30 protein-coding genes and 1 pseudogene are annotated in these 49,395 nt (G+C 58.9%); 11 read left to right on the plus strand and 20 right to left on the minus strand.

Features of this window, described 5'->3' with window-relative positions:
* The first annotated feature begins 10 nt into the window (after nucleotides 1–10).
* A complete protein-coding gene (locus tag QZ511_RS04255; RefSeq protein ID WP_295799526.1) occupies nucleotides 11–163 on the plus strand; it encodes an anion permease in 153 nt (50 codons plus the stop codon).
* A 121-nt stretch (nucleotides 164–284) separates the two neighbouring features.
* Here QZ511_RS04255 and QZ511_RS04260 read toward each other — a convergent pair whose 3' ends face one another.
* Nucleotides 285–1,322, minus strand: coding sequence for an NADP-dependent oxidoreductase (locus QZ511_RS04260; RefSeq protein ID WP_295799438.1), 1,038 nt, complete (start codon nucleotides 1,320–1,322; stop codon nucleotides 285–287).
* Nucleotides 1,323–1,618: 296 nt separating this feature from the next.
* Between QZ511_RS04260 and QZ511_RS04265 the strand changes: the two genes are divergently transcribed.
* The 4 genes from QZ511_RS04265 to QZ511_RS04280 all read left to right on the plus strand — a co-directional run bounded on the left by QZ511_RS04265 (nucleotide 1,619) and on the right by QZ511_RS04280 (nucleotide 10,413).
* Nucleotides 1,619–3,082 (plus strand): sugar porter family MFS transporter, encoded by a 1,464-nt coding sequence (locus QZ511_RS04265; protein ID WP_295799441.1) that lies wholly within the window; start codon nucleotides 1,619–1,621, stop codon nucleotides 3,080–3,082.
* 188 nt (nucleotides 3,083–3,270) lie between these two features.
* A complete protein-coding gene (locus QZ511_RS04270; protein WP_295799445.1) occupies nucleotides 3,271–6,459 on the plus strand; it encodes a glycoside hydrolase family 3 N-terminal domain-containing protein in 3,189 nt (1,062 codons plus the stop codon).
* Between the two features lie 22 nt (nucleotides 6,460–6,481).
* On the plus strand, nucleotides 6,482–8,176 hold the full coding sequence (locus QZ511_RS04275) for a family 43 glycosylhydrolase (RefSeq protein ID WP_295799448.1): 1,695 nt from the start codon (nucleotides 6,482–6,484) through the stop codon (nucleotides 8,174–8,176).
* Between the two features lie 260 nt (nucleotides 8,177–8,436).
* A complete protein-coding gene (locus QZ511_RS04280) occupies nucleotides 8,437–10,413 on the plus strand; it encodes a prolyl oligopeptidase family serine peptidase (RefSeq protein WP_295799451.1) in 1,977 nt (658 codons plus the stop codon).
* A gap of 63 nt (nucleotides 10,414–10,476) precedes the next feature.
* Here the strand turns inward: QZ511_RS04280 and QZ511_RS04285 are convergent, their stop codons facing one another.
* From QZ511_RS04285 to QZ511_RS04325, 9 genes and pseudogenes are all read right to left on the minus strand, one after another.
* A complete protein-coding gene (locus tag QZ511_RS04285; protein ID WP_295799454.1) occupies nucleotides 10,477–12,210 on the minus strand; it encodes a glycoside hydrolase family 43 protein in 1,734 nt (577 codons plus the stop codon).
* A 47-nt stretch (nucleotides 12,211–12,257) separates the two neighbouring features.
* Nucleotides 12,258–13,844, minus strand: coding sequence for a sodium/sugar symporter (locus QZ511_RS04290; RefSeq protein ID WP_295799458.1), 1,587 nt, complete (start codon nucleotides 13,842–13,844; stop codon nucleotides 12,258–12,260).
* Nucleotides 13,845–13,897: 53 nt separating this feature from the next.
* Nucleotides 13,898–14,566 carry a 2-dehydro-3-deoxy-6-phosphogalactonate aldolase gene (locus QZ511_RS04295; protein ID WP_295799460.1) on the minus strand — a complete coding sequence of 223 codons (669 nt, stop codon included), beginning with the start codon at nucleotides 14,564–14,566 and terminating at the stop codon, nucleotides 13,898–13,900.
* A pseudogene (locus tag QZ511_RS04300) lies at nucleotides 14,560–15,499 on the minus strand (2-dehydro-3-deoxygalactonokinase). Before QZ511_RS04300 ends, QZ511_RS04295 begins: the two are co-directional and overlap by 7 nt.
* A complete protein-coding gene (locus QZ511_RS04305; protein WP_295799464.1) occupies nucleotides 15,499–16,263 on the minus strand; it encodes an SDR family oxidoreductase in 765 nt (254 codons plus the stop codon). Before QZ511_RS04305 ends, QZ511_RS04300 begins: the two are co-directional and overlap by 1 nt.
* Nucleotides 16,264–16,314: 51 nt before the next feature.
* Nucleotides 16,315–19,230: a TIM-barrel domain-containing protein gene (locus tag QZ511_RS04310; protein ID WP_295799467.1), complete on the minus strand. Its 2,916-nt coding sequence runs from the start codon at nucleotides 19,228–19,230 to the stop codon at nucleotides 16,315–16,317.
* A gap of 36 nt (nucleotides 19,231–19,266) precedes the next feature.
* Nucleotides 19,267–20,955, minus strand: a complete 1,689-nt coding sequence (locus QZ511_RS04315; RefSeq protein WP_295799470.1) for a DUF5597 domain-containing protein — start codon at nucleotides 20,953–20,955, stop codon at nucleotides 19,267–19,269.
* A gap of 67 nt (nucleotides 20,956–21,022) precedes the next feature.
* Entirely contained in the window at nucleotides 21,023–23,905 is a 2,883-nt protein-coding gene (locus tag QZ511_RS04320; protein WP_295799473.1) for a TonB-dependent receptor, read from the minus strand.
* Between the two features lie 65 nt (nucleotides 23,906–23,970).
* Nucleotides 23,971–26,430, minus strand: a complete 2,460-nt coding sequence (locus QZ511_RS04325; RefSeq protein WP_295799475.1) for a glycoside hydrolase family 95 protein — start codon at nucleotides 26,428–26,430, stop codon at nucleotides 23,971–23,973.
* 309 nt (nucleotides 26,431–26,739) lie between these two features.
* Here QZ511_RS04325 and QZ511_RS04330 point away from each other — a divergent pair, with 309 nt between their 5' ends.
* Nucleotides 26,740–27,477: a FadR/GntR family transcriptional regulator gene (locus QZ511_RS04330; protein WP_295799478.1), complete on the plus strand. Its 738-nt coding sequence runs from the start codon at nucleotides 26,740–26,742 to the stop codon at nucleotides 27,475–27,477.
* A gap of 84 nt (nucleotides 27,478–27,561) precedes the next feature.
* The gene (locus tag QZ511_RS04335; protein ID WP_295799481.1) at nucleotides 27,562–28,941 is read left to right on the plus strand and encodes a sodium:alanine symporter family protein; all 1,380 of its coding nucleotides are present in this window, start codon (nucleotides 27,562–27,564) and stop codon (nucleotides 28,939–28,941) included.
* A gap of 102 nt (nucleotides 28,942–29,043) precedes the next feature.
* Here QZ511_RS04335 and QZ511_RS04340 read toward each other — a convergent pair whose 3' ends face one another.
* Nucleotides 29,044–31,329, minus strand: coding sequence for a nitric-oxide reductase large subunit (locus QZ511_RS04340; protein WP_295799485.1), 2,286 nt, complete (start codon nucleotides 31,327–31,329; stop codon nucleotides 29,044–29,046).
* 34 nt (nucleotides 31,330–31,363) lie between these two features.
* Nucleotides 31,364–32,032 carry an iron-sulfur cluster repair protein YtfE gene (ytfE, locus tag QZ511_RS04345; protein WP_295799488.1) on the minus strand — a complete coding sequence of 223 codons (669 nt, stop codon included), beginning with the start codon at nucleotides 32,030–32,032 and terminating at the stop codon, nucleotides 31,364–31,366.
* Between the two features lie 171 nt (nucleotides 32,033–32,203).
* On the opposite strand from ytfE, the gene QZ511_RS04350 reads away from it, so the two are divergent.
* Nucleotides 32,204–32,665, plus strand: coding sequence for a YbaN family protein (locus tag QZ511_RS04350; protein WP_295799492.1), 462 nt, complete (start codon nucleotides 32,204–32,206; stop codon nucleotides 32,663–32,665).
* 2 nt (nucleotides 32,666–32,667) lie between these two features.
* Nucleotides 32,668–33,114, plus strand: coding sequence for an Rrf2 family transcriptional regulator (locus tag QZ511_RS04355; protein WP_295799495.1), 447 nt, complete (start codon nucleotides 32,668–32,670; stop codon nucleotides 33,112–33,114).
* A 78-nt stretch (nucleotides 33,115–33,192) separates the two neighbouring features.
* On the opposite strand, the gene QZ511_RS04360 is transcribed toward QZ511_RS04355, so the two are convergent.
* Together QZ511_RS04360 and QZ511_RS04365 are read right to left on the minus strand one after the other, a co-directional pair.
* Nucleotides 33,193–33,801 carry a L,D-transpeptidase family protein gene (locus tag QZ511_RS04360; RefSeq protein ID WP_295799498.1) on the minus strand — a complete coding sequence of 203 codons (609 nt, stop codon included), beginning with the start codon at nucleotides 33,799–33,801 and terminating at the stop codon, nucleotides 33,193–33,195.
* 579 nt (nucleotides 33,802–34,380) lie between these two features.
* A complete protein-coding gene (locus tag QZ511_RS04365; RefSeq protein WP_295799500.1) occupies nucleotides 34,381–36,033 on the minus strand; it encodes an alpha-amylase family glycosyl hydrolase in 1,653 nt (550 codons plus the stop codon).
* Between the two features lie 299 nt (nucleotides 36,034–36,332).
* Here QZ511_RS04365 and QZ511_RS04370 point away from each other — a divergent pair, with 299 nt between their 5' ends.
* Both QZ511_RS04370 and QZ511_RS04375 read left to right on the plus strand, forming a co-directional pair.
* A complete protein-coding gene (locus tag QZ511_RS04370; RefSeq protein WP_295799503.1) occupies nucleotides 36,333–37,532 on the plus strand; it encodes a hypothetical protein in 1,200 nt (399 codons plus the stop codon).
* A 10-nt stretch (nucleotides 37,533–37,542) separates the two neighbouring features.
* Entirely contained in the window at nucleotides 37,543–38,448 is a 906-nt protein-coding gene (locus tag QZ511_RS04375; RefSeq protein ID WP_295799506.1) for a hypothetical protein, read from the plus strand.
* Between the two features lie 16 nt (nucleotides 38,449–38,464).
* Here QZ511_RS04375 and malT read toward each other — a convergent pair whose 3' ends face one another.
* From malT to QZ511_RS04405, 6 genes are all read right to left on the minus strand, one after another.
* Nucleotides 38,465–41,191 carry an HTH-type transcriptional regulator MalT gene (gene malT, locus QZ511_RS04380; RefSeq protein ID WP_295799509.1) on the minus strand — a complete coding sequence of 909 codons (2,727 nt, stop codon included), beginning with the start codon at nucleotides 41,189–41,191 and terminating at the stop codon, nucleotides 38,465–38,467.
* Nucleotides 41,192–41,300: 109 nt separating this feature from the next.
* A complete protein-coding gene (locus QZ511_RS04385; RefSeq protein ID WP_295799512.1) occupies nucleotides 41,301–43,010 on the minus strand; it encodes a glycoside hydrolase family 43 protein in 1,710 nt (569 codons plus the stop codon).
* A gap of 21 nt (nucleotides 43,011–43,031) precedes the next feature.
* Entirely contained in the window at nucleotides 43,032–44,636 is a 1,605-nt protein-coding gene (locus tag QZ511_RS04390) for a DUF5597 domain-containing protein (RefSeq protein WP_295799514.1), read from the minus strand.
* A complete protein-coding gene (locus QZ511_RS04395; RefSeq protein ID WP_295799516.1) occupies nucleotides 44,626–46,419 on the minus strand; it encodes a glycoside hydrolase family 9 protein in 1,794 nt (597 codons plus the stop codon). The genes QZ511_RS04390 and QZ511_RS04395 overlap by 11 nt, the downstream gene beginning before the upstream one ends.
* Before the next feature lie 44 nt (nucleotides 46,420–46,463).
* Nucleotides 46,464–47,450 carry an aldo/keto reductase gene (locus tag QZ511_RS04400; RefSeq protein ID WP_295799519.1) on the minus strand — a complete coding sequence of 329 codons (987 nt, stop codon included), beginning with the start codon at nucleotides 47,448–47,450 and terminating at the stop codon, nucleotides 46,464–46,466.
* A 28-nt stretch (nucleotides 47,451–47,478) separates the two neighbouring features.
* Nucleotides 47,479–49,395 (minus strand): sialate O-acetylesterase (locus QZ511_RS04405; RefSeq protein WP_295799522.1); only part of this gene is annotated, 1,917 nt, incomplete at its 5' end.

Genomic DNA, 49,395 nt, shown 5'->3' on the forward strand with positions numbered 1-49,395 from the left:
CTGCGCGTTCATGCTGCCGGTGGCGACAGCGCCCAATGCCATTGTCTACGGGTCCGGGCACGTGACCATCCAGCAAATGATCCGGAAGGGCTTCTTCATCAATCTGGCAGGGATCGTGATCATCGCGGCGATCGGATACTGGATCGCGCCGATGGTGCTGTAGAGGAACCCGGCGCAACACGGCGCCAAATTCCTCCACTGTCGGCAAGCTGCGTCCCTCACCCAGCCCCGTCTGCACTCAGGCATACAGGACCAAGCTGAACGCCACCTGAACTTAGGTTAATTCAGGCCGCAGGCGGTTCGCTGACCTTGACCATGAGCTTGCCGAGATTCTTGCCCTCGAACAGGCGGGACAGGCTGGCCGGCGCATTTTCGAGCCCGTCGACAATATCGGCTTCGAACTTGATCTTGCCGGCCATCAGCCATTGGGCCATCTGCTGGATGCCTTCCGGGAAGCGCGGGAAATAGTCGATGACGATAAAGCCCTTGAGCAAGGTGCGGCGCATCAGCAGATTGGAGAAATTGTACGGGCCCGGCACCGGCTCTGTCGCGTTGTAGGTGCTGATCAGGCCGCAGAGCGGCATGCGTGAGAAATCGTTCAGGCGGGCAATCACCTGATCCATGATCTTGCCGCCGACATTCTCGAAATACACATCGATCCCGTCCTCGCAGGCCGCCGCCAGTTGCCGGTCGAAATCGTCCGCGTAGTGATCGATGCAGGCGTCAAAGCCCAGCTCGTTGACCGCAAAATCACACTTCTCCGCGCCGCCGGCAACGCCCACCACACGGCAGCCTTTCAGTTTGCCGATCTGGCCGACGGTGGCGCCCACCGGGCCGGTGGCGGCGGCAACCACCAGGGTTTCTCCCTCTCTGGGGGCGCCGATATCCAGCAGGCCCATGTAGGCGGTAAAGCCCGGCATACCCAGCAGGCCCAGCGCCATCGATGGTTGTGTGGGGTTCTTGCCGAGATTGATCAGCATGGTGCCATCGGACAGGGCGTAGTCCTGCCAGCCGCAGGTGTAGGACAGCACCCAGTCACCGTCACTGAAACCGTCCAGTTTCGATTCCACCACGCGGTTCACCGTGCCGCCCACCATCACGTCGTCGATCGCCACCGGCTCCGCATAGGAGGGAGCATCGCTCATGCGGCCGCGCATGTACGGATCGAGGGAGAGAAAAACCGTGCGCAGGAGCACCTGGCCATCGGCGGGGCTGGGGATGTCGGTCTGCTCGAGGCGAAAGTTGTCGTCACTCGGCGCGCCCTTGGGGCGGGAGGCGAGGACAAGGCGGCGGTTGTGTTCCCTGGACTGGTTCAGGCTCATGGGGCTTCCTCCATTTTTTGTGGCGATATCGGCGGAATTTTGCAGCTTTTCCTGACGTTTGGAACGTAATCAGGGGTAATGTTCGGCTGTCCAATCGGCGCTTCAGGGTAGGCGGCGGCAGCCTTGCGCGGGTTGCTCCCGGCGCCACTTTTGCTCAATTATTTGTAATCGTTTACATATTTGTGCAATTAATTGTATAAAGGAAGCTGTCCAGACTGGGTCCCCGTGGGGTAAAACAGGGCTGGGTGATAATAAGTCGGAGCCGCCAAGTGGCCCACAGTGAGTGAGAGAACAAGATGAATACCACCGTCAGCAGCGGTGCGGCGATTGACGCTGCGCCCGGAGTCGCGGACTCCGAATCCCTCCACGCAGAAACCAATCACGGCCTGGTCATCGCCATTAGCGGTGTGGCCACCATCGGCGGCTTCCTGTTCGGCTTTGACAGCGGTGTGATCAACGGCACTGTGGAAGGCCTGCAGACCGCGTTCAATTCCGATTCTGCCGGCACCGGTTTCAATGTGGCGTCCATGCTGCTGGGCTGTGCCATCGGCGCTTTCTTTGCCGGTACCCTGGCGGACAAATACGGGCGCAAGGCGCTGCTGGTGGCCTCGGCGATCATGTTTATCGTCTCCGCATGGGGTTCGGGCATTGCCACCGGTTCGCTGGAGTTTGTGTTCTACCGTATTCTCGGCGGCCTCGCCGTCGGCGCCGCCAGTGTGATGACGCCCGCCTATATCAGCGAGGTGGCACCCGCCGCCTACCGGGGCAGGCTGGCCACGGTGCAGCAGGTGGCGATCATCAGCGGCCTGACGGCTGCCTTTCTCAGTAACTACGCCATTGCCAAGTTTGCCGGTGCCTCCACCACCGAATTCTGGATGGGCTTTGAGGCCTGGCGCTGGATGTTCTGGATCGAGCTGATCCCCGCCGCCATCTTCCTGATCGGCCTCTACTTTATCCCCGAGAGCCCGCGCTTCCTGGTGGCCAGCGGCCGCGGCGATACCGCGCGTTCGGTGCTGGCGCGCCTGTTCGGCGCGCGCGCGGCCGCGGACAAGGAGCGGGATATCCGCGCCTCCCTGGCCGATGACCACCGCCCCAGTCTGTCCGACCTGAAGGATGCAAAAACCGGCAAGCTGCGCAGCATCGTCTGGGTGGGTATCGGCCTGGCGGTCTTCCAGCAGCTGGTGGGCATCAATGTGGTGTTCTACTACGGCGCGGTGCTATGGCAATCGGTCGGCTTTACCGAGAGCGACGCGCTGCTGATCAATGTGGTCTCCGGTGCGGTGAGTATCGCCGCGGTAATCACCGCGCTGATTCTGGTGGACAAGATCGGCCGCAAGCCGCTGCTGTGGGTCGGCTCCGTCGGTATGGCGGTGACCCTGGCGATCATGGCGGTGTCCTTCTCACAGGCCACCCTGGATGAAAGCGGTTCCCTGAGCCTGTCGGATTCCGTCGGCACCATCGCATTGATTGCGGCCAATGCCTACGTGGTCTTCTTCAACGCCTCCTGGGGCCCGGTAATGTGGGTGATGCTCGGGGAGATGTTCCCCAACCAGATCCGCGGTTCCGGCCTCGCGGTTTCAGGCCTGGCCCAGTGGCTCGCCAACTTTGGTATCACCCTGTCGTTCCCGGTGCTGTTGATCAGTATCCAGCTCTCCGGCAGCTACGGCATCTATGCGCTGTGCGCCTTTATCTCGATCTTCTTCGTGAGCAAATACGTGCGCGAGACCAAAGGTCGCGAACTGGAGCAGATGCAAGGCTGATAGAAACGGCGGCAGCGTTTGGCTGCCGCCGACCTCGAGCCCAAATTCTCCTGATTGAACCCGTGTGGCCCCTGCCCTGAATAGAACAGGGCATGCCCCGGGAATTTTTTTGGCTCGACACTATTTATGTGATTAACCCTACTAAAAGGGTTTGCGGCACAGAAGCATAATAAGAAAGGAAGGCGCTTATGAAACCGACCGATACCCCGTTCAAACCGCTGCGCGCACTGTTGGCGGCCGGCGTTGTACTCGCCGGACTGCCCGCACTGACCATTGCCGCCGGCGCCGGCTACCAGCTGGATCTGTGGCCAAAAACCCAGAGCCCGACGGTAAAGCCGGAGGTGGAAGCGCAGGTGGAAGCGCTGCTGCGGAAAATGACCCTGGAAGAAAAGGTCGGCCAGATCATGCAGCCGGAGATCCAGTCCATCACACCGGAGGAGGTACGGAAATACCATATTGGATCGGTGTTGAACGGTGGTGGCTCCATTCCCGGACGCAAGGAAAACGCCGGCCCGGACGACTGGCTGGCACTGGCGGACGCCTACTGGGAAGCCTCAATGGACACCAGTGACGGCGGCATTGCGATTCCGGTGATCTGGGGGACGGACGCGGTGCACGGTAACGGCAATCTCACAGGGGCCACGCTGTTCCCGCACAATATCGGTCTTGGTGCCACCAACGATCCCGAGCTGGTCCGCGCCATCGGTGCCGCTACCGCAAAAGAAGTGCGCACTACCGGCGTGGAGTGGGTTTTCGCTCCCACTCTGGCGGTGGCCCAGAACGATTTCTGGGGCCGCACCTACGAGAGCTACAGCGAAGATCCGAACATTGTAAAACGGTTTGCGTCGGCGATGGTGGAGGGACTGCAGGGGAAAATCGGCGGTGACGACTTCCTCGCCGAAAACCGTGTGCTGGCCTCGGCCAAACATTTTCTCGCCGACGGCGGTACCTTCGAGGGCGACGACCAGGGAGATGCGCGTATCAGCGAGCAGGAACTGGTACAGATCCACAGCGCCGGCTACCCGCCCGCCATTGAAAGCGGGGTACAGACCATCATGGCCAGCTTCTCCGAGTGGAACGGCGAGAAGCACCACGGCAACAAATACATCCTCACCGACGTGCTGAAAAACCGTATGGGGTTTGATGGCCTGGTGGTGGGCGACTGGAACGGACACGGTCAGGTTCCCGGTTGCACCAACGACAGTTGCGCGCAGGCGATCAATGCGGGCATCGATCTGTTGATGGTGACCTACGACTGGAAAAACATGATCGCCAATACTCTCGAGCAGGTGAAGAGTGGTGAGATTACCGAGGCCCGGCTCGACGATGCGGTGCGCCGTATCCTGCGGGTAAAACTGCGCGCGGGCCTGTTTGACAAGAAACCTTCACAGCGTGCCCTGGCCGGGGACGAGGGTATGGTGGGCAATGCGAAGCACCGTGCACTCGCTCGTCGCGCGGTACGTGAAAGCCTGGTGCTGCTGAAAAACCGCGATCACATTCTGCCACTCGATCCCGGCAAGAACATTCTGGTGGCCGGCCCCGGTGCCGACAGCATCGCCATGCAATCCGGCGGCTGGAGCGTGAGCTGGCAGGGCGCGGGCATTCCCAACGAAAAATTCCCCGGTGCCACCTCGATCTACCGGGGAATCAAAAAAGCCGTGGAAAGTGCCGGCGGCCGCGCGACGCTATCGGAACGGGGGGAATATTCGAAAAAGCCGGATGCCGCCATTGTGGTGTTCGGCGAGCGCCCCTACGCCGAGGGGCAGGGGGATCTCAATACCCTGGAATTTGAACCCGGCAACAAGGTGAGCCTGGCGCTGCTGAAAAAATTGCAGTCGCAGAATATTCCCGTGGTTTCCGTATTCCTTTCCGGTCGTCCGCTGTGGGTGAATCCGGAAATCAACGCCTCTGATGCCTTCGTTGCCGCCTGGCTGCCGGGCACCGAGGGGGATGGTGTTGCGGATATGCTGATCGCGGATAGCGAGGGCAAAGCGCGCTACGATTTTACCGGCCGCCTGTCGTTCTCATGGCCCGGGTTGCCTCTGCAGGCAAAACTCAATCCCCACCATCCGGACTACGAACCACTGTTTACCCCTGGGTATGGACTGAGCCTGTTCGGTGAAAAAGAGGGACCGGAGAAACTTGCAGAGAATGTTCCCGGATTGGTGCGCGGTGAACCGGAGAGCTACGCACTCTACCAGGGCCGCCCGTTGCAGCCCTGGGGTATCCAGATTGACGACTTCGAGCAGAACCAGATGCTGAGCGGTGCTTTTGCCAAATTGCCCAGTGGTCGCGTGACAGTGGTGACCAGCGACAAAGACGTGCAGGAAGATGCGCTTACCTTTAAATGGCAGGACACCTGGCTGGCGCGGCTCAGCCTGAAACACGGTGCTCCGCTGGATCTTTCCAGTTACGTGGAAGAGGGCGTTCTGTCATTCGACCTGAAAGTGGACGACCTGGAAAACGCCGACCTGGCGCTGGAAATACAGTGCGGTGACAACTGTGAGCGCCGTGTCGACCTGACCGTGCAGGCGCGGAAAGGTATCGGCAAAGGCTGGCAGCGTGAGAGCTACAAGCTCAGTTGTTTTGTGCAGGAAGGCGATGACCTCTCGAATGTTTCCGTGCCCTTCGCGCTGCGTGCGGGCGGCAAGGGACAGGTCGTCGTGGCCAATGTGACACTGGAGAAATCCGCCGAGGCGCAAGACCGGTGCCCCGATTACCGCACCCTCGCCACAACACCGGACACGCGTCACGAATACTGGGCAAAGGGCTGGTGGGATGAGCGCTTCGAGCGCAACCAGAAACGTCTGGCCGAGGGCAATGTCGACCTGCTGATGATTGGGGACTCCATCACCGAGGCGTGGGAGAAAGAAGGAAAAGCCGTTTGGGAGAAATACTATGCGGACCGCAACGCGGTGAACCTGGGCTACGGCGGCGACCGAACGGAAAACCTGTTGTGGCGCCTGCAGAACGGCGAACTCGATGGGATCAAACCGAAAGCTGCGGTAGTAATGATCGGTACCAACAATACCGGCCACCGCCTGGAAGACCCTGAGCTTACCGCCGCCGGTATCCGCGCGGTACTGGATGAGCTGCGCGCGCGCCAGCCGCAGATGAAAATTCTGTTGCTCGGTATTTTTCCCCGAGATCCTCAGCCGGGTACACCGATGCGCAAAGTGAACCTGGGGGTCAACGGGATCATTGAAGACTATGCCGATGGCGAGCATATTATCTATCAGGAAATCTACAGCGAATTTCTCGAGGAAGATGGAAGTCTCACCAAGGAGATCATGCCGGATTACCTGCACCTGAACGAAAAGGGCTACCAGATCTGGGCGGAGGCGATGGAGCCGACGCTGTCCGGGCTGATCGATTGATTGGCACTGGGGGAGAGCAACGATGGTAGACAATACCCGCCGCAGGCTGTTCAAAGCGCTGGCCGCAGGCGCGGCTTCTGCTCCGTTGGCTGGCAATGTACTGGCGAGAGCTGGAAATTGCACAGACGAAGCGCCGAGTGCGTTGCCGGCACCGCCTGATTGGGGCAGAACGGTAGAGGGACAGCGAAGTGCTGATCTCGGAGACGGCACTTTTCTGAACCCCATAGTGCCCGGGGATCATCCGGACCCTACCATCATCAAGGACGGTGACGATTACTACATGACGTTCTCGTCCTTCTACTCCTATCCCGGTCTGGTGATCTGGCATTCCACCGATCTGGTGAACTGGGCTCCTGTAGGGCCCGCTTTGTTCAAGCCGCTCGGTGCTATCTGGGCGGTAGATCTGTGCAAGCACGAAGATCGCTATTACATCTATATTCCGGCTAATCCGGACGATAAAGGCTGGTCCATTTTTGTCATTTGGGCGGAGGATATCCGTGGCCCCTGGAGCGACCCCATCGATATGAAAATCCCCGGCTGTATCGATCCGGGACATATTGTGGGGGAGGATGGTCACCGCTACCTGTTCGTGAATGGTATTCGCAAAATCCGAATTTCCGACGACGGCCTGGCAGCCGTGGGAGAGCTGGAGCACGCCTACAGTCCCTGGCGTTATCCCGATGAATGGGTGGTGGAAAACTTCGCACCCGAGGGCCCGAAGTTACTCCGCCGCGGTGACTGGTTTTACCTGGTGACGGCTGTAGGCGGTACCGCAGGACCAGCTACCGGCCATATGGTGATTGCCGCGCGAGCAAAATCCATTCACGGCCCCTGGGAACACTGTCCGCAAAATCCGCTGGTACGCACCGCGAACAAGAGTGAGCCCTGGTGGTCGCGGGGCCATGCGACGCTGGTGGAAGGCCCGACCAGAAATGGACAGGAGGGTGATTGGTGGATGGTTTACCACGGTTATGAAAACGGATTTCGCACGCTTGGCAGGCAGAGATTGCTGGAGCCGATCGAATGGACAGAAGACGGCTGGTTTCGCGCGAAGGGTGGGGATTTGTCCCAGTCAATGCGCAAGCCTGCAGGTGGCAAGCGAGTCGGTCTGGCTGGGCAGGAATTGTCCGATGACTTTGCCAGCAACCGATTCGGTATCCAGTGGACTTTTCACAAACCACGCGCGAATGAAATGCAGCGGGTTCGCTACGAAGACCTCGGCCTGAGCATTATCGGGAGAGGCGAGACCCCGGCCGACAGTGCCCCCTTGACCTGTATTCCGGTTGACCGTTCCTATGAGGTAGAAGTCACCATAGATCTGGCTGATGGTTGTGAAGGTGGTCTGTTGCTGTTTTACAACCACAAGGCATTCGTCGGTCTGGGGTTTTCCCGGCAATACATCAAGACATTTCAGTACGCGGAAGAACAGACTTGGTTTCGCCAACCGGCAGAGACAGGCAGCCTGCGAATTAAAATGACCAATCGTGAAAATGTGGTGACTTATCACTACTCTCGTGATGAAGGCGAAACCTGGGAACTACACGGCCATCGAATGGAAGTGTCGGGTATTCACCACAACGTTTTTGGCGGCTTTCTCAGTTTACGTGTGGCTTTGTACAGTGCAGTGGACGGCGAATCACGCAATTCGAATTCGCGCGCCGTGGAGATGCAAAATGGCAGTGTACGTTTCAGAGACTTCCGCTATCGCGCTATTTGAACTGCATTCAAAATTGGTCGGGTTGGCAATGCGGATGTCGTGAATGATTTAATCCATTTGGTTGTTTGTTTAGGGTGTTCTTTTCAATATGTTCTCCGCTGTTGTGATCCTTTTCGCCTGACAGTTTTGTACCTGGCATTCTTGCGTTTATCGCTATTTCCCGCTGCCGAGACACCAAGGAAGCAATCCGGTATTCTTCACTTTCATATATTTGTATGACGATATGAGAGTGAATAAGAACAACAGGAAATTGACTTCCCATGATCAACAGATTCTGCAAGCCCATCTGGGTTTCACTATTTTTGCTTTCCATTCTGCTTCCGTTTTCAGTGCTCAATGCCAAAGAGGCCGCTTCTGTCACTGTACGTGACTACGGTGCGCTGCCACGGGTGAGTATGGTGAGTATTTCTCCAAATGGGGAAATGATCGCCTATCGCATGACCGAGGGCGAGAAAGACATGATCGTTGTCTACGATCTGGAACAGGGCAAGCACAAGGCCTCACTGGATCTTTCGGACTCCAAAACCCATATGAACACAATCTATTTCGCCACTGACAGCGAATTGATTCTGGTTGCATCCCAGGTTCGCCGGGTAATGGGGTATCGAGGTGACCTCGACATAAGTACCGCCTATGCCTACAACATAGCGCGCAATGAAATTCGCCAGCTACTGACGCCCGGAGACCTTATTTACAAGGGACAGGAAGGCCTGGGACGTATTGCCGGGCTATCGCCAGATAGCAAGCATGTTTACATGCCGGCATATGTGCCGGACGATCGCTACGATCAGACTCCGCGTATGTCACTGGTGCGAGTGGAACTGGATTCTCCCCGTCGCCCGAAGGTGCACTTTAAGGGCAGGGATGACTCGGTCGACTTTTTTGTCGACGAGAGCGGTGAGGTGATAGTCCATGAAACCTTCGACAACAGGCGCAATCGTCACGAGCTGTTCGTGCGGGACGGCGATGACTGGCGCGAGTTGTACGGGGAAGACACAGAGATACAATCGATCAGTGTTGTGGGGATGACTCCGGACCGTAAATCCGTGGTAGTAATCGGTACAAATAGCGACACCAAGCGTGAAGACTATTACACCCTGTCGCTGGCCACGGGGGAGTTCACCAACATGGGATTCGGTCGCAAGGATGCGGATATCGAATACACCTACAAGGGGCTCGACCGCATTGTCTGGGGGGTGCGCTACTCCGGATTCAATCCGGAATATCGGTTTTTCGACGAGGACCTGAACAAGCGGGTACAGGAAATTCGTGCACTTTTCCCTCAGCATTCTGTGTGGCTGCGGGACTGGAGCGAAGGTTGGGACGACCTGATTGTCAAAGTTGAAGGATCCGGTTCCTCCGGCACATTTTATAAATTCAGCAAAGACGAGCCGCCAACCGAACTCGCCTCCGCCTATCCGAAAATTACCCCTGAATATATTCATCCGATTGGAAAAATGGCTTTCAAGGCACGGGATGGCCTGATTATTCCCAACCTGTTGACCATCCCGAGGGATCGTCTTGATTCTATGAAGAACATGCCGGCGGTGATCATGCCGCACGGCGGGCCCGCCTCATACGATCACATCGGATTTGACTGGTTGGCCCAGTCGTTAGCCAATCGTGGCTACCTGGTGGTGCAACCTCAATTCCGCGGCTCCACCGGCTTTGGATTGGATCATGAACTGGCCGGACGTGGTGAATGGGGTGCAAAAATGCAGGATGACCTTACCGACGCGGTCAATGTGCTGGTGAAGAAAGGCATCGTCGATCCGGAACGTATCTGTATTGTCGGCGCCAGCTATGGTGGCTATGCGGCATTGGCCGGTGGCGCGTTTACACCAGAACTGTACCGCTGTGTGGTCTCTATCAACGGCGTCGCCGACCTGGAAGACATGATGGATAGCGAGGAGCGCGACCATGGTGATGATCACTGGGTAGTGGCTTACTGGACAAAAAATATCGGCAATGGCGATATTTCCGACGAGCACCTGGATGCTGTATCGCCAGCACAGCATGCCGAAAGTTTTCAGGCTCCTGTACTTCTGATCCACGGTAAAGATGACCAGACAGTGCCGCTCAAGCAGTCAAAGATCATGTACAAAAAGCTCAAGCGATCGAGGAAGCCGGTGGAGCTGCTGGAGCTGAAAGGTGAAATCCACAGCCTGGTTCAGGGAGAAACCCGACTCAAAACAGTAGAGGCATTGGTTGCCTTCGTGGATAGATACCTGCAGTGATAAAAAATGAGAGGCTTGCATTGCAAGCCTCTTTGCTGTGGCTAGGAAAAAGACTAGGAATTATTAAGGCTCTTCTGCCGCCTGCGCATACATTCCCACCACAGCCCCCACAAATCCGCCGGCTGCAGCGGTGGTGAGTACCTTGCCATCAGCATTCTCCAGCAGGGGGATATAGGTTTTTTGATTGAAACTATAGGAAAAATCCAGCCTGCTTCTATCAATGTTCATCCGTAGATATACCGACTGGCCAGGCTTGAGTGTAATCGGAGTTTCCGCTATCACCTTTCCACGCAGTGGATCCGAACTACCTGCTTTTTTCCGCACACGCAATACCGCTTCTCCGGATTTATCATGGCCGAGGGCAAGCGCATAGAAAAAATCGTCGCTCTGCAGGGCAAGCAATCCCGCTTCTTCACCGTTAGATTTCGGGGTAAATGACAATGCTGTAGAGAATTCAGCGCGCAGGTGAGCGAGCCGGCGACCAATGAATGCGGGTTGTACGCTGCGATCGCCAACCGGAGCGGATTGCACCTGCAGAGTCAGGCCATGGGCACCGGTGGACCACCAACGCTTAACTGGTACGCGGATAAACAGCCATTGGGGGGCCAGGTCCTTGCCAGTAAAGCGCTCTGTCTGGGTAAAGTTTCCGGTGGTGGCAAGAGCGACGGATCTGTCTTGTGGCAACGCCGGCTTCTTCACCGTGTAGGGGACGCTGCGGCCTTTTTCCAGAATTGTTGGCCAGCCTGCTTTCCAGCTGACCGGCAGCATGAAGGTCTCACGGCCGGTATGGAAATTACCAGGATCTTGCTGACCGGTACTGAGATCATATACCCGGGTACCGAGAAATACCGCCCACCAGTCGCCGTGGGTATCCGTAAACAGGTCTGCGTGACCAGTAGCAGTGACGGGGTTCGGACGATCGTCCGGCAGGCCATACTGGGTCAATACCGGATTGTCGGGGTTAGCCAAATAGGGGCCAAATACGTTGTCGGACCTGAATACTAGCTGTTGGTGATAGTAGCCAGTACCTCCGCCAGGCGCAGACAGATAATAGGTTTTTCCCACCTTGTAGAGGTGCGGTCCTTCCAGATAATCCGTATTCCATTGCGGAACATTACCACCATCCACCAGGAGTTTGTCTTCAGAAAGCGGCTCGAAGGTTTCCGGGTCTACCTCCATCAGGCGGATTGCTGTGTGTGCGGAGTAACGTTTCTTATCCGGTTCCGCGTGGTGCACCACATAGGTTTTGCCATCATCATCGAAAAAAATCGATGGATCTATTCCATCCAGCTGTGGCAGCCACAGGGGATCTGACCAGGGACCCGCAGGATTTTTTGCAGTGACCACAAAGTTGCCGCCACAACCAATGCAGGTGTTGATTACATAGAATGTTCCATTTTTATATTCGATAGCCGGGGCGTAAACGCCAGCATTGGTCAATGGCAGGTTGTCAAAATTGACCTGGCCGGGGCGATGCAGGGCATTGCCTATCTGGTTCCAGTTCACCAGGTCGCGGCTGTGAAAGACCGGGATTCCCGGGAAAAAACCGAATGTGGAGTTGACGAGGTAATAATCTTCCCCCACGCGGACCACGCTGGGGTCCGGATGGTAGCCGGCGAGGATAGGGTTGCGGTATTCGTCATCGCCAAGCGGGATGTTAAAAACATCATCGTTGCCACTGTATTCAAACCACGCGAACTGGGCCACGTTTTCGGTAGCCGGGGCAGTGCCGGAAGCAAGTGCCAGTGACAATGCTAGAGCGCCAATCAATGGTGTTGCCTGCATGGTGATACTCATTTATTAGTTTTCAATGTCGGATCGTTGCGCACTGACCGTGGATGTAATCACCACCAGGTGGTATAGAGTGCAATCAAGATCAGGGTGACGCCCACAGCGGCAAGGTTGAAAGTCTGACCTGTGGCGAAATTGATTTCGCCCACCGCGATTACTTCAGAAGCTACGGGGGTGGTGCCGTCGCGGCGCCGGCCTTGCCACAGGGAAGTTGCGATTGCGGCGCTCAGGCAGAACAGGAATACCATTCCGATACGGTCCATGAACGGGAGTTCGGGCCACCAGTACCAGAATACTGACGACAGTGCTGCTGAACCGATGCCCGCGACCAGTGCGGAGTCGGCAGTGGCTTTTGGCCAGAACACACCGAGCAGGAATAGTACGGTGATTCCTGGGGTAAAGAAGCCGGTAAACTCCTGGATGTACTGGAACGCCTGGTCGAACTGACCCAGCAATGGCTGTGCGCAGGTCATGCCAAGTACCAGTGAGACGATAGCGACAACACGGCCGACTCGCACATAGTGCTTTTCACTGCGACCCGGCTGGTAGCGGGAATAGATATCCATGGTAAATATCGTGGAGATACTGTTGGTCATGGATGCAAGAGAAGACACAATGGCGGCCACCAGGGCAGCAAAAATCAGGCCCTTGAAGCCAGAGGGCATCAGGTTCATCAGTTGGGGATAGGCTTGGTCCGGGCGCTCCAGCTGTGGTAGCAGTATCACCGCAGCAATACCCGGCAGCACCACAATGAGCGGCATTAGCAGTTTCAGGTAGGCTGCAAAAGCGATGCCTTTCTGCCCTTCCTCAATGCTCTTTGCCCCCAGTGCGCGCTGAATGATGTACTGGTTGAAGCCCCAGTAGGCGAAGTTGACTACCCACATGCCACCGAGTAATACCGAAAGGCCGGGCAGGCTCATATAGTGTGGATTGTCCTTTGACAGGATCATATCGAACTTCTCCGGCGCCGCACGGGTGAGTTCACTGAAACCGGCGAGCACGCCGCCGCCACTTGCAGCACCGATCTGATCCAGTGCGAGCCAGGACAACACCAGCCCGCCAATTACCAGTAAAACCACCTGGATTATGTCCGTCAATGCCACCGCTTTGAGCCCGCCATAGAGCGAGTAGGCGGCCGAGAACAGACCCAGGAACAGCAGTCCAAACAGCAGGTCGACACCGGCGATGGCATTAATTGCCAGGGCTCCCAGCCACAGTACCGAGGTAAGGTTCACGAATACGTACACGCCCAGCCAGAAAATCGCCAGTACCACTTTCACCCGGCTGTCGTAACGCTGCTCGAGAAACTGTGGCATGGTGTAAATGCCCTTGCGCACAAATACCGGCAGAAAGTATTTACCTACCAGAATCAGGGTGATGGCTGCCATCCACTCATACGAGGCAATAGCAAGCCCGATGGCATAGCCGGAACCGGACATGCCAATAATCTGTTCGGCAGAAATATTGGCGGCAATCAGCGACGCGCCCACCGCCCACCACGGCAGGCCCTTGCCGGCGAGAAAGTAATCGCTGGTATTTTTTTCGTGGTTTTCTTTCTCTCGCGATACCAGGTAACCGATAGTGATCAGTATCGCCACATATGAAAAAATTATTGCAAGATCAATTGCTGCGAGTTGCATAGTTGCGCTTCTCCAGTCATTATTTTTTTACTGAGAAAGTTTGGGTTTGTTTCCTATTTTTCCTCATCTACAGTGGCATCGCCGCGGGTGATGGCAGCCGGGTGCGGTCGTAGCGTGCGCATCGCGGTTAACATGGTGTCTGCTCGATGGCCGATTTCATTCAGGCTCAGACCTGGACGAAACAAGCTGGAGCCTGTGCCGAACCCATCCACCCCGGCCTTTAGGTAAGCAGCAAAATCTGGCGCATCGATACCTCCCACCGCCAACAGGGGAATTTCCGGCAGGACCGCTCGCAATGCCGTCACCGACTGCGGAGAAATCATCGTAGCGGGAAACAGCTTTATTCCATCGGCACCGGTTGCCAATGCGCGGAATGCTTCGGTGGGTGTGCAACAGCCGGGTAGCGAAACCATATTCCGACGCTTGGTCTGTACCATCACATCCGGGTCGTAGTTCGGGGATACCACCAAACGCCCGCCGGCTGCAGCCACTTCCCGCACCTGGACGGTATCCGTCACCGTGCCTGCACCTACCAGCGCGCTGTGCCCCAGGCACCGACTGATGCGGTAGATAGACTCCAGCGCCTCGGGCGAATTGAGGGGGACTTCGATAATGGTGAAGCCGCGCGCTATCAGCAGTTCCGCTACTGGCGCCGCCTCTTTTGGCGTAATTCCACGCAAAATGGCCACTAACGGACATTGATCCAGGTAGCCGGTCAGCATGGGGATACGTCCTGTGTCTGGTTTTGTTTGCGATGTCCGCCATGTGTGGTCGACGTAGTTGCGCAGATTTGCGCAACCCCTTTTACAACGGTCTCGGCCGGATCCAGCGGTCGCAATTCAACCGCGAATCTTTCCGCGGCCTGTTGGTAGAGTTCGGCCAGGTGGTTGTCGCCAATCAATAATAATTCACCCTCTGGGGTGAATAATTCCTTGCCGTGACTAAATTCGCTGCCGATCAGGATGCCGGAAAGATACGCCGACATGGATTGGCCGCTGACGTCTTCACACAGTGTGCGGGCTCGCGCGGCGAATACCTGGTTGAGCATTCCACCGGGACCAACGCTCTCCGCAAGGCCTTTGTGGAAACTTGCGTTGTTTTGTTTTTCACGGTTCAGAACCGCACCGATAGAACTGTGGTGGTGCAATAGAGCGAACATTTCACCGGTAAAAAAGGTAGCGAAATCGTGGATGCGACCTTCGATAACCCGTACCCACTTGCTGTGAGTGCCGGGGAGAATAACAAGCGCATCCCGCAGACCAGTAATTTCCAATGCGCCGAATACCTGACTTTCTTCCCCGCGCATTACATCCGGCGTGCCTGCAGGGCTAACACAGCGTACTCCCGGCACCAGAAATACATTGGATTCGGTAGGTACCGGCATCAGGTCTTGACCCAGTGCTTCTGGGGTTGTGGGGCAAGCTACATAGGGTGCCTCGCACCAGCCGGCTGCCGATCATGCCGCAGAGATAGACCGGTATACCCGGCCAGCGCGCCTGCCAATCGCCGCAATACTTCTGCAGTACTTGACTATAATTGCCGTCACAGTTGTGCACGCCCAGCGGTGCATGGCGGCTCCCGGCAATATTGCCGTCGGCGTCCACCAAGTACACGCGGATATTGGTTGTGCCCCAATCTACCACGATCCGTTGCATCAGGTACGCCCCCCGTCCACCACCAGGGCCTGGGCGCTGATCATGCGCGCGGCATTGGAGGCAAGAAACAGTGCGGCGTCGGCAATGTCCTGCTCACAGATGGTGTGTTTAAGGCACTGCTGATCCAGGCATTCCCGCAGCGCTTCCTCGGTCACCCACAGTCGCTTTTGACGCTCCGTCATTACCCAGCCGGGGACCAGCGCGTTTGCGCGGATATTGTCCGGGCCCAGCTCGCGGGCCAGGGCCTTGGTCAGTCCGATGATGCCGGCTTTGGCGGTTACGTAGGCGGGGTAGCCGGACAGACCGAGCATGGCCGAATTGGAGCCCACATTGATAATGCAGCCGCCGCCCAGTGCGCGCATGCCCGCAGCAACTTTCTGCGCGCTGAAAAAATGTGGGCGCAGGTTGGTGTTGAGTGAAGTGTCCCAGGCATCTGGATCCATACCATCCAGAGTGTGACGAGTGTCGCGAGCAGCGTTGTTGATCAGTATCCGGATTGCCCCAATTTTATCCGCTGCGCTCTCGATGCAGGTCTGCAGGCGGTTGATGTCGGTAATATCACACTGTTGGAAAAACGGTGTACTGCCGGTTTCCGTCTCGATTTCCGCGCACAGTGCCTGTGCTTTTGCTTCGTCCAGGGATACGAAAGCCACGCGGGCACCGGCACGGCAGAATGCGCGCACGAACGCAGCACCGATACCGGAACCACCGCCGGTAATAAAGACCGCGCTATCGTGCAGGTCCGGGTAACTCGCAGTATTCACAGTTCTATACTCTTGCTTGTTTTTTTGAATGCATCAGAAATCGGGAACGCGTTAACCGCGTTTGACGGTTACGCTGCTGCCGCTATACCGGACGGTTTCGTCAATACCGGTATCCAGCTCGAACGGCTTATCGTTGGCATCGATCCAGCGTACTCTGATCTCCCGTTGCTTCGCCATACCTTCGAAGCTTCCGTTGCGTTCACCGATAGTGAGCTGTCCGGTAGTGTCGTTATAGCTGACCGGGATACGCGACCACTCGCCGTTCTCATAGCCATAGCTCACCCCGTCATCCTCGTAGATTTCGAAGTGCCCGTCAGCGCCGGTGAATACGTTCAGGGTCAGCGGGGTGTTGAGACTATCCGCGGTGCTCTGGATTTCCGGACCGGTGGGCAGGATGCTGCCGGCTTTTACGTACAGCGGCATCCGGGTGTAGGGCGCGTCGGCCTCAATGGTCTGACCGCCGCGGTACTTCTCGCCGCTGTTGACGTCGTACCAGTCGGCACCTGCAGGCAGATAGACGTCCCGCGAACGGGCGCCGAATTCGGTGACCGGATTGACCAGCAGGGACGGGCCAAACATGTACTGGGTATTGATATCGCGCACCTTCGGGTCGCTGCCGAAGTCCATTGCCAGTCCGCGCATCATGGTGCCGTCCCTGTGGTGGGCGTCGCCCGCCAGGGTGTAGATATAGGGCATTAATCGATAGCGCAGTTTGGTGTATTCCACCATGCTGTTGTAGGTGTCGCTGCCCTCGTCGGCGATATTGAATATCTCGCGGTAGGGGTTCTGTCCATGGGAGCGGAACAGCGGGGTAAATGCGCCGAACTGGAACCAGCGCAGGTTCAGTTCCTGCCACTCCTGCTGTTCACTTTCTGCCATTTCCTTGTAGTTACCAACCACCACATCGCCGTTGTAGCGGAACCGGTCCTCCGGGGTGAAGCCCCCGATATCGAAGGTCCAGTAGGGCATGCCCGCCATGCCGACACCGATACCCGCGGCGATCTGCTCTTCCAGGTTGGACCAGCGCGAAACCACGTCGCCACTCCAGATCGCCGAGGCAGTGCGCTGGATACCGCCGAAGCCGGAACGGGTGAGAATGAACGCGCGCTTGTCACCGTCGGTTTCACGCTCGCCCTGATACACGGTTTCCGCATGGGGCAGGGCGTAGGCGTTGAACATTTCCGCTCCGGTGCCCAAGGCGTTCGGGGTGATCAGGTCCTTGCGGTGTTTGAAGCTCAGGTTGGAGTGAATATCCGGTTCCACTGCGTCCAGCCACCAGGCATCGAAGCCGACAGTGTTGAGCTTGTCGCGGATCTGGCTCCAGTATATTTCCCGGCATTCCGGGTTATAGGCATCGTAGAAGGTATTCAGGTAGCCGCCGCCGATCCAGTCCAGGTTCTGTTCCTCGATGTTCTTGTTGAACATACAGCCCTTGGCATCGAGCACGGCGTAGTTGTCCGTGGTGGGATAGAACTTGGGCCACACGGAAATCATGATATTGGCATCGAGGTCATGCACCCGGTCCACCATGGCCCTGGCATCCGGGAAGTGTTCCTTATCGAAATCGTGACTGCCCCAGGCGTCTTCCGGCCAGTAGGACCAGTCAAGCACGATATTGTCGATGGGAATTTTGCGCTCGCGGTACTCTTCCAGTGCACCAAGTAATTCGTCCTGTGACTTGTAGCGCTCTCGGCTCTGCCAGAAACCGAAAGCCCACTTCGGCAGCATGGTGGCTTTGCCGGTGAGCTCGCGGTAGCCGGAAATTACCTCGTCCTTGTTTTCGCCGGCGACGAAATAGTAATCCACCGCCTTGCCGGTATCCGCGGCAAAGGACAGTTGCTGTTGTTCCTGCTCCGGTAGCGGACCGTGTTGCAGCAGGCGCATGTAGCCGCCCTGGGGTTGCCACTCGAGATCGAGCTGATACTTTTCACCAGCCTTGAGGTCTACTTTGGCATTGTGATACCAGGGGTTCCAGTTCATACGCCAGCGATTCAGAAGTTCTTCGCCGTCCAGTGAAAGGCTGGCATAGCCACTGGAGTACATTTTAAATTCGTGCTCGCCGCTCTCCGTGGGTTTGATGGTGCCAGTCCACTGGATACGCAGGTCCTTCGCCTCCGCCACCTCTTCGGGCAGCGGAATTTCACGCACGCTGGCGTGGGACAGGAACTGATAGTTCAGATCTGCTTCGGCGCGCTCAAGTTTGAGCTCGTCGCCGTCGTAATAGCGTGCGGTGAGTCCACCGGCTTCGCCCTTGGCGTCATACAGTTCGAACCCTTCCGGCAGAGGCTGCGGCGGTAGCGGGTCGCCAATACGGCTGATACCGGTGTTATTCCACAGTAGTCCATAGTTTCGGTTGGAAATCAGGTACGGGATGCTGATCTCAAGGTTATAGGTGGTGAGTTCGATATTCTCGCCCCGGTAGTTCACGCGGCCATCCTGTTGCTGGCCGAGCCCGTAGAAGGCTTCATCGGGCTGTGGCTGGAAACGCTGGCGAAAGGAGTGGGAATCCGCATCGACGGGACCGGGCTCGTTGATGACCTGCCCCATGCTGCGGCTGGCTTCCGCCAAGAGGGTAATACCCGCTGCATTCTTGAATTCCACCGCGCCGCTATCCAGGGATACTTCTGCGGTCACTGCCGTGGTTTTCACCAACAGCTCGCCGTTCTCTTCGGCAATGGTGAAGGGAATATCCCTGGGCTGGGCGATGACCATCAGGGTGTCCGGCAGGTTGCTGAAATCCTGCTGCGGGGTGGCGGTCACACGGATGATCTCTTCGTCGATGATCTGCACACGGACATTGTGGAAATCACTGTCCGCAAGAGTCACCACCGCGCCGTGCGGTGTTTTTTTCCAGCTGGCGTGAGCCGCGGGTTTACCTTGCTGAGTATTCTGTTGACCGTCACAGCCATAGAGTGCGGGAAAGAGGGCCAGCGCAAGCAGTGCGCCTTTGGGCTTGAAATTTTTCATGGTCTTTTCCGTTGTTATATTTGTATTGATGATCGTTCAATCGATTTTGTAGGTGGCGAGCTTTACCCTGAGCACGTGGGGACGGTAGATAAAGTTCAGGCCCCAATCGGTCTGGTCGCCATTCCATACGCGCTCGAATACCCATTCGCCGTCTTCAAAATGGCCTTCCTCCACACGGTCAAAGGTAAACTGCTCACCTTGCAGTTCCCTGCTGGGAGCAAAGCTGACGCGCGCGTGGTAGCCGATAACCAGGTATTCATTTTTTCCGAGTTCCGCAATCACCGCGCCACCGGAGGCGGGGTCATTACCCTTGGGTGGGTCTATCCAGAAGGCGGGACGGCCATAGGTGATTTCTGCGGTCCAGTCCCCGAGATCCTGGCGCTGCGTAAAGTCCTCGGGATCTCTCTGTTCCTTCTCCTCAGCTTCGCTACCCCTGGCGTTCCACAGTTCCTTGTCCGCTACGTAGGTATCCACCGGTTCGGAAAAGCCCCAGGTGCGATGGTTCAGGCTGATATCCGCCCATTCTGAACCCATGGAACCGAAGACCCTGTACAGATCCGCGAAGGGTTTGATGACCTTCTCATCCACGGTCTCCGCACCCAGCGGGTAGTTGGAGTACTTTGTGTTGTCCATACCGAAGGGCGCGAAGCCGAGGGCGCCGTGACCCAGGGCGTCAAAGAAATAGCGCACGTAGGGCTGGTCGTTGCCGATCTCGGCGATATAGAGCGGGTTGTCGTCGCGCGCATAGAGGTCCATTACCCTCGTTGCGGTCTTGTGATCGCGGAAGTAGATATCGGGGGAGATCATGTCGATATGCGGCGCCGCGGATTTCCAGATATGGATCACATTGTCGGTGGCGCCGCCGCTGGAATACTGACCCGGTTTGCCGGGGTTGAACGGGTTGCGCAGGGCCACGTTGACGTACATCGGGAGCGGGTATACCTCCTTGCCTGCTTCGGCAATTTCATCCACAAACCGACCGATATGCCAGGCATGGAAAAATTCGTCGGCGTCTTTGCCGAAGACCTCGGTCCAGTTGCCGGGTGCCTTGCCGGTATCATTGAGTAGTTTTTGCGGTACCGGCTGCTGGAAAATTTTCTGCGGGGTCTCGGAGTAGTCCCGCGCTGAACCATAGGTTCCCACCTCATTCTCGACCTGTACCATGATGACAGTGCGCTGGCGATCCACCTTTTTCAGGTGTCGCATCAGCTGTACGAAAGCTTTCTTGTCCGCCTCCAGGGTGCTGCGGTGGTGGGGCGACAGGGAGTTCAGGGTCTCGCCTTTTTCAGTTTTGACCCTGGGGAATCGCTGGTTGTCCAGCTTCACCCAGGACGGAGCATAGTGCGGGGCGTTGTTCTTCCATGTGGCGAACCACAGCAGCACCAATCGCACCTGTTTTTCCCGTGCCTGCTCGATCAGGGTGTCCACAAAGGAAAAATCGAATTCGCCTTCCCTGGGCTCCACCTGTTCCCAGGCCACAGGAATGACCAGGGTGTTTGCATGCATCTGCTCCACCACCGGCCACACGTCCGGGAGTGCCGCCGGGTAGTTGGCGGAGTTGTTGGTCTGGGCGGCGAGTAACAGGAAGGGCTTTCCGTCCACCACAAGTGCGTGTCGGCCGCGTTCCTGCACAATACTGGGGATGTTGCTGGCCGCATGGGTCGCCCCACTTGCGACAAGGATCAGCAGGAGTAGCGGCAAATAACGGAGGGTAAATCTTCTCATGGTGAAAACAATTCTCGATGAAAGATGCCCCCCTGAAGGGGGGCTCCAAGGTTCTGACTGACGTCTATCAGAAGGTGGTGGTCATGCGCATGATGTAAGTGGTGTCATTTACGTATGCGCTCTTGTGATCACCGGCAGCGTTCTGGTCTGCGATCAGGACAGTTTCCGCGTTACCCACGTTGATGGCTTGCAGGCTGATTGCGAGATTCTCGTTAAATCGATACTCCACTGAGGCATCGAGCTGTCCGTAGTCATCGTTGTAGACCGGCAACCGCCACTGCCCATTGACATCGCCGTTGAAACCGTTCTGTCCCACGCCCATGAGGAACTTGCTGCGCCAGTTGTAGGCGAGACGCGCGGAAATCGGACCTTTTTCATACATTGCCGTGAAGTTGTAGGCATTGCGTGAAATTCCGGTAAACGGGAGGTCTGCATAGCTGGAGAAATCTGTATCGACTGGCTGTGAAATGTCTTCCAGGTTCATCTCACTGTCGATATATGTGTATGTCGCATCTATGCCCAGGCCGTTAAATGGTTCGGGTAGTTGGTCGAAAAACTTCTTCAGACCGATTTCCGCCCCCTGGAGTTTGCCCTCACCATTGTTCGTGGGGCGGGCAACGTTATAGGTCCAGCCGTCGTACTCTTCACGAACAAACTCGCGACTGATCAAATCGGAAATGTTTTTATGGAATACGTTGATGTGGGCCATGCCCCCGGTATCGTTGAAATACCACTCGAGAGACAGGTCAAACTGATCGGCTAGCGTGGGGTCAAGAGCGGGGTTGTCGTAAAGGTCCGCAGTAAGAATAAAGTTTTCCAGAGCCGGAGCATCTTCCAGGGTGACTCCGTTGGGCAGTGATGCACTTAATACCTGATATGCCTGCAGGTCGCTGAAGGCAGGCCGCGCGATGGCTCGAGCCGCAGCGAAGCGCAGCAGAAGGTCGTCGCTGAGTTCCATTTTCAGGTTAAGGCTGGGGAGTACATTGGTGTAGCTGTTATCCACCGACAGTGATTGTTCATCGCGGTAAAAGCCCATGTCCCCGTTGATATCTGTCACGGTGGTCGGATAGATGGTGTTACCACGGGTGGACATTTCCGTCTTCACTACACGGACACCGACATTGCCGTTAACCGGGTATTTAAGCTGATCCCAGCCAAAATAGGTCATGGCATAGATGGCGCTGGTGTTCTCGTCCTGTAGGTTGGTGTAGGCATCTTCGTTGATGTCGCGCACCGTGATGGGGCCGTAGCAGCAAAGGTAGTTGCCGGAGTCTGCCGCCTGCTGATGCAGGTCAACGAATGACTGTGGGAAACCGGATGCCAGGCTGCTATTCGGCGTCATGAAAAAGCCCGGGTGGGCCCCGTCACCACGATAGAAATTGTCCAGTTTGTTCAGTGTCAGCAGGTTGGGATTCGCTGCCGGCATTGGTGCCATGCCATCGAGTGCCCACCAGCGCATCCACTGTTGGTAGATGGGCTGCCAGTCATATCCCGTGTCGTGGTTTTCAGAGGTGGTATCGGTAAACCGGACACCAAATTTGGCACCGCGGATAGTCCCCGAATCAAAAGTGTATTCCGCATCCAGGCGCACGGCGCTTTCTTCCGCCTCGTTATCTGTGCGGTTGTCCATGGTGAAGGCCATATAATAATTGGCCGGATCGCTCAGGTAGTCTGCATCGCTGCGCATCTCCGGACGGCCGCCGGTCAGGTCCACATCCAGGTATGCCACTTCGACACCGCTGGCAACGGTGGCGTCCAGACTTTTGGTCTCCGCCATAACATGTTGCAGATCGAAATTTATGTTCCAGTTTTCGTTGGGGTGCCACTGCAGGTTGTAGGAAATGTCAGTGGTTTCCGACTCCCGGTCCTGGAATCGTGCAGCAGCTCCCATGGGAATGCCCCCGGTGACAGAGGCAAGTTTCCCTTTGCGGAAAATGCCGTTGCTGTCGTAAGTGAACTCGGTGCCGTCGGCGGGGACAATATCGAGTGGCCAGTTGTCGACGAAGATCGAGCTTTCATCCCAGAATTCTGCATACTGGCTGTTGAATACCTGGAAATACATTTCTGTAGTGTCGTTTACCCGCCACTGAACTACGCCGTAAGAACCCTGGCGTTCGCGGTCAAACTCGTAGCTGCGCCAGTCGGCACCGCGGGGAACATAGACGGTCTGGCCGTCGACGAGATTGTCTCGCGGGAAAAACGCGCGGGTGTATACGCCGTCGGTGCGAGTTGCGGCTTCTGAATAGGCGAAATCGAGGAGTACGCCTACTTCGCCCTGGCCCACGCCCCAGCGGTTACTGAATAGGGCGGAGGCCGATGGACTGGTTTCTTCTGCGAAGTCTCCGTAGCTACCCTCTGCGGTAAAGGAGATTTCAGAACTGTCGTAGTCAAAGGGCTTCTTGGTGCGGAGATTTACCGTGCCGCCGAGACCGCCTTCGACCAGATCTGCACTCTGGTTTTTATAGACGTCGACACCGGCCATCAATTCGGGTGGAACGTCCTGAAAACTGAGGGCGCGCCCGCCGTCAGCGGTGAAACTGTCACGTCCATTCAGTTCGCTGCGGACCATGGTGAGGCCGCGGACCATGACCCCGGACCCCTCAGCCGAGAAATGTTCTGGATCACCCAGTGATTTGAAGTGCGTGATGCTGACCCCGGGAATTCGCTGCAATGCCTCGGTGACACTGCGATCGGGCAGCTTTCCAATATCGGATGCGACAATGGAGTCGACAATCTGTTCTGCATCCCGTTTGATGTCCTGGGCGGACATAATGCTGAGGCGTTGCCCGGTAACCGTAACCTCCTCTACAGACTGGCTGTTCTCGGTATCCTCTTTCGAATCTTCCTGAGCCAAAGTTACTGTCCCCAGCGCCATCAGGGAAATCCCCGAGGCAACCCGGATTACCTGTGACAACCTGGACCTGGCAAATAGCTTTTTATAGTTATGCATCTCTCTTCTCCCATCTTTATGGTGGATTATTTTTACCGCTAAGACTTTGAATACCTCTGTTATTGCTATTCGCCCGACACCGGAGAGCTCTGCGGCTCAAACCGGGTGAGCAGATAGCTTTTTCCGGCCCGGGCGGTGAAGGCTTTGCTGGTGCCCCTGCCGTCCATGGCGAGAATTTTTTTACTGCCGGCTTCGCGCAGGACAAAGTCGGCGTTTTCCGGCAGTTGCAGCTGAATTTCCCCATCGCTGCCGGTATACAGCCGTGCTTGTTGCAATTGCCGCTCTTGCCAGTGCATATCGACGGTGACATTACCCCGTGCGCGCAGGCCGGTGACACGTCCGTCGGGCCAGGACTGCGGTAGCGCTGGCAGCAACTGAATCCGGCCGTTTTTTGATTGCAGCAGCATTTCCGCCATGCCCGCGGTCGCACCAAAATTTCCGTCAATCTGGAATGGTGGGTGGCTACTCCACAGGTTGGGCAGGGTGCTGTCTTTCAGTTGCGCGGCGAGGATCTTGTGGGCGCGATCGCCGTTGTTGAGGTTTGCCCACAGGGCGATTTTCCAGGCGCGGCTCCAGCCGGTGCCGGCATCGCCGCGGGCATTCAGGGAGTTGCGTGCGGCTTCCAGCAGTTCCGGGGTGTTCGCACTGATTTTTTCGCCGGGGAACAGTGCGTAGAGGTGGGAGACATGGCGATGCTGGTTTTCCGGATCGTCCAGATCCTGTTTCCATTCCTGTAACTGGCCCCATTTACCGATACGCAGCCCCGGATCGAGGTTTTCCAGGGCGATATTGAGTTCACTGGCAAAGGCGGTGTCGCCGAGCAGGCTGGCGGCATCGCGGGTACTGCTGAGGAGTTCGTGCACCAGTTGCTGGGACATGGCGGCGCCGATGGTGAAGTTGCCGTGTTCCGGGGAGTAGCTCGGTGATACCACCAGTTTGCCGTCCCGCGGATCTTCGATCAGGCTGTCGAGCCACAGTTGCGCTGCGGCTTTCATTACCGGGTAGGCGCGCTCACGCAGGAAGCGCTGGTCGCGGTTAAAGCGGTAATGCTCGTAATAGTGGTCTGCGAGCCAGGCGCCGGCCTCCGGTTGCCAGAAGGCGGTGGGCCAGTCGATCACGCCGCTAAAGCCCCACACATTGGTGTTCAGGAACAGGGTCCAACCCCGTGCCCCGAGCAGCTTTTCTGCGGCGAGCGCGCCGGGTGCCTGCAGGTTGTCGATAAAGTCAAACAGGGGGGCCGTGGTTTCCGCGAGGTTGGTGACTTCCGCCGGCCAGTAATTCATCTGCAGGTTGATATTGGCGTGGTAGTCGGCATTCCATGGCGGGGTGGCGGAGTTATTCCACACCCCCTGCAGGTTGGCCGGCAGTGAACCGGCGCGGGAGCTGCTGATCAACAGGTAGCGGCCGTACTGGAAATACAGCTGCTCCAGGGCGCGGTCAGCAGTACGGTTGCCGGTGCCGTAACTTTCCAGCCACTGATTAATGGGCGGTGCGGCAACTGCGGGCGTGTGTAAATCCAGCCGGACGCGGGAAAAGAGTTCGGCGTAGTCGGCGATATGGCTGTTGCGCAGGACCGGGTAGCCGCCACTGCGCAGTTTGCGGCTGACCCGGTCCATACGTGCCTGCACCATCCTGTGGGGATTGTTGCCGCGGTACTGCGGGTACTCTGCCGCGTATTCGGTGCCCGCTGCCAGTAGCAGGGTGGCGCTGTCGGCGCCAGAAACAGTGAGGGTGCCATCGCGTTCGGTTTGGACCCTTCCGCCCTCGGTTACCAGCTGTAACTGGGCTTCATAGCCAAGGCCGTTGTCGTCGAGCCGGCCGCTGACGGTAATGCGCTGATTTCCCGCATGCGTGTGTGCGGTGCGATTGTCCGGGATCGCGAGCCGCGCGCTGAAGTGAATACTGCCGGGGCGGTTGGAGGACAGGTGCACGGCGATGATTTCATCGGGATAGCTGGCCAGGTATTCGCGGGTGTAGTGCACATCGCCAGAGGAATAGGTCACCGAGGCGACGCCGCTGCGCAGGTCCAGGCTGCGGCGATAGTCATGCACCGCACCCGCGTCCGGGAATTCCAGCACCAGATTGCCGAAGCTCTGGTAGTTGCCGTAACCGGTGATCTTGTGGCCAAGCACGTCGGCCACATCTTGCGGTGGAAGTGCCCCTTTTTTTGCCAGTTCGCCGCGCACCTGTGCCAGAGCGGCGGTGCGGGATTCCCGCGGCAGACCAAAGTCATATTGGCCGGTAGTGTTTTCCTTCGAGCCCGGGCCGCCGGTCCACAGGGTCTTTTCGTTGAATTGCAGGGTGTCGCGGGTAACACCGCCCTGGACCGTAGCGCCGAGGGCGCCGTTGCCGATGGGGAGGCTTTCTGTTTCCCAGCTGCGAGCGGGCTGGTCGAACCAAATTTCCAGTGGCACCGGGTTTTCCGAGGCCGCAGTCATCCCGCTGGCGAGCCACAGGGCCAGCGCGGTGGCAATCCGGTTGCAGGTTGTACCCACCGGTTGGCGGCGGGAGACTTCTCTGTTCATCGCTGTGTCACTGCGTATTTGTTTGTTGTTATTACTACTTGTGACGTTTGGCGCCCGCGCTTGGGCTCCGCTTCAGGTCGCTGCCTGAATTTTCTTTTGTTGTTTTTCTGAGCTTCTCCGGTCTTTTTGCCGGGTGCGAAAATTAAGGTATCACCGGGTGTAATCGTTTACAATATTTATATCAATTATCTGACAAATGGCTGGCGGCGAATTCTGCGGGCTATTTGCCGGGAGGGAACAATCCGCCACGCTTGGCGCGAGGGGGGATGTTTGACATATTTATCTCAGCAGAGAACAAGAGGCCGAACCGTGGATAGAGAGCACAGTGGACGCAACCTGACCCAGCAACTGGTGCACACCCTGGGTGAGTCCATCGCCAGTGGACGCTATCAACCCGGCGACGGGCTGCCGTCCGAGGCGAGCCTGTGTGAGGAATACGGTATCAGCCGCAGCGCCACCCGCGAGGCAATCAAGATGCTGACCGCCAAGGGGCTGATCACATCGCGGCCTCGCCAGGGTATTCGCGTTCAGGTGCGCGCGCGCTGGAACCTGTTCGACCCGGATGTACTGGGCTGGATACTGCGTGCCAGTCCGACCCTGGAAATGCTGCGGGAATTCATGCAGCTGCGCACCGCGATCGAGAAAGAGGCGGCAGCGCTGGCGGCGGCGGAGCAGGACCGGGAGGGCATCGCGGCAATCAGCGACGCGCTGCAGCGGATGAAGGTGGCGGAAGAGGGGCTGGGCGACCCGGTGGAGGCGGATATCGCCTTTCATATCAATATTCTCAACGCCACCAACAACCCCTTCTATATACAGCTGGGCAGCTTTATCGAAACCGCCTTGCGGGTCAGTATTCGCTATACCAACCGCATCAAGGGGGTGGAAACCGCCAGCTATGCCAATCACAAGCACCTGTACGATGCCATCGAGCGCGGTGACGCCGCCGGAGCCAGCAGCGCGTCCGCGGCGATGCAGTCGGAGGCGCTGGCGCTGATTGAGAGTCGCTTGTCTTCCCGGCAGTCACCAGTGGAAGTGGCGGTGGTATAGGCGCTACATCCACTGCAGTTTGAGATTTTCTGCCCGTTGCGCGACCATGGCCGGTTTAATCATTCCGGATTCCCCATCAATTCCATGTCATTTCTCGAATCTCTCGATTCCGCACTGAATACCTTTGTCGCCTACGCTTGGGGCACACCGCTGCTGGTGCTGCTGGTGGGCGGGGGCCTGTTTCTGCTGATCAGTTCCCGCGGCCGCCCCTACCGCCACCTCGGCCACAGTATCGACCTACTGCGGGGCAAGTACGACGACCCCAACGATCCCGGCCAGGTGCCGCACCGACAGGCACTTTCCACCGCGCTGTCGGGCACCCTCGGGCTCGGCAATATCGCCGGGGTGGCGATTGCCATCAGCGCCGGCGGGCCCGGGGCGATTTTCTGGATGTGGGTGACCGCTCTGGTAGGGGTTGCCACCAAGTTCTATACCGCCACCCTGTCGGTGATGTACCGTGGCCGCGACAACAGCGGTGAAATCCAGGGCGGGCCCATGTACGTGATTCGCGAGGGCCTGGGCAAGCGCTGGCAACCGCTGGCCTATCTATTTGCCATTGCCGGGCTGTGTGGCCTGCTGCCGTCGTTCCAGTCCAACCAGACGGTGCAGTTGCTGCGGGTATCTTTCGCGGAACCCCTGGGCTGGGTTTCCGCGGATAACGCCCTGTCATTCGAGTTCGGCCTGGGGGTGGCACTGGCGCTTGCGGCACTGGCGGTCATTGCCGGGCGCATCCAGCGTATCGGCCGCTTTGCGGTGCGTATCGTGCCGGCGATGGTGGTGTTTTACCTGGCGTTGACACTGCTGGTCATCGGTTACTTCTGGCAGGAAATTCCGTCCGCATTTGCACTGATTTTTACCGACGCCTTTACCGGCCAGGCGGTGGCCGGCGGCGCACTGGGTGCGGTAATTACCACCGGTATCAGCCGCGGGGCCTTTTCCAATGAAGCGGGTATCGGCACCGAGTCCCTTGCCCACGGCGCGGCGAAAACCCACGAGCCGGTGCGCGAGGGTGTGGTGGCCATGGTGGGGCCGATTGTGGATACCCTGATTATCTGTACCTGTACCGCGCTGGTGATTTTGCTGACCGGTGTGTGGCAGGGGGGCGAAGGTATCGAAGGGGTTTCCCTCACTGCGGATGCGTTCAGTCACGTGTTCGGCGGCTGGGGCCCGCTACTGCTGCTGGTAATGGTAGTGCCGCTGGCGTTCAGTACCATCGTCACTTTCTGGTATTACGGCATCAAGTGTTTCGTGTTCCTGTTTGGCACCCGCTACCAGTGGATTTATACCGCGCTGTATATGTTGCTGATCGTGTTCGGCGCGGTGGCATCGCTGAATATCGTCAACAACCTGATCATCGGCATGTACGCGGTGATGGCAATTCCCACCATGGTTTCCACACTGCGTTTGTCGGGCAGGGTCAATCGCGCCGCGCACGACTACTTTGTGAAAACACCGGGGGCATAAATAAAAAAAGCTGCACCGAAAATCTTTCGGTGCAGCAAGTCCTGTGAGTGGCAGCACCCTTGTGTGAGGGCGCTGCGAAGGTTGTGAAAAGCCCGTCCCGTGTCAGGTGTTGTTGGCCGGCTGCGCGCTGTCGGTGAGCAGCGGCGGCTGCATTCCGATGTTAAACAGTCCCTTTACCACCTGCCAGCCCACCGCGAGGGCACCGATAATAAATACCACATCGCCGAAGGTGCGCACCCAGCGCAGGGTCTGCAGTAGGTCGCCCTGCATGAAGCTTTCGCTGCGGGCATACCACAGTCCCTCCGAGGCACTGGCGACAAACTGGATGATGCCCACCGGCAGCAGGCTGGTGAACAGCATCAGTGCCAGGCCGCCATTCAGCCACCAGAAGGCGGTTTTCATCAGTCTTTCACTGAATACCAGCTGCGGACGGATGTAGCGCAGTACCAGCAGGGTGAAACCCAGGGCGAGGAAACCGTAGACCCCGAACAGCGCGCCGTGTGCGTGGGTGGCGGTGGTGTTCAGGCCCTGCACGTAATAGAGCGAAATCGGCGGGTTGATGGAGAAGCCCAGTACGCCGGCGCCGAGCATGTTCCAGAAGGCCACGGCGACAAAGAACATCAGCGGCCATTTGATTTTCTGCATCCACTCCGCACGATGCTGCAGGCGATAGTGCTCCCAGGCCTCGTGGCCGAGGACAATCAGCGGCACCACTTCCAGCGCGCTGAAGGTCGCACCCACCGCCATCACCGGAGTGGTAGTGCCAGAGAAATACAGGTGGTGGAAGGTGCCCGGCACGCCGCCGAGCATGAACAGTGAGGCGGAAGCGAGTGAGGCGATGGTGGCCATGCGCTTGGACACCAGCCCCATAGTGCAGAAGATGAACGCCAGGGCCGCGGTGGCGAATACCTCGAAGAAGCCCTCCACCCACAGGTGCACGATCCACCAGCGCCAGTATTCCATGATGGAAATATGAGTGCGCTCGCCGTAGAAGAAACCGGCACCATAGAACAGGCCGATGGCTGCCACCGACGCGGTGAGCAGTACCAGCAGGTGCTTGTCGCCGGGCTGGCGCAGGGCCGGCACGATGCCGCGCAGCATCAGCACCAGCCAGAAGGCGATGCCGGTGAACTTGCCGATCTGCCACAGGCGGCCGAGGTCGACGTATTCATAGCCCTGGTGGCCGAGCCAGAAATTCCACTCCGCCGGCATCACCTGGGCGATGGCCAGGTAGTTGCCGATAAACGAGCCGGCCACCACGGTCACCAGTGCCCAGAACAGGATATCCACACCCAGCTTCTGGAATTTCGGGTCCCTGCCGCCGTTGATGATCGGCGCCAGGAACAGGCCCGCGGCGAGGAAGCCGGTGGCGATCCAGAACAGCGCGGACTGGATGTGCCAGGTGCGCACCAGGCTATAGGGGAACCACTTGGAGGTTTCGATGCCGTAGAACGCCTGCCCTTCCACCGTGTAGTGCGCGGTGAAACCGCCCAGAAACACCTGGAACACGAACAGTGCAATAACAATGAACAGGTACTTGCCCAGGGCCTTCTGCGAAGGGGTGAGGGCAATGGTGGTGAGCGGGTCCTGGCGCGGTGGCGTCGGTTCCTTTGCATCCTCGCTGCGCATAAACGACCAGGCCCACACCAGGCCGCCGATACCGGCGATCAGCAGTACCACACTGACGATGGACCAGACCACGTTTTCCGCGGTGGGACGATTGCCGATCAGCGGTTCGTGGGGCCAGTTGTTGGTGTAGGTGGCCGCGCCGGGCTCGCGCTCGGTGGCGGCGGCCCAGGCGGTCCAGAAGAAAAACTCGCTGAGGCGGTCGCGGCGCTCGGCACTCGGCAGGGTGTCTTCCTTCATCGCGTAACTGCGGCGGGTCTGCTGCAGCTCCGGTGCGTTGCCGAACAGCTGGTGGTAGTAAGCGGCGGTGGCCCCGATGGCCTGCACCCGGCGCTCGCTCAGCACCAGGGTATCGCGGGCAGCGTCGTAGCTGTTGCTGCGGTAGGCCTGCTTGAGCTGGTATTGCAGCGCGTTCTGCTGCGCCGCCTCCAGCTCGCCGTAGGGCTTGCCGTAGTCGTCCTGTGCCGCCAGCTCCAGCCACGCCACCAGTTCCCGGTGCAGCCAGTCCGCGGTCCAGTCCGGTGCCTGGTAGGCGCCGTGGCCCCAGATCGAGCCCAGTTGCATGCCGCCCACGGACTGCCACGCGGTCTGCCCGTCGAGGATGCTGTCGCGGGTCATCAGCAGGGTGCCGTCCTCTGCCACCACCTTGTCCGGAATCGGCGGTGCTACCCGGTACACCTCCTTGCCGAAGTATCCCAATATCCCAAAAGTGACCCCCAGCACGGCAATCAGCGCCCACCAGAGCCTGTAGTACTTGTTCATGGTTCCCCTTTCCTCGTTGTAAATTCGCGTGAACTTATGCGGCCAGGTGGCGCGCAAACAGAATGTCGTTTTCCAGTTGAATGTGTTTTTGCAGGTCGCGTGTGAACGCCTGCAGCCCCGTATAAAGTCCGCGCCAGCTGTTGCAGGCGCTGTCCGGCAGGGTGATGCCACCGGTGAGCGCGTCGATCTGCTCAATCGCGGCGGCGTGGTCGTCGTGCTCGCCCAGCATCACCCGGATGGGGCCGCCCGCCATGTCACCCTGTCCGCGGCACAGCATCGGGAACAGGATCATTTCTTCTTTCTGCATGTGCTGCTCCAGCTCTGCGGCCATGGTGCGCAGGTGATCGGCGAGGCCCTGCGGGCAGGCGGGGTGGTCGCCGTGGGTGTTTTCCACTTTCTGGGCGAGGTGGATCAGGTCCGCCAGTTGCCGGCGGTGGACCTGGTGGTAGCGCTGCAGCAGGTGCTCGACCAGTTCGCTGTCGCTGGCCTCGCGCCAGTCTTGCTCGCTTTTGACCACCGGCTGGGCGATGAGCGTGTGCAGTTCATCGAGTAACTGCTCCCGGTCGAGCGGGTGCTCGGCGAATACGTCCTGCAGTGTCTTGTTACCGTCGCAGCAGTATTGCAGGTCGTAGCGGTCGAACAGTGCAGCGGCACCGGGCAGTTCCCGGGCGAGTGTTGCGATGGGGATATCCAGAAGATCCATGGGTTCTCCTTGCGGGCCGCGCAGGGCGGTGGATGGTTAAAGGAGGTGGTGCTCGGTCATAAAGATGTATTTTATTTGCATCTTTTTCGGCAAGTGTACGCCTGGTTTTTAAAGATGTAAAATAAATACATGTTTGAGGCGCAACTGTACCGGGAGCCTATGGTGAATACGATGAAAGCCCCGTCATCCGGACAGGCGACGCCGGGTGGCTGCCCGGTGCGGAGTGTGACTCCGGGGCGCCGGCGGGTGTACGTGATCCTTGCCTGGTGCTGTGTATTGCTCGCCGCCCTGGGGGTGGTGCTGCCGCTGTTGCCGACCACGCCCTTCCTGCTTTGCGCCCTGTGGCTGAGCCTCAGGGGCGAGTCTGAGCTGGCGGAGTGGCTTGTGCGTCACCCGCGCTTCGGCCCACCCATACAGCGCTGGCAGCGGGAACGGAGCATTCCGCTGGGCAGCAAACGCCTGGTCACTGCACTGCTGCTGGTCAACTGGCTGGTGCTACTGGCGCTCGGCACCGATACACTGGTGTTGTTGCTGTCGGCGCTGCTGTTTTGCACGCTGCTGGTTTTTATCTGGCGTCTTCCGACTGCCAGTGCACTCGAGTCAGATCCGTCGATACCGGGGGGTCAGGAATAGTTATGCATATCACCCGTTATACCGATTACTCCCTGCGCATCCTGATTTATCTGGCGGCGAACGATGGCGAACTCTGCACCATTGGCGAGATCGCCAAGAGTTACGATATTTCCAAAAACCACCTGATGAAAATCGTGCAGGACCTCAGTGCCCGGGGATACTTGCTGGCGGTGCGCGGGAAGAACGGCGGACTCCGCCTGAACACGGAACCGAGCAATATCAATATCGGGGAGCTGGTGCGGCAGTTCGAGCAGGACAGCAAACTGGTGGAATGTTTCGGCAGCGGCAACCAGTGCGTGATCACCCCGGCCTGCCAGTTGAAAGCCATTTTTGCCGAGGCGATGGAAAGTTTTTTTGCCACCCTTGATCGCTATACCCTGGAAGATCTACTTGGGGGGAGCAAAAAGGAGACCGTGCGCGAGCTGCTGTTTATCAATGCGGCTTCTTGAAAAAAATACCCGCAAATAAAAAGGGCGGTCCTGTGGCCGCCCTTTTTGTTTTGGTCCGAAAAGCTTGCGCCCGAAAATTTAGTGCCGGATGGTGACCTTGGTACCCACCGGCGTATTCTCGTAAAAAATCTTCGCCATATGCCAGGGCAGGCGGATACAGCCATGGGATTCAGGGCGGCCGGTGACCTTGCCGGCATGCATGCCCACCGCACCGTTGACCCGCATGAAAAAGTCCATGGATGCGCCGCGGAAAACGGTGCCCGCGGGACGGCGGTCGCGGCGTACATCGACACTGGATTTGCGCACATAGCCGGCGCGGTCCACATAGTGGCCGAACAGGTTGGAGCGGTGGTCGATATCTTTTTCGGAAATGCGGAAGCTGCCGGTGGGAGTGCGATATCCGGCCACCCCCGTGGCAACCGGGGAAATACCGGCTAATTGACCGCCCTTGTAGTAGTAGGCGCGCTGCTCACTGAGGTCGATGATGATATGTGGCGAACCGCCAATCACATCCCGGCGCCACCAGGCGCTGCCATCGTGCATGGATCTGTGTTGCTGGTAGGGATAGGGATAATCACCGGCCTGCGCCGCTGGAGCAAAAGCCGCCGTTGCGGCCACTACCAGGCTGGCGCCGACAAGAATTTTTTTCACCAGGGTAGAACGATGTTGGGATCTGCCAAGTTGCATGCGTACCTCATCTGCTCTTGCGAGCCACTTGCAGGTTGGCGTGCACAGGGATCGCAGTGGATGCTGCAATTTTCCCGGTGGTAATTTCGGGGCGAGCGAGCCCCTGCACCGGATGTGCACAAACCTGACCTGTGAATTTCCCCAAAGCGACGCGCCGGTGTGTCCCGGATTGGTCGCGGGATGAGCCTGCCGCAGGCACCCTCAGAAGCGATGGCTTTGGCAAGTGAGTGGCATGGTAGGGTCGGGGTGTTGGCGCCTTTTACATTTAAATGGAATGAAGGGGCCGGGGGTTATTGCCGCTGGTGCGAATGGCTGGCGCGAATGGTGCGGGGCGCGGCAGTCGGTATTCTGGCGGGGGACGAGGCAAAAAAAAGGCCGGCTTGAGGGCCGGCCTGTATCAGTCCAGAAAGTCTGGAAAGCGTGCTTTGACGAGAGAGCAACAAATTGTGACGATCTTGTTGAGAGGCAACCTTTTGAGCGCGCCGGCTCGCACTGATTCCTGCCACTAAGAAAGTAACCCGGCGCCAACCTGCGGTTGCTGGCGCGGGCCTTATCGAATTTTTTTAAAACCTGCCTGTGTTATTTGCGGTAGAGCACCCGCGCGCCGGCCACCGGCAGCGCCAGTTCCGCACCCTGCACACTGCCCGCAAAGTCTGCCGGCGTGATGTCTTCGCTGCCGACAAATTTTTCCGGCAGGGCGTAACTGGCGGCTTCGTGGCCCAGGTTCAGGGCAACAAAATAGCTGCCCGCCGCGCTGGTGCGCTCAAATACCAGCAGCTCGTTGCCGGTGTCGATAATTTCCTGTGCGGCGGTGGCCAGTGCCGGGGCCTGGGCCTTGTGCCAGCCCAGCAGGGCGCGGAAGCGGCTCAGCATGGAGTGCTGATCGTCTTCCTGCAGGGAAACCGCCAGGTGGTAGTGCTCCTCTGCCACCGGCAGCCAGGGTTTTACCTTGGAGAAGCCGGCATTGATCTCGCCGCCGTTGAACCACGGCATGGGGGTGCGGCAGCCATCGCGGCCCTTGAACTCCGGCCACAGGTTGATGCCGTAGGGGTCCTGCAGATCCTCGAACGCCACATCCGCTTCCGGCAGGCCCAGCTCCTCGCCCTGGTACAGGCACACGCTGCCGCGCAGCATCAGCTGCATCAGCAGGAACAGCGGCGCGCGAGCCATGGCGGTTTCGCTGTCAAACCCTTTGTTCCAGCGGCTGAACGAACGCGGTACATCGTGGTTGGAGATGGACCAGCAGGGCCAGCCTTCCTCGATTACGCGGCGGTTCTTCGCCAGAGTGTCGCGCAGGAACTGCGCGCTGCAGTCCTCCGCCAGCAGGTCGAAGGAGTAGGCCATATGCAGGCGGTTTTCGGTGGTGTAGTCGGCCATGATCTTGTGGGTGTTGTCGTCGCCCACTTCGCCCACGGTCACACTGTCCGGGTACTGCTCCAGCAGGGCGCGCACACGCTGCAGGAACTCCAGGTTTTCCGGCTGCGACTTGTCGTAGATGTGCCACTGGTACTCGTAGCTGTTTACCGGCGGCAGGCCGTTCTTGTCCAGCTTCACCGGGCGCGCCGGGTTGTCCTGCAGGGAGCGGTTGTGGAACGCGTGGTTGATCGCGTCCAGGCGGAAACCGTCGACGCCGCGGTCGAGCCAGAATTTGAGATCGGCCAGCAGCTGCTCCTGGACTTGCGGGTTGTGCAGGTTGAGGTCCGGCTGCTCCTTGAGGAAGTTGGTCAGGTAGTACTGGCGGCGGCGGGTGCACCAGCGCCAGGCGCTGCCGCCGAAGTTGGACATCCAGTTGTTGGGCGCCGAGCCGTCTTCCTTGGCGTCGGCCCACACATACCAGTCGGACTTGGGATTGTCGCGGTTCTGGCGGCTCTCCTCGAACCAGGGGTGCTGGTCGGAGGTGTGGCTCAGGATCTGGTCGATGATGACCTTGAGACCGCGTTCGTGTGCGCCCTGGATTACCCGGTCGAAATCCGCAAGGTTGCCGAAGATCGGGTCCACATCGCGATAATCGGATACATCATAGCCAAAGTCGGCCATGGGGGACTTGAAGAATGGCGAGATCCAGATGGCATCCACGCCCAGGGATTTGACGTAATCCAGCTTCTGGCAGATACCCTGCAGGTCGCCGATGCCGTCGCCGTTGGCGTCGCAGAAACTGCGGGGGTAAATCTGGTAGATAACGCTGTTGCGCCACCACTCCCCGTTGTTGGTGCTGATGGGATTACCGCTCATGCCTTGAGTCCGTTTGGATACTTATTAGGTTAGGGTCAGTATGGCGGCGCCGGTGGTGCCTTGCCTCCTCCCCGGAAGGGGGGGAGGGGCAGGAGACGCGGCTTTACGTATGGGTGGTGACCAGCTGTTCACAGTCTTGTCTGGCGGCCACCGGGTGGAGGCGCGGGGATGGCAGGCGTCCCGGATCTGCCCGTACAGGTGGTACTGACGTGCTCGCAATAATCCTTGAAGCACATTTTAGCGCTCTTTAGGATTCCAGGTTCCTTCACAGATGGATCTGAAAAAACGCAAGGAATCGCATGAGTACCCCGCAAACGGCTGTAAAAACCTCTCCGCAAAACTCGCCCCAGTCCTATCCATTGATCGCCGGACAGCGCGCCGGAAAGCGCATCAGCTGCACGCCCGAGCTGAAGCCGGTCTACGACCGCTTGCTACAGGCCGCCAACCGCAACCACCACTGGGCGCGGATTGCGGTAAAAGAGTTGAATGCGTTGACCACCGGCATGCTCGGTAAAAATAACGTGTATGTGCGGCCTGGTGAGCATCAGCGTGGCTGCGGTAGCGAGAAGTACTATGTGTTTCTGCCCGGTTTGAAGGCGACGGTAGTGCGTTGGATCAATGACCAGTTTTGCATTACTGAGCTGGTGATGGATGAAAACTATTATGAAGTGGTCAAGAACGGAAGCGACTTCAAACGAATGGGACTTTATAGGACCTCAAAAGGAAGGGTCGAGGGTAGTTGGGATCTTGAGTATGTGAAAGATGGTGCAATTTTAGGGGATAGTGATCGCGTGGTAAGCATTGCAGATGCAAAATGTGCATCTGCCGGGGATGCCGCGAGAAAAAGCCTTGAAGCAGTATGGGATTTTTTAGGTAATAACAAGTCTGGCGTTCGTAACGGGGGCTTTGATTTACACTTCACTCCAGGCCCCAATCGCTTGGGAGGACTGGTCCAATACAACGCTCTGACCATAAACGATAGCCGTGGCTCGGCGGTACATCTTGCGTCGAGTATGGAGCGAGCGCGCAGTATACAGAATGTGTGCTGGGTGGCGGACTTTGGTGGGTCTGCGGTGTTAACTCAGGCGATGCAGATACTGGTCGACAAAGGGGTGTCGCTGAAAGGTCATACGGTTTATTTTCACAAACCACGGACTTCACCAGCGAGAGCGCTTAAATTAGCTCACACGCTGGATTTAACTTTAAACGAAAGATTTGCTAACACAGGCTATAGTGTTTCCGGAGCTCTCAGTCAGTTTTCTGTGGCGGGCGTGCGCATTCGAAACAGAAAGGACCCGTATAACAGAGGGCATCATGCAAGCAACTGGTTTAAAGGGGCTGTTGCAGTTTCCACTCCTATTGGAGTGGCTGCCGCATTAACTGGAGGATCAGCTGGCGTGATTATGGGCGGTATTGCGACGGTGATTGGTGGTTCTGGTGTGGTCTACTCGGTTGGCCAGAGTGTGGCGCAGGATATGCGTCGTCGCTTTAAATTTTAAAGGGTGAGGTATGCGAAATTTTTTGAAGTATCCTCCAGTTGAATTGCGAGCTCGAAATGAATATTGCACTCCCGAAGGGCCTGGCTTCAGGTTAGCGCCTCAGGAGCACATAAAATTAGGTGGAAGCTATATCCAGCTTAAGTTGCCTCGTCATCGTCCTCGGCATTCAGCGGTTCGCGGTGAAAGTATCCCTTACGGGCAAGATGTTCTGATAGATAATGATTTGTCTCATTATCCTCTTCGCACCATGGCAAATGACTGCTGGGGCAGTATTGGGTTGCTGGGTAGAATGTGGGCCTTTTATGGGCCGTGGATGACTGGCTGCAAAGGCGAGCTAAGCCTGAGTATGTCAGTGATAGGTCGCTTTGAAGATTTTGCTTTTGATAAAATTTCCTTTTTTAACCCGAAAGCATTTGAGGCAGTATTAGTACGTTACCTGAATGATCGTTACGGCCACAAGAACTGGGAAGATGATATGGCCCATATTCCTCGTTATTACGGCCCCATTGACTGGCAAAGTCACACACATCTTCCTGTTCCGAGCGCTAGCTTTAAGATCTATAGGCGAGGTGAGGATGTTGGCGATCTTGCACTTCCTGATTGGTTGTTTGTCTTCCCAATCACCGAAAAGTACTTTGTAGAGGTCTGCTTCGCTCAGGAATTTTACAGCTGGGACGAGAAGGGCGATGTGGCCTTCGACACAGGTCCACTCCAGGAGCTTCAGGACAAAATTTTCAACAGCATCACGCTGGAACTTGGCCCGGAAACCCAGGCCAAAGTCGACCAGATACAAGCCGAAGTCGGCAACATGCAGCTCTGCAAAGAATTTGCCCCCCTGAAATGGCCCACCAATATCTATCCGCCGGAGCCAACTGAAGCTCCGGAAATTCAGAAATCCCTGAAAGCCGGTTATTAAAACCGGCTTTGCTGTATCAGGGCTTGTCCTGCACCGAGCGCAGCAGCTGCTCCGCCAGCGCAATCGCCTGCTGGCGATCCTTTACATCCAGCTTCTGGTACAGGCTGCGGATATGGGTCTTGATGGTGCTCGGCGCCACCTTGAAGTGGCGGGCGATGCGCTCGTTGGACAGGCCGGAGTGAATGGCATTCAGCACTTGCCACTCCCGCGGGGTCAGCGGGGAGTGGCGCAGGAAGTCGGGCACCGCATCGCTGGCGAGAATCTCGCGCACGATGGTCTCATCCAGTTCAATGCGGATGCCGCCCCCCAGTTCCGGCTGCTGCTGCGCCAGTTTGATCAGCTGCTGGGCCTTTTCCGCGCGGGCCTCGTCCAGGGCCAGTTCCCCGGTCTCTTCCAGCGCGGCCTTCAATATCACGATCAGCGGTTTGCCCACCTGCAGGAAGCTGGCGGTGAGGTCGCTCTCGAGCATGATGGCGAGTGCTGCCTTGATATGATGCAGTGCCTGTTCGCGGCGCTCACGCAGCCACGCCAGGTGGGCGGCGAGCACCAGGTTGCGCAGCTGGTCGGTGACCAGGCCGCACTCTTCCGCCAACTGTTGCAGGCGGCTGAACAGGCGGTTGGCATCGGACCAGCGGTGCAGTGAGATCAGCGCGCGCACGTGGTTGCGGCCGTGGCACTGCTCGAAGTGGTTGCTGGGGCGGTCGGCCACCGGCTCCGCCTGTTCCTGCCAGGTGGCAATGGCCTCGAAGTTTTCCAGTGCCCGCCATACGCGCATGCGCGCGGAGTCGGCGTTGGCCACCCAGTCGCGATGGTAGCTTTCTCCCGCCAGCAACTGGTCGACACGCTCCAGCCACTCCAGGCTCTCGTCCTTGTCGCCGCGCGCCAGCGCGACTTTCAGCAACAGGGTGTATTCCGGCAGCAGCCAGCGCTCGCCCATCTTGCGGTTGATCTGCATACCGCGGCGCGCGGATTCCGCGGCGCCATCCAGGTCGCAGGCCTCCCACTGCAGCTGTCCTTTCAGACGGTAGATGAATTCGGAGATAGGGAGGCCCACCAGGTGGTGGTCTTCCACCAGGCGCTGGGCGCGGGCCTGCAGTGCGGCGGCTTTCTTCAGCAATCCCTTGGCAAAGGCAATTTCGGTCTGCTGGCACTGGGCCCAGGCAGCGCTGGGGATATCCTGGCGTGCGAGGGTGGCCTGTTCGACCGCTTCCATATTGAGCATGGCCTGATCCAGCTCGCCCAGGCAGAAGCTGGTTTCGCCGATTACCAGCTGTGCGGCGATGCGCTCGCTGTCGCTGTCTGGCGACAGCAGCTCCAGGGCCTCGGTGGCGTACTCCTTGGCCTTGAGAATCTGCCCCTTGGCCACGGAAACCTGTGCGCGCATGGCGGCGAAGGCGCCTTCGTACGCCTGCCAGTGCTCGGGGGATTCCCGCTGCAGCCAGCTTTCGGCGGTCGCCAGCAGCTTGTTGCAGCGTTCGTAATCAAAGCTGTCGCGAGCGAGGCGCGCCGCCAGCAGGGTAAACGGGGCGTGGCGCTTGAGCTGGTCTTCGCCGAGCCAGCTGAGGCTGTCGTTGAGCACCCGGAACTGCCCTTCGCGCAGGAACTGCTCCCCCTGTTCGTCGAGCAGTCTGCGCACCCGCTCGCGGTCTTCCGCCGCCAGGGCGTGACGCAGGGCCTCCAGTGGTTGCCCGAGTTCCTGCCAGGTGTCGCTGGCGGTCTGGTGCAGTTTGGTCAGTTCGTCGCCGTCGCCGAGCTGGCGCTGCAGGAAGCGCGCGAATACCGGGTGGAAGCGGAACCACTGGCGGCTGGAGTCCTGGGCCTGCAGGAACAGGCCGCGGCTGGCGGCCAGTTCCAGTTGTTGCTGGCCGCTGCTCTGGCCGCTGAGGCGCTCCGCCAGCAGGCCGTTCACCCGGGTGAGGATGGAAGTGCGCGCCAGCAGCTGGCGCAGATCCGGGTCCAGGCGCTCCAGCACTTCTTCCGCCAGGTAATCGAGGATATGGCCGTGGCCCTGCTCCAGTTCGCCCAGGTAGCGGTCCACTTCCTCGCGGTTGCGTACCGACAGCGCAAACATCTGGATCGCCGGCGGCCAGCCTTCCGAGAGCTGGTGCAGTTGGGCCACGCGGTCGCTGCCGAGGGTGAATGGCAGGCGGCGGGCGAGCAGCTGGGTGGTCTCCTCGGTGGTGAGGGCGAGGTCCTCGCTACTGAGTTCGAGCAAGCGACCCTGCAGTCGCAGTGCGCCGAGTCCCAGTGGTGGCTGGCTGCGGCTGGTGATGACCACGCCGATGCCTGCGGGCGCGTGGCGCAGCAGGAAGCGGGTGGCGTCGTGGATTTCCGGGTTGTCGATCTGGTGGTAGTCGTCGAGGACGATGCGCAGCTCACTGGGCAACTGGCGCAGTTCAGCCAGCAGCTGGCTGATCACCAGCGCGGGATCCGGCATCTGCTGGGCCGCGAGCATCTTGCGGGTTTCCGGGACGCCGTTGCCGGTGGCCCGGTGCACACTCTCCACCAGATAGCGGCAGAACTGGCCGGGTTCGTTGTCACCACTATCCAGTGACACCCAGGCCACGGGGTTGTCCTGTTCTGACGCCCAGGAGGCCACCAGGGTGGTCTTGCCGTAGCCGGCGGGGGCGGTCACCAGCAACAGCTGGTCACTGGTGCTCTGTTCCAGCAGCGACAGCAGACGCGGACGCTGCAGGGTGTGTTCGGGGCAGTCGGGAAGGCTGTACTTGGAGGCTAGAAGCATGGCTCGGACCGGTTCTGCGGGCTGTCAGAATACTATTGGCACAATTGTACAACCATAGTGTGCCCTGCCGCCGCCTCCCGGGCGTCCTCCCCATGGGGGGAGGACCTGTTCAGGGCTTGCCGTAGGCGTGAACGCCGATCAGGGTGCCGACAAAGCCCCCGGCGTGCTCGGTGCTGAGAATGCGGCCGTCCGCGTCCAGCAGTAGTGGTTGCCAGGGTTTGCCGTCCTCGCGGAAGTGGAAATCGTAGGCCCCGTCGCGGGCGCGGATCCGCAGCTGCAGGTCGAGCGGGGTGTCGTTGGCGCTATCCAGACTGCGGCGGGCGATGACGTCACCCTGCGGGTCGGGCGTGCCGTCCCGTCGGCGCACCTGCAGCTCCGCCTTGCCCGCCGCCCCGTGCACCACCCCAAAGAAGTAGAAGTGCTCGCTGTTCTGGAACACGGCCATGCCGGCGCGGGCACCTGGCACCTGTGGTGCGAAATGCAGCCGGGTGCTGGCGCTGGCGGCAAGGTGCTGCTGGCGGCGGCCGAGAAACGCCGGGTTGCCGGTGTCACCGAGCGCGACGTCCGCGGCGGTGAGTTGCAGGCTGCCCGGGGCGCGCTCGAGGTTGTACCAGGGCTTGGTGCCGGGGCTGCGCAGTTGCAGCCAGTGCTGCGGCAGTTGCGGCTGGTCGAATTCTTCCCGTCGGGTAAAGTTGCCGCTGAGTGGCAGCGGCGGTTCCGCTTGCCGCGGCAGCGCAGGGCGCTCGGCAACATAGGGAACCCGGTCGTCGCCCCGGGTAATGACCGGCCAGCTGTCCTGCCAGCGCACCGGCAGCAGAAAGGTTTCGCGGCCGGTGTTGTAGTAGTTGTCCGCATAGGGACGCACGCCGAGGAAAATCGCCCACCAGTCGCCGCTGCCGTCCTGCACGAAATCCGCGTGGCCCACCGAGGTCACCGGATTTTCCCGCGCCGGGTCCAGGTGCCGCTGGGTGAGAATCGGGTTCTGCTCCCAGGGAGCAAAGGGACCGAATGGCGAGTCCCCTTTAAATACCACTTGCGAGTGATTGACACTGGTGCCGCCCTCGGCGGCAATCAGATAGAGCTGGCCATTCCTGCGCAGCAGGTGCGGCCCCTCGATCCATACCGGTTGCTGCGCCAGGTCGACACCGCCATTGACGATCTGTTTGCGCGGGCCGATCAGTTGCAGGTTTTTCGCATCGAATTCCTGCACCCAGATAGCGCGGTGGCCGTCGTACAACGGCTGGCCTTCAGGCGCATCGTTATTGACGATATAGGCGCGGCCGTCGTCGTCAAAAAACAGCGACGGGTCTATGCCGCCCATTTGTGGCAGCCACACCGGGTCGGACCAAGGGCCCGCGGGATTTTTTGCGGTGACCACAAAGTTACCGCCGCAATCCACGCAGGTAGTGACAAGGTAAAAGGTGCCTGCGTGATAGGAAATGGCGGGGGCAAATATACCGCGGGAAATACCGAGGCCGGAGAAATCCAGTTGCTGCGGGCGATCGATCACATTGCCAATCTGGGTCCAGTTCACCAGGTCGCGACTGTGAAATACCGGAATTCCCGGGAAATGTGCAAACGAGGAATTGACCAGGTAATACTCTTTGCCTACCTGGACCACACTCGGGTCGGGGTAGTAGCCGGCGAGAATGGGGTTGCGGTATTCGTCGTCGCCAATGGGCTGCGCAAAGGTTGGATCCTCGCCGCGGTACTCGAACCAGTCGAACCTGGCCACAACGGAAGCCCTGTCGGCAGCTGTGGCGACACTGCACAGCGCCGCAAGCAACGGCGCGAGAATTTTTACCGAATACGCTTTCATCTGGCCTGGCTCCTGTGATGCTCAGTAGCGATAAAGCTTGAGTAGCTGTACTTCCCAGCTGTCGTTGGCGATGCGCAGGTGTCGGCCCTGGTGACTCTGGTCGCCATTCAGGCGCCGCCCGGGCACCCAGTCGCCATTTTCAAACCGGCCCTCGGAAATACGGTCGATACCGGCGCGTCCTTCCGGGTGCGCAAAGGTCAGCACCACGCCGGTGCCGGCAACCACAAACTCTTCTTCGTCCACCTGGATGATGGTCGCGGCCGCTTCCGGCCAGGTATCGTCGTCAGCGCCGGCTGACCAGCCCAGGGTCAGTTCGTGGCGGGCGGTAAACTGGTAGCCGCCGAGGGTGAACTGCATTTCCGGGTTTTCCTTGCTCAACCAGACTCCGGTACGGGGCGCGTCGGAGGCGGTAATGCCATCGCGGATTTGACGGATCAGTTGATAGCTGCGGCCCAGATTGCGCGGCGCTTCGCCCTCGCCGGTTTCGATGGAAAAGGGCGAGAAGCCGAGGGTGTTGTAGCGGCCGAAGGCGTACAGGGCCTTGGCGCCGACGTTGGCATCGAAACGGATCTCCGGAATCAGCAGCGGATCGCCCTGGCGGGTGTAGCGGTCATTCCAGTACTGGAAGCGCGGGTTGTATAAATCCGGTACCAGCAGATCGATATGCGGCGCGCCCGCCTTCCAGATATCCATCAGGTGGGGCAGGGGGCCGCCGCTGGGGTAGTCACCCGGGGCGACGCCCGGGCGGTTGAGTGCCGCGTTGACGAACATGGGTAGCGCGTACTCCGCCTTGCCGGCGGCAGCCACCGCATCCGCGTAGCGCGCGAAATGCCACGCGGTAAACACTTCCTCGGCAGCCTTGTCGCTACCAAATATTTCCGCCCAGCTGCCGCGCCGGCGACCGCCGTTTCGCTGCCACATTGTGCGCAGTTCCGGTTCCAGTTTTTCCCGGTGTTCCACCAGGTATTGCATCAGGGAATCGGGCACCGGGCTATTGAACGCGGCGTCCGCCAGCGGGTGGTGATCGCGGGCACTGGGCAGCATGCCGATTTCGTTTTCCACCTGCACCATCAGTACCGTGTGGTGGCGTCCGTCGATCTTTTTCACAAAGCGCAGCAGCTCGCCAAAGGCATTCCGATCGGCCGTCAGGTTGCTCGGGCTGAACGGGGTGAGGATTTCCTGGGGTTCACCGGACTCGCTCTGCGCCCGCGGGAAACGTTCGCTGTCGCGCTTTACCCACGAGGGTACGTAGCAGGACATGCTGTTTTTCCAGCTGCCGAACCACAGCAGTACCAGCTTCAGGTCTTCCTTGCGGGCGCGCTCGATCAGGTCGCGCACCAGGGAAAAATCGAACTGCCCTTCCTGTGGTTCCACCAGCTCCCAGTATACCGGCACCAGCAGAGTGTTGAGGTGCATTGCCTTGGCCTTTGGCCACACGGCTTCCATATAACCGAGACTGGAAGCCGTGGAGTTGCCCAGCTCGCCGCCTAGGATCAGAAAGGGTTCCTTGTCCACCCGCAGGCGGGACTGGTCGGAGTCCGTATCCAGTGTCGGGAGCGCAATGCTGCACAGTGGGACGGCGAGCAGTGCCCCCAGAGTGAGGAGTTTGAATTTGTTAATCAACATCACGGGCATTTTCCTGTAGCGCGTTCAGGCCATTGGCCAGATACGCCAGCGGCGCATTCCAGTTGATGGCAATTTCATTGCTGGCATAGCTGCACTGGGTATCCGAATAGGATTCGTCGGCCACATCGCTCGGGTATTCACAGTCGTCCTGTTGTCCGGGGTTGGGGCCGCCGACGAGAAAGCCGGGCAGTGGCGGCAGGTCGGGGCGCGCGGCGGCGAGGCGATGGTGGGGGTGTTGCGGCGTGTGGTGACCGAAACCGGTAACGAAAGAGTAGCCGGTGGCGTTGCGCCCCAGCAGGTAATCGAGGGTGTCCTGGGCACTGCGCAGAAAAGATGCGTCGCCGCTCAAGCGGTAGGCCTCGATAAACAAAATACCCTGGTTGGCCGCCACCGCATTGCTGCCCCAGACAAAAAGGTGGGGATCACTGCCGATAGCGACGCGGTAGGGTGAAGAATGACTGGATGTGCGCAGTTGCGCGGCCGCGGTCAACAGCTGTTGTTCCAGCGCATCGAGGGAGTCACTGTTCACTCTCTGCAGTGCATCTCTATGCAACAGCAGAGAATAAAGACCCAGCCACTTTACCTGTGACCAGCTAGGCAGCAGGTATTGATTGTCGGTATTTTCCAATACCTGGCCAAAGCGGCTATCCCCGGTACTGATCAACAGTTCCGCCGCTGCCCAGATGCGCTCGTCATCGAGGAGTTCGTCGCCGTAAGTACCGGTGCCAATATCCGGGTCGAAGTGTTTGTTGAGTTCTGACTGGCGATAGCGGATATCGGGATTTTCTTGTGCCCACTGCCAGGCGCTCTGCGCCGCCCGCAAATACTGGCTGGACTGCGCCGGCTGAAATGGCCTGTACACCCTCGCCGCCTGCGCCATCACCGCGGCGAAGTCGAGGGTAGCGGCAGTGGTTTTCTGGACAACGTAGCGTTGTGCCCGCGCCTGGTCCGCTGCCACCATGCCCTCAAAGCTGGCGGTGGTAAGCTTGTGATAGACACCGCCGTCCACCGGGTCCTGCATTGCCGCGAGCCACTCCAGGTTGTACTGCACTTCGTCGAGAATATCCGGTAGCCCATTGCCGGCCTCGGGAATATCCAGCGCCTGCGCGACAAAATATTGCGGAAAGCGCTCGAACGCGCTCATCAGCGTGCCCATGGTGATGCCGCTGTTGACCACATACTTGTTGTAGTCGCCGGCGTCATACCACCCTTTGGATGCCGAGATCAGGCTGCCCGTCGGGCGGCTAGCGGTTGCGGCGGAAGCGTGCACCTGAACCTGGTTGTCGGGGTGCCCCGCCGCCCGCGCCCAGATGCCCGCGTGCTCCTCGCCAAGTGCGCTGGAGGCGCGCTGAAAGTAAAACGCCGTCAGACTCGCCGCCGCGAGATCCCGGTAAACCTCTTGCTGAATACGAAACGGGTGCGAACGAGCGGCACCCGCGACCTCCAGGTAATAATTTCCGGGCCGGGACAGACGAGAAAACTCCGCGATCCAGCTCGACTTTCCCGACCAGGTCTTTTCATCGGCGCGCTGTAGTTTGCCAGTGAAAACCTGTTTGCCCGTCTGCGCGTCGACTACGGAAAAACCTGTGGCATCGTCCACCGCGAGAATTACGGCAATTTTCTTCGCCCCGGGCGGAAACCCGAGCTGGTTGAGGCGTATATTTTCGGCAGCACTGCTTTGCTGCAGTTTCGGAGCCGGAACCGCGGAGATAACCGGCGAAGCGGCTAGCGGGTTTGTCAGCAACGCAGAAAGTACAGCGAATTGCCCGATCGTTTGTTTCATGGCCACTGGTTTGCTCCCTGCGGTTGCTGATGTTTTGGTTCAGGTCAAATATCGCCGCGAATATGTGAACGCACTTCGCCGCGATAGAATTCTGCAAGCTGTTTGTGCAGCGCTGAATCCAGCGCCGGCCGCTCGGAGGCTGCAGCGTTGCCGGCAACCTGTTGCGGGCTGGACGCGCCAACGATGACGGTGGACACCGCCGGGTGGTCCAGAATCCAGCGCAGCGCCAGCGACGCCATATCGCTATCGCCTTGCTGCACACCGAGTATGCGACGCAGGTTTTCAACCAATTCCACGCCCTTGGCAAAGGGGATGCCGCCGAAGGTTTCCCCCACGGAAAAGGCGGCGCCGTCGCGGTTGTAGTTGCGGTGATCGCTGCTATCGAAGCGGGTATCCGCAGAGAACTTTCCAGACAGCAGTCCGGAGGCCAGTGGCAGACGCACGATAATCCCCACATTGTTTTCTGCTGCACGGTTCAGCAGCGCCTCCGCGGCGTCCTGTCGGAAAATATTGAAAATGATCTGCAGGGTGGCGAGGCCGGGCTGCTGCAGGCACAGATTCGCTTCGTCGATGGTTTCCACGCTGGCGCCCCAGTGGTGGATCAGGCCCTCGGCTTTCAGGGTTTCCATCCAGGAAAAAATGTCACCCTGTTGCAACACCGCCGGCGGCACGCAGTGCAGCTGCGCCAGATCCAGGGTTTTTACCCCCAGTCGCTGCGCGGATGCCGCGAGGCTCGCGCGCACACCGTCAAGGCTGTAGCCGTCCGGGTACAGGCTGGCGTCGCGGCCGACCTTGGTGGCCACAATCAGGCCGTCCGGCTTGTGGGTGAAGTCGCCGATACGCTGCTCGCTCATACCGCCACCGTAGACATCGGCAGTGTCCCAGAAGGTAATACCGCTTGCCGCGGCCGCCTCGAGAATTGCGCCGGCCCTGTCATCGGCCAGCGGACCGAAGTCACCACCCAGCTGCCAGCAGCCGAGCCCGATTTCGCTCACGTTAATGCCGGTTTTCCCCAATTTTCGCTTGTGCATGCGTTACCTCTACTGCAAAAAAATCTGGTTACTGTTTGAGAGACGTTTTAGCCGGAACAATTGTACCGGGCTTCGGTTGCTGGGTGCGAAAGGGCGCTGCGGGTAGCCCGGCACCGTTATACAGGTTGGCATCGATCGGATTGTCTGCCCAGGCGTAGCGCACTGCCCGGGGGCTCGGGATTGTTTCACTCCACACGGTCACCTGTTCGCCGTGGATTTCGGCTCGGGCGCGCACAAATTTTCCGTCGTCACCGGCAATGGCAAACCCCTGCAGGGACTGCGAACCTTTCGTGTCTTTGTTTTTACCCTTGCTGGCCGGATCCGCCGGGACTCCTGCATGCAGGCCGCCGTTGGTGTGGGCAAAAGAAAGTAGCACGCGGTTGTTGTCGAAACTGGCCGCTGCAAAGCGGGGGCCGGAGGCCACAATATCCTCGCGGCCGTATACCTGCTTGCGTGCCGCCAGAGCCAGCCGCTGCCCCACGGTCTTTTTGTCCAGCGGGTGGATGTCGTTCCATTCGCCGATATCGATCGCGACTGTCATCGCGGTATCCGGAAGTTGCAGCGCGCTGGCCTGGGCTTCGCGCAGTTCCGCCCAGGCACTTTCCTGCGGTTCTTCACTGGGCTCGAGGAAGTTTGCCAGCTGCACGAACAGGAGCGGCAGGCGTTCATTGCCGGTGGCACGCTTCCAGTGGCTGCGCCAGTCTTCGATCAGTGCGGGGAACAGGGTCTGGTATTCCTGTGCCCGCCCCACATTGGATTCCCCCTGATACCACAGCACGCCCTTCAATGCGTAATTGTGCAGCGGGTGCAGCATGGCGTTGTACAGGCCGCCGGGTTTCCAGCGCACAAAGGTCTGCCCAGCGAGCGTCGGCATTGCTGTGCCCACCCGGTACTGCCAGTCTCCACTGAGGTCCACCGTGTCACCGCTAACGGTGAGGCGGTAGGGCTTGTCCTGCACAAAACCGCCGCGGCCGCGTTCATTGACAATGCGGATCGCAATGGTGTTTTTCCCGGCCCGCAGCAGGCCGGCGGGCACCTGGTAACGCCGGCGCGGGTACAGGTAGGTGGTGTTGCCGACCTTGTGGCCATTTACGTAAGTGGTGTCGGCATCCACGATGCGCCCCAGCTCCAGCAACCCGGGTTGTGCCGCGAAAGACTCCGGCAGGGTGATTTCCTTGCGGAACCAGACCACGCCGTTCAGGGGTTCGGCGTCGCCGTCCATTTCTGCATTGTCTGCCCAGTAGCCGGGGACGGGCATGGAGTGCCAGTCCTCCGTTGCCAGGTCTGCGCCGTGCCAGAGCGGTTTGTCCTCTTTCCAGCCTGTGTCTTTGCTAGCGGCCATCGCGTACCACTGATCGATACGAGTGCTGTCCGCGCGCTGGATATCCTCGATCAGTTCGTCACTGGCAAAGCGGTGTTTTTCTTCCAGGTGAGTTGGAAATCGTTTCAGCGCGGCTTCACTCAACCAGGCTTCCGCCGGTGACCCGCCGAGGCTGCTGTTGATCAGCCCGATGGGTACCTGCTCGTCGCGCTGAATCTGCGCGGCAAAGAAATAGCCCACCGCACTAAAGTCCTGAATATTGTTCGCGGTGGCGGGCAGCCAGGCGCCCGCGGATATATCCGCTTGCGGGGCTTTGAAATCGTACCCCTGTGGCACCTTGAACTGGCGGATCAGGGGGTTGTCCACCTGTGCGAATTCTTCCGCGTAGTGAAAGGCAATGCGGCTGACCGGGTACTCCATATTGGATTGTCCGGAACACAGCCACACATCGCCCACCAGTATGTCGTCCAGGGCAATGGTGTTTTCTCCCCGGATGGTCATGCTGTAGGGGCCGCCCTGCGGCAGGTTTTCCAGGGTGATGGACCAGTCGCCGCTATCGCTGGCTTCGGTCTGGTAGTGCTCTCCGCGAAAGTCGACGCGCACGGCTTCACCGGCATCTGCCCA

The organism is uncultured Microbulbifer sp. (genome assembly GCF_913055755.1).
GTDB lineage: Bacteria > Pseudomonadota > Gammaproteobacteria > Pseudomonadales > Cellvibrionaceae > Microbulbifer.

Coding starts and splice junctions, on each gene's coding strand:
- QZ511_RS04325 (WP_295799475.1), bottom strand. CDS start 26,430: ATGAACAGAGAAGTCTCCCGCCGCCAACCGGTGGGTACAACCTGCAAC.
- QZ511_RS04390 (WP_295799514.1), bottom strand. CDS start 44,636: ATGTTGATTAACAAATTCAAACTCCTCACTCTGGGGGCACTGCTCGCC.
- QZ511_RS04395 (WP_295799516.1), bottom strand. CDS start 46,419: ATGAAACAAACGATCGGGCAATTCGCTGTACTTTCTGCGTTGCTGACA.
- QZ511_RS04260 (WP_295799438.1), bottom strand. CDS start 1,322: ATGAGCCTGAACCAGTCCAGGGAACACAACCGCCGCCTTGTCCTCGCC.
- QZ511_RS04370 (WP_295799503.1), top strand. CDS start 36,333: ATGAGTACCCCGCAAACGGCTGTAAAAACCTCTCCGCAAAACTCGCCC.
- QZ511_RS04350 (WP_295799492.1), top strand. CDS start 32,204: ATGAAAGCCCCGTCATCCGGACAGGCGACGCCGGGTGGCTGCCCGGTG.
- QZ511_RS04385 (WP_295799512.1), bottom strand. CDS start 43,010: ATGAAAGCGTATTCGGTAAAAATTCTCGCGCCGTTGCTTGCGGCGCTG.
- QZ511_RS04340 (WP_295799485.1), bottom strand. CDS start 31,329: ATGAACAAGTACTACAGGCTCTGGTGGGCGCTGATTGCCGTGCTGGGG.
- ytfE (WP_295799488.1), bottom strand. CDS start 32,032: ATGGATCTTCTGGATATCCCCATCGCAACACTCGCCCGGGAACTGCCC.
- QZ511_RS04335 (WP_295799481.1), top strand. CDS start 27,562: ATGTCATTTCTCGAATCTCTCGATTCCGCACTGAATACCTTTGTCGCC.
- QZ511_RS04285 (WP_295799454.1), bottom strand. CDS start 12,210: ATGAGTATCACCATGCAGGCAACACCATTGATTGGCGCTCTAGCATTG.
- QZ511_RS04270 (WP_295799445.1), top strand. CDS start 3,271: ATGAAACCGACCGATACCCCGTTCAAACCGCTGCGCGCACTGTTGGCG.
- QZ511_RS04295 (WP_295799460.1), bottom strand. CDS start 14,566: ATGCTGACCGGCTACCTGGATCAATGTCCGTTAGTGGCCATTTTGCGT.
- QZ511_RS04355 (WP_295799495.1), top strand. CDS start 32,668: ATGCATATCACCCGTTATACCGATTACTCCCTGCGCATCCTGATTTAT.
- QZ511_RS04265 (WP_295799441.1), top strand. CDS start 1,619: ATGAATACCACCGTCAGCAGCGGTGCGGCGATTGACGCTGCGCCCGGA.
- QZ511_RS04310 (WP_295799467.1), bottom strand. CDS start 19,230: ATGAAAAATTTCAAGCCCAAAGGCGCACTGCTTGCGCTGGCCCTCTTT.
- QZ511_RS04320 (WP_295799473.1), bottom strand. CDS start 23,905: ATGCATAACTATAAAAAGCTATTTGCCAGGTCCAGGTTGTCACAGGTA.
- QZ511_RS04360 (WP_295799498.1), bottom strand. CDS start 33,801: ATGCAACTTGGCAGATCCCAACATCGTTCTACCCTGGTGAAAAAAATT.
- QZ511_RS04400 (WP_295799519.1), bottom strand. CDS start 47,450: ATGCACAAGCGAAAATTGGGGAAAACCGGCATTAACGTGAGCGAAATC.
- QZ511_RS04365 (WP_295799500.1), bottom strand. CDS start 36,033: ATGAGCGGTAATCCCATCAGCACCAACAACGGGGAGTGGTGGCGCAAC.
- QZ511_RS04280 (WP_295799451.1), top strand. CDS start 8,437: ATGATCAACAGATTCTGCAAGCCCATCTGGGTTTCACTATTTTTGCTT.
- QZ511_RS04315 (WP_295799470.1), bottom strand. CDS start 20,955: ATGAGAAGATTTACCCTCCGTTATTTGCCGCTACTCCTGCTGATCCTT.
- QZ511_RS04275 (WP_295799448.1), top strand. CDS start 6,482: ATGGTAGACAATACCCGCCGCAGGCTGTTCAAAGCGCTGGCCGCAGGC.
- malT (WP_295799509.1), bottom strand. CDS start 41,191: ATGCTTCTAGCCTCCAAGTACAGCCTTCCCGACTGCCCCGAACACACC.
- QZ511_RS04375 (WP_295799506.1), top strand. CDS start 37,543: ATGCGAAATTTTTTGAAGTATCCTCCAGTTGAATTGCGAGCTCGAAAT.
- QZ511_RS04290 (WP_295799458.1), bottom strand. CDS start 13,844: ATGCAACTCGCAGCAATTGATCTTGCAATAATTTTTTCATATGTGGCG.
- QZ511_RS04255 (WP_295799526.1), top strand. CDS start 11: ATGCTGCCGGTGGCGACAGCGCCCAATGCCATTGTCTACGGGTCCGGG.